This is a genomic window from Pedobacter sp. KBS0701 (assembly GCF_005938645.2).
Classification (GTDB): domain Bacteria; phylum Bacteroidota; class Bacteroidia; order Sphingobacteriales; family Sphingobacteriaceae; genus Pedobacter.
Genome location: NZ_CP042171.1, coordinates 173,014 through 230,684, shown reverse-complemented (window position 1 = coordinate 230,684; position 57,671 = coordinate 173,014). Strand labels below are relative to the sequence as shown.

The following is a 57,671-nucleotide window of genomic DNA, read 5'->3' as shown; positions in this document are numbered from 1 at the left end:
GCCTTGTTAACCGGTGTAAAAGCCAATTTTACAAGTTCCTGAAAAGCTTACAAAAAATAAACGTTATAAATACGCTAAAAATACAGCTACTTTATTTTTTTATTTAATAAGTGTTACTACATTCGTGCAGACGTCTTATGAAATCAGACGCTGGTAAGTTAATTAAACCTAACTTTTAGCGTAACTTCTTTGAGCGATAACTGCCTCAATTTAGCAATTAAGGGGTTTTATTCTAACCAAATTTTTAAACAGATGAAAGATGTTTCAGAGGAAATAGAACTTTTGTTGCGCATAGCTGATGGTGATCGTCTCGCGTTTAATTTGTTGTATAAAAAATATCTCCAAAATTTACGGAAATTTGTCGCTTCGATTTCTGGCAATACCGATCTGGCAGATGAGCTTGTGCAGGACATCTTTGTTAAAATATGGCTTAACAGAAAAAACCTGCCCCTTATCGGATCTTTCAAACCTTACCTTTATCGTTGTGCACGCAACCTTTTAATCGATTATATACGAAAATCGAAAACGCAGATCAGGATAAAAGAGGTTTCAAAAACCCTTGAAGAGAACTGTTCTGCCAGTACTGACGATAATTTAATTTATTCACAGACCCTGAGCCAGCTATACAGTGGTCTTAACCTGCTTCCTGAAAAGAGAAAAAAAATTGTTGAGCTCAAAATAAACGATGACCTTTCTCTTGATGAAATTGCACTACAGTTAAAAATATCCAAATCGGTAGTCAAAAAACAGCTCTATACCGGAATGGCTTTTCTGAGAAATCACCTGAAACATTTTTACAGGATTGCACCTTTTATTTCTTTTCTATATTTTTTTCTTTAACGAGGGGGCCTTTTTCTTTCCACATCCGTCTTAGCAGATATGGAACAAAAGGATGTTGAGCAACTCAAGCAAAAATTGATTCAGGGTGAATTGACTGAGCCTGAACAGCAGGACTTTTTTAATTGGTTAAAGCAATTAGATCAGCCTGAGCTAAACGCATTCATGCAAGAATACAGCGCATCATTCGAACAGCAAACAGACAGCTTAGCAGCAGAACAGAACGGAGATTTAGCGAAAAAAATTGAAATGCGCCTAGATGATTTGGAGGCTGCCGACACACCATCCTGGAAACGTTCAGCTTTCAAATTCATGGCTGCCGCTGCAGTATTGGTTCTGGCCTGCTCATCTATATTTTTCTATTATGCTAGTGTAGATGGGAACAAACACACCGCATTGTCCAAAAACACAAGCATCCCACATGCAAAAGCTATTTATGGAGGAAGTGACAAAGTACTGCTTATTCTCTCAAACGGTAAGCGCATTGAAGTAAATAATTTTACAAATGGACAGCTCGCCGTAGAAAATGGCTATTCTATCGAAAAACAAAGCAACGGCCTTTTAAAATACAGAAAAATCAATACAGCTGCCGCTTTAGCAACAGGTAATTCGAACACCATTGTAACGCCACGCGGCGGACAATACTGCGTTAATCTTCCTGATGGAAGTAAGGTTTGGCTGAATGCAGAGAGCAAAATAACTTACCCGGTAGCTTTTTCGGGCAATACCAGGAAAATTGCCCTGCAAGGCGAAGCTTATTTTGAGGTGGTCCATAATCCGAACAAACCTTTCATAGTTGATTTTGATGGCTCAAATGTAAAAGTGCTGGGCACTCATTTTAATATCTGCGCATACGGAGATGGTGAAATTCCTAGAACAACCTTACTTCAGGGTTCGGTAGAGGTAAGTAAAGGTGATAGAAAAAAAATAATTTTGCCTGGTCAGCAGGCCATTTCAGGTCATAACATCGGTATTGTTAATGTTGATACGAACCACGTGATGGGATGGAAAAACGGAAATTTTTCATTTGAACATGAACGCATCGGCACGGTGATGGGGAAAATATCCCGATGGTATGATGTTGATGTAAAATATCAGCGTGAAATAACGCAGGAAGAATTTGTCGGTTCGATTCCAAAATCCAAAAACTTGGAAGAAGTACTCCACAGGCTGGAGTTGACCGGATTGTTGCATTTTAAAATCAGAGGAAGGAGCGTGACCATTATGCCATAACCTTACAGAAATAGGTTGGCCCATCCATGAAACAAAAGCCAGAGTGCTGTAACACTCTGACCTGATGTTTGGATCGCCACCAAGTATTCCAGACAATAGACAACCAAGTATAAACCCAAACATTCAAATATATGAATTATTATGCATCACGCGTAAATAGGCTTCTGGCCTATCTGCGTAAACCGCTACTGGTTATGAAATTAACATGCTTACTTTTAGTTTCCTTAATGTTACAGCTCTCGTTAGCCAGCAGCGGACAAACGGTAACGCTTTCAAAAAAGAATGCTGCTGTTGAAAAAATTTTCAAGGAAATTGAGCGCCAAACCGGTTATCAGTTTTTGTACACCAGGCAAATGCTTAGCGGAACTCACCCGGTGAGTATCGAAATTAACAAAATGAGTTTGGCAGAGGCATTGGATCTCTCGCTGAGATCACAACCCATCAGCTACAAGCTCGAAGATCATATTATCATTATCCAGCGGAGAGCAATAACTGAACCCACAATAAATAAAGTAGCTGAAATTGGCATTACAGGTAGAGTTACTGATGAGGCAGGTCTTCCGATTCCGTCTGTTAGCATTAAAATTAAAGGCACCAATACAGGTGTTCAAACCGCACCGAACGGAACCTACAGCCTTAAGGTTGCCACTGGTACCGAAACTCTGATTTTTAGCTCGGTAGGCTTCGCTTCCCAGGAAATCGCAGTCAATAACAGAACTGAAATCAATGTTCAGCTAAAGGCCGAACTTAATAATTTAACCGATGTAGTTGTAATCGGATATGGATTGCAACGTAAGGGTGATGTAACAAGTTCTGTAGCGAGTGTTAAAGCCGAGAATTTTGTAAAATCGCCAGTATTAGATGCAGGCCAGTTAATTCAGGGTAAAGTAGCCGGACTAACCGTTAGCACGCCAAGTGGCGACCCTACCTCAGGTAGTAAAATCAGGCTTCGTGGAAACAACACACTCTTTGGTGCCAATGCCGATCCGCTTGTTATTGTAGATGGTGTACCAAGTAGCCTTAAGCTGGTTGCACCAGAAGATATTGAATCAATAGATGTATTAAAAGATGGTTCAGCCGCTGCCATTTACGGTGTACGCGGTACCAATGGTGTAATTATCGTTACCACTAAAAGATCTTCGGGAAAGAATAATAATGTAGTGGAATACAATGGTTCTGTGAGTACCCAAACTATTGCCCGAAAACTCAATATGCTCACTGCCGATGATTACCGCAGGCAGATTGCCGAGGGAACACGTCTTGCCTCATACGATCTTGGTGCGAGCACGGATTGGCTAAAAGAGATTTCTAATAAAACACCTATTACCAACATCCACAATATTACTTTCCGTGGAGGTAACGGACAAACCAATTACCTGGCTACCGTAAACTACCGCTATTTTAACGGGATATTTAAAAAATCTGACAACGCTACGCTTACTGCCAGGGCAGACATTAACCACTCCATGTTTGATAATAAGGTAAAAGTTAACATGGGCGTTTTGGTACAGAACAATAAATATACCCAAACACAGGATGGTGGCAGTTTCAATGGCGTGGTTTACCGTCAGGCCCTGATCCGTAATCCAACCTCTCCCCTTTTCGGTAGTGACGGACATTACTTCGAAGAGCCGAATAATTTTGAATATGATAACCCTGTTGCGCGCCTTTTCGAAAGCACAGGACTTAACCAGAACACCACTCAGCGTTTAAATTCGCAGATTACTTATAACCCCATCGCTGATCTTAAGTTAAGTGCCTTAGGTTCATACACCAAATATGTGTCAAATGGTGGTTATTCAGAATCAAAGTTCCACATTTCCAACATCAGAGATAAACTTAATGGCTATGCCTCCCTGGGTTCTACTCAAAGTATAGACCGATTGCTTGAGCTTACAGCTCAATACTCAAAAAAACTGGGCGACCATAGTTTCACATTATTGGGCGGATACAGTTATCAGGATAATTCGTACCTGAATTTCTATGAGCGAAATTATGATTTCCCTACAGATGCTTTTGGTTATTATAACATTCAGCAGGGTCGTGGTGCAAACCGCGCTTTAGATGCACTATTGGGAAGTGGCTATTCAGAAACCAACCTGATTGGATTTTTTAGCAGGTTAACCTATAGCTACAAAGACAGATACCTGTTGATGGCCTCTTTAAGAAGAGAAGGTGCCAGCCAGCTTTATGGTGCTGCAAAACCTTATGGTAATTTTCCGTCCGTATCTGTTGGATGGAAAATCACCAACGAAGCATTTATGAAAGATCAAACAATTTTTGATGACTTAAAGCTTCGTGCAGGATATGGTGTAACCGGTAACCAGCCTAGCGATGGTTTCCGCGCTGTTGCATTATTAGGCTATGGCGCTAACGTGCTATCTAATGGCAACTGGATCCAGACACTCGTTCCTACGCAGAACCCTAATCCGGCTTTGCGCTGGGAAGAAAAAAGAGAGACTAATATTGGTCTTGATTTCAGCATGTATAAAGGAAGAGTTACGGGTACTGTTGATGTTTACAACAGAAATTACAATGGATTATTATTTGATTATCAGGTGCCCAGCCCACCAAACCTTTATCCAAGTACAAGAGCAAATGTGGGTACCATGCAAAATAAAGGTATTGAGGTTTTATTAAACATTGTACCGATACAGAGCAAAGTTTTTGAATGGACAACAAGCTTCAACTTTTCAACCAACAGAAATAAACTGGTTAGTTTATCTAACGATTTATACCAGGCCACAAACGACTTTTTCACTACAGGGGGAACAGGCCCGCCAGCAACCACCTTTACCAATATTGTGCGTGTTGGTGATAACATTGGAGATTTTTATGGCTTTAAAGTTAAAGGTGTAACGGCTGATGGTCAGTGGATTTATGAAGGTAAAAATGGTGAAGATGTTTCCTACAGCCAGTTTAATCATGCTTTTGAAGATAAAAAAGTGCTTGGAAACGGTATTCCTAAATTTACAGGCGGATGGAACAACAACTTCAGGTATAAAGACCTTGATTTAAGCATTACGATGCGTGGCGCATTTGGTTTTCAGATTCTCAATTTCCAAAGAATGTATTATGAGAACACGGGCATTCAGAACTATAACCGCCTGGTATCAGCTTATGACCCTGTTTTTGGCACAGCTGTTCTTAATAAGAATATGCCGGTAGAATTTAACAGCTATTATGTAGAAAACGGCGATTTCTGGAAAATTGACAACATTGTATTGGGTTATACCTTTAACAAGCTAAAAACCAAATACCTTAAGGGCGCAAGAGTTTATGTTTCTTCGTTAAACACTTTTACCATCACAGGCTATAAAGGATTAGACCCCGAAGTAGACTGGAGCGGTTTGGCACCTGGTAATGATAACAGGGATAAATACCCTACCGCCCGTACTTTTACATTAGGTTTTTCTCTTAATCTTTAATCCTTTACATCATGAAAACAAGATTTATATTGAGCACCGGCATCATGGCACTTGTGGTCCTGGTTATTAGTTTAGCATCCTGCACGAAGTTAAAGGACGAAAACTATGCTGCATTTATTCAAAATAAGTTTACCCCTAATACCTCTGATGTGGCGGCCCTGGTTGGCGCAGGTTACACCTATTGGAGGCCCTTAATGCTCGGACGAAGTAACAACTCGATCTTTCGTACCAATGAGATTTCCAGTGATGAAGCCGTAATACCTGCCCGCCCGAACGGCTGGGTTGACAATGGGATCTATCGCCGGATGCATGAACATAGATGGACATCCGATGAGGACAACAGCTACCAGATCTGGAACAATGCTTATGGAGGTATTACCTCCTGTAACCGCGTACTCTATCAAATTCAATCCAACCTGATTCCAATTCCTACAGGTAAAGATGCTACCATAGCCGAGTTGCGTGCCTTAAGAGCATCTTACTATTATGCACTCTGCGACTTCTTTGGCGGGGTACCTATAGTCGATAAATTTGACGTGCCCTCCGGATTTCTTCCACAACAGAGCACCCGTGCCCAGGTTTATGCTTTTATTGTTAAAGAACTTACCGAAAGCCTTCCAAACCTGAGCAAGGCCAATACCCAGGCTACTTATGGCAAATTTAATTACTGGGCTGCCTCTGCCCTGCTGGCTAAAGTTTACCTGAATGCTAACGTATATACTGGCACTCCAGCCTATGCTCAATGCATTGTAGCATGTAATGAGATCATTGCATCGAACGTATATACGCTTGAAGCCAATCAGAAAACCATTTTTCTTGATGCAAATGAAGGAAGCAGAGAAACCATTTTTGCTATACCCTTTGATGAAAAGTTTACTACAGACGGTGGTGATGCTTTTACCCTGCACATGGAAACACTTCAGCCAGAAAACCAGGCTACTTATAACTTTAAAAACTCGCCATGGGGCGGAATCTGTGCCACACCACAGTTTGTAAGCACTTTCGATCCTGAGGACAACCGCCTAAAGGACAATTATGTACAGGGGCAGCAATATACCGCTGCAGGTGCTGTTTTATTGGGAACCATTGGCGCAAGTAATGGTAAACCGCTGATTTATATCAATGAGCTTCCCGGTGTTGATCAATCGGATGAAGTACATGGTTTCAGGTTAGGAAAATTTGAATTCAAACCAGGTGCCCTGGTTGGGATGAACAACGATTTCCCCTTGCTTAGGTATGCTGATGTTTTAATGATGAAGGCCGAATGCCTGTTAAGAACAGGCGATGCTGCCGGTGCCGCTGCATTGGTAACACAGGTTCGTCAACGGTCATTCTTAAGCAATCCTTCAAAAGCAACCGTAACCGGTAGCCAGCTTCTGTTAGGCAGCGTGTATAACTATGGCCTCCGCAATCACTTAACTTCTACTGTAGAAGGTGGAAGTGACATTCAATATGGAAGGTTTCTTGATGAACTGGGCTGGGAATTCAATACCGAAGGACGACGTAGACAGGATATGATCAGATTTGGTGTTTTCACCAAAAAATCGTGGTTATCACATTCGCCAAATGGAGATTACCGTACATTATTACCCATTCCACGTGCCGAACTTGCTAAAAACCCGAACATAAAACAAAACCAGGGATACTAGTCCTCATTACTGAGGCTGTATTGTAACATAGAGAACTGTCATCCTGAGCCTGTCGAAGGATCTTTAATAGGCCTGTGTAAGGCGTTTCGACAAGCTCAGCATGACAAATTCAGAAAAACTACCTTATGATACAGCCTCAAATTGTATTAAATATGAAAAGAAACTTTATTGCCGTAATTACATTATTTTTAGGCTACCACATTTCCGTACGGGCCCAGTCTTTTCAAAAAACTCCACAGGGTATCCATGCCGTTATCCAATCAATGGATGTAGAGGTAAGTTTTTATTCACCATCTATTGTCCGGGTTTTTAAAAAGCCGGAAGGAAGCCAGCCAAAAAAAGAAAGCCTTTCTGTTATAAAACTTCCTGAACAATTAACGCCTGATATTAAAACCGACGGGCAAAGTGTAACCATCAGCAGTAAACTCATATCTGCAACGGTTAACCTACAAACCGGAAAAGTTTTATTTGAGGCTCCGAACGGCAGGAAGTTATTTACTGAAAAAGATTATGGCACCCAGTTTACCGCGATAAACGATGCCGGAAATTCAACTTATGCAGTCAGACAAGCCTATTTATTAGACAAGGATGAAATTATTTATGGGCTTGGCCAGCAGCAGAATGGAAAATTAAACCAAAGGGGGCAAAAATTACTGCTTAAACAGGAGAACACAAGGGTGTGTATTCCTTTTTTCCAATCGGTAAAAGGTTATGGAATTTTCTGGGACAACTATTCACCAACTACTTTTACAGATAATGTTCAGGAAACTTCATTTGATTCAGAAGTTGGAAACTGCGCTGATTATTATTTTATGTTTGGCGGAGGTGGCGACGGTGTGGTTGCACAAATGCGTGAACTTACCGGACAATCTCCTATGATGCCTTTATGGTCATTTGGTTTCAGTCAATCGCGCGAGCGCTACAAAACCCAGTTTGAACTTGTTGAGGTGGTGAAAAAATACAGAGCTTTAAAAATACCGCTTGATGGTATTGTACAAGACTGGCAATATTGGGGAAAAGACGATAACTGGAATGCCATGAGTTTTGAGCCTAGCACTTTTCCAAAACCACAGGCCATGGTAGATAGTGTGCACCAGCTTAACGCCCATCTTTTTATTGTTTCGTGGCCAGGTTTTGCACCAAAAACTCCACAATACCAGGAATTTAAGTCAAAAAATATGCTTATTAACTTTGATACCTGGCCGCCGGGTGCAAATACCAAACCTTATGATGTTTATAACCCTACTGCCCGCAACATTTACTGGGATTACCTAAACAAAGGCATATTCTCATTGGGTATAGATGCCTGGTGGCTCGATTCGACAGAACCAGACCACATTAACATTAAGGAAAAAGATTTCGATCAGCCTACTTTTTTGGGGAGTTACCGAAGCGTAGAGAATGCTTTCCCGCTTCAACACACCGGCGGTGTTTATGATCACCAGAGAGCAGTAAGTAATACTAAACGCGTACTGCTTTTAACCCGTTCAGCATTTGCAGGTCAGCAAAGATACGGAACAAACACCTGGAGCGGAGATGTTGGGTCGAATTGGTCTACGTTAAAAAAACAGATACCAGCAGCACTAAATTTCTCCTTAACTGGTTTACCTTACTGGAATGGAGATATTGGTGGTTTTTTCGCGGGTGACTTTGTGAAAGGTGGTGGCGCAAAAAATCCCGACTTTCAGGAATTATATAACCGGTGGATGCAGTTTGCAACCTTTACGCCTATGATGCGCTCCCACGGCACCGATATACCCAGAGAAATATACCAGTTCGGTAAAAAAGGAGATCAGGTATTTGATATCCAGGAGAAGTTTATCAACCTGCGCTATCGGTTACTTCCATACACTTATGCAACTGCCTGGGCGGTAACTCATCATGCAGGATCCATCATGCGACCATTATATTCACAATTTCCCAACGATCCTGCCGGTTTTGAAAACAGTTCAGAATATATGTTCGGAAGCTCGTTTCTCGTAGCACCAGTTACCGCTAAAGGTGTTACAGATCAGGAAATATACCTCCCGGCAGCCAGCAAATGGTTCGATTTCTGGACGGGTGAAGTATTTAAAGGCGGCCAAACGGTTAAACGTGAAACGCCGATGGAGATTATACCACTTTACGTAAAAGCAGGCTCAATTGTGCCTTGGGGGCCAAAAGTGCAATATGCAACTGAAAAGAGATGGAATGATCTGGATATCCGCATATATCCTGGCGATAACGGTGATTTCGTTTTATATGAGGATGAAAATGACAGTTATAACTACGAGAAGGGAGAATTTTCAGAAATACACTTCAATTGGAACGATGCCTCAAAAACACTTACCGTTGAGGATAGAAAAGGACAGTTTAAAGGCATGTTAGCCAAACGTAAATTTAACATTGTGATGGTAAGCAAACAGAATGGAATAAGCATTGATAATCAAACCATTAACAAATCAGTTAATTATAATGGCCGTAGACTTTCCGTTAAATTCTAAGCCAGAAATTGATGCAATGAATGTTGTAAAAACACTTGTCCGCTAAATAAAACATGAGCAAGGGAAAAGAAATATACTTTAAGGCAGCGGCATTGTCGCTGCCATTGGTATTTTTATGCTTCATCGAAATCCTTTTGAGATTTTTCAATTATGGTTTTGATCCATCATTGTTTATTAAAGATCCAGATCAGGAGGGGTACATGATGATGAACCCTACCGCCTCTTATAAGTTTTTTTCTACCAGTGCCAATGCAACCCAGGGTAACCGCGAACGATTTGGCATCGTAAAATCCAAAAATACCTTTAGAATATTTGTGATAGGCGAATCGACTACTGCCGGCTACCCATACATGCATAATGGATCATTTCACAGGTGGTTGCAATACCGGCTGATGCACCAATATCCCAGCCTGAACTTTGAAGTGATTAATGTTTCACTTACCGCGGTAAATTCGTACACGGTATTAGATTTTGCAAAACAAATTGTTAGTTATGAACCAGATCTGGTGTTGGTATATACCGGGCATAATGAGTATTACGGCGCTCTGGGTATTGGCTCTACCAGCCAGATCAAGGGCAATAGCACCTGGATAAAACTGGTGATTAAACTGCGTGAACTGAAGTTGGTACAGTTGTCAGACCGCATTATTGAGGCTATTGCAAAACTTTTTGGAAAAAGAATTGATAAGCGGGAAAACCTGATGAAACGTATGGTAACCAACCAGCAGATACCTTATCAATCTGCCGATTTTAACCGTGGTATAGCTCAGTTTAACAGTAATATGAACGAATTGTGCCAGTTATTATCAAAAAAACATATCACAACAGTAATCAGTACGCTGGTAAGTAACGAAAAAGATCTTAAACCATTTATAAGTGCAGGCAAATTTTCAGCTCAAAAGCAATACACGAATGGCAAAAAACTATATGTAAATGGTGATTTTAAAGCCGCAAAAATAAATTTTGTTTTGGCTAAAGAGTATGATCAGCTGCGCTTCAGGGCGCCGGAAGTCTTCAACCAAATCATTAGAAAGCTGTGCAAGCAGTACCCTGGTATTTATCTGGCAGATACCCGTGCCTTGTTTGAGAAAAATGAGGTTGATGGAATAATTGGTAAAGAAACCATTTTAGAGCACGTTCATCCAAATTTATTGGGTTACGCAATCATGAGCGAAGCTTTTTATCAACAGATTAACAACAGAAATTTAATACCGGCAAAAAAACAGGGTGAAATGTCGTTCGCACAATTGTTGGTTAATATGCCCGTTACCAAAGTAGATTCGTTATATGGTGCATATCAGATTATGATGCTCCGTTCGGGTTGGCCCTTTAATGAGCCCATAACAGCTACTTACAACCGTGGAAATTCGATAGATGAACAACTTGCAGGAGCACTGGCTGTAGACAGGATTACCTGGAGAACAGCAATGGACGAACTGTATAAAGCTGCTATGGCCAATGGCGACAAACAAAAAGCCTTAAAGGTTACCGAAGCTGTGCTGCTGGAAAATCCTTACCAAACCAGTTATTACACTTACGCAGGCCGTTTAGGTTTTGAACTGGCAGACCTGGAAACCGCTGAATTTTATTTCAAAAAAGCTTATGACCTTGAACCAACAAGCGGGAATGCAAATAATCTTTTCTTGTTTTATTTTAAATCAGATCTCCCTGAGAAAGCATTGCAATATGATGATATACTAAAGCACTCCGGTCAGCAATCCTACCTGGATGCACAAAAAGCAGAAATAGTGAAAAACATCATCAAACTCAAAAAAGATAAGCCATCTGATAACATCAATGAATTGATTGCAAGCTATTATCATCAACTCAGGGCCGATGAAGCAGCAGCAAAATATAGGAAGAAAAAAAACAGGTAACATGAGCAACAAAAAATTAGAAAACAGGAAATTCGGATTTATTGTAGGCGCCACAGGTATTTTACTTTGCCTTATTTTTTGGAAAGAAACCTACCCACAGTACATCATACTGTTACTATCTGTAGGGTTAATCATAACGGCTATCTTCGCTCCTCGATGCCTTGACCCCATAAGAACAATATGGTTAAAAGTTGGTAATTTTCTGGGAATGGTTAATGGCACAATTTTATTATCCCTGGTATTTATCTTTATCCTAACCCCTATTGCCTTTTTACTACGCCTGTTTAAAAAGCACAGTTTAAAAACAAAAAAGAATAAGCAGTTAGCTTCTTATTGGGAAGAAGTATCAGGCCGGGCAATGGGCTCATTTAATCAACAGTTCTAAATTATAAATACATGAATACACTGCTCGAATTTTTCCATTTCTTAACCCAGCGCAAAAAATACTGGTTATGGCCCTTATTTATCATCCTGATTGCATTGGGTTTAGTTCTGGTAGCAGCGCATGGCTCAGTATTGGCCCCATTTATTTACAGTTTATTCTAATCAGGTAAGCAGCATGGGCTATATTCTTGGTATTTCTGCTTATTATCATGACAGCGCAGCATGCCTCTTGAAGAATGCAGAAATTATTGCTGCGGCGCAGGAGGAACGTTTCTCCAGGATTAAAAATGATGAGTCATTCCCTGCAGAAGCGATAAAATTCTGCCTTAAATTTGCCAACATCTCTCTGGCAGAAGTAGATCATGTTGTATTTTACGAAAAGCCATTTTTGAAATTTGAGCGTTTGCTCGAAACTTATGTCAATTTTGCACCCCGGGGATTAAAATCTTTCCTAAAATCGATGCCAATATGGTTAAAGGATAAACTATTCATCAAAAAAAATATAGCCAGGGCGCTTAATACTATAGATCCCAACTGGGAAAAATCGCGCACCATCCTGTTTGCCGATCACCACCATGCCCATGCGGCCTCCGCCTTTTACCCCAGTCCATTTGAACAGGCCGTGGTATTAACTGTAGATGGTGTTGGCGAATGGGCTACAACAACCGTTTCATTAGGAAGTTCAGCACAACTGACTTTAAAAAAAGAAATAAATTTTCCTAACTCCATCGGACTGTTATATTCTGCCTTCACCTATTATTTAGGTTTCAAAGTCAATTCTGACGAATATAAAGTAATGGGTTTAGCTTCTTACGGTACACCGGTATATAAACAACTGATTTATGATCATTTGATTGATATTAAAGCAGATGGTTCTTTCCGCCTTAACATGGATTATTTTGATTACTGTACGGGACTGAAAATGACCAATAAAAAATTCAACAAACTTTTTGGCCATCCACCCAGAGCGAAAGGCGAAGCACTTTTGGCATTTCATAAAGATATTGCAAGCTCCATACAAAAAGTGACTGAAGAGATCATGATTAAACTGACTCAAAGTCTTTACAGGGAATTTGCAATAGATAATCTTTGTATTGCAGGAGGAGTTGCGCTGAACTGCATCGTAAATTCAGCCATCAGACAACATTCTGGTTTCAAACAGGTTTGGGTACAACCTGCAGCAGGAGATGCTGGTGGCGCGATAGGTGCCGCTTACAGCGTATACTATACGCATTTATCTGGAGTTAGAAATGTTGATCCGCAGGCAGATGGAATGAAACAATCACTTTTAGGTCCAAGCTATACCCTGAACGAAGTGATCAAAGCACTCTCTGCCTATGGCCTGAATTATGAAAAAGTTGAGCATGAACTTTATTATCGTAAAATAGCAGGTTACTTAGCCGAAGGCAAAGTAATCGCCTATTTCAGAGGAAGAACAGAGTTTGGGCCAAGAGCACTGGGTTGCCGCAGCATTCTCGCAGACCCTAGAAACAGTGAGATGAAAGCCATACTTAATGCAAAAATTAAGTTAAGGGAGTCCTTCCGTCCGTTTGCCCCGGCTATTTTGGATGAATTCGCAGATTTATATTTTGGTGAAGGCTCAAAAAACCGCTATATGCTATTTACAGAAAACTATTCAGATAATAGCAATGGCCATCAGGCATCCCATGCAGTTTTAATTCCAGGAGCGGTACATGTTGATGGAACGGCCCGGGTTCAGATTGTCAACCAGGTGCATCATCCTGATTTTCATCAGGTAATCACCGCTTTTTACAACCTTACGGGATGCCCTGCAGTGATTAACACCTCCTTAAATGTAATGAACGAACCCATAGCCTCTAGTCCTGAAGATGCAATATGCTGCTTTTTAAATACAGAAATTGATATTCTGGCAATCGAAGGTTTACTGATCGATAAAAAAAAGATTGGGCTTTAATGAGTTAAGCAATACTTGGCTTTTATTAATAGCTATGCTAAAACTCAGAAAGCATAGAAAACTCAAATATGAAAATAGATTAGCATAAATGATGTGGCCCATTTTCTTTAAGCCATCTTTATTCGATCTTTAGTTCGCTGCATAACCCGTCCACAACACGGTAAACCAAAAAATAAGATGTATGCTTCCTGTTATAGTCCTTTCTGTTTTTAATAGAATCTGTAGGAAAGCCGGGGGGCAATGCGAGTAAATGATGTTTTTCGAAGATTCCGGGGATTTTCTTATTAATCCGGCTTTGCTTAAACATTTTACTTATTCCTTTTGAGGCATTCTGCCGTGCAAATAAACCGTATTTCAAATTTACTGCCCTCAAGTGATCTGACCGGACAAACATAAATAAGTCATCATGCTGATGATATCAGGTTAAATATCAGTTGTTTCCGGATAAAAACCTGGAATTTATAATGTTGGTTTTCTGGTTAATTTGCTGAATACATCAACTAATCCTAAAACAATGAACTACTTATCAAAATTAATGCTGCATTGGCGAATCAGTGCCGTATTTTCTTTACTCTTATTATTAAACTTTACCGCCTGTAAGAAGGCTGAGATAGCACAGGATCCGCTATCAAACGAAACAAGTACGCTAACGGCAACCAACCTGCAGATTTATAAACCACAATCCATGCAGAATATGGATTGGAACGCTACCGAAAGCGAATGGTGTTATGCCCGTTCTAAGCAATCCGATCACTTTATACTGTTCTGGGGAAAAGGATATGGCAGTAACAATCCATCCGCCTCAAATGTAGATTCAAAATACCGCGTAGATATTGATGATCTGCTGGCCAAGGCCGAATCATTTTACAACCTGAATGTGAATACGTTGAAATTTGTCACTGTTGGAAACGGAACTTCAAAATTGGACAAATACAAATTGATCATCTTTTTATATTATGAGGATGGCTGGCGTGCAACTGGTTCAGGATACGACGATACCATTGGTGCATTATGGATAAGTCCGCAAACCTGCCAGCCGGTAGGTGGTACAATAGCGCATGAGATTGGCCACAGTTTTCAATACCAGGTATCCGGTGATTTAGGTACGTCTCATGGCTTCAGGTGGGGTTTTGGAGGCAATGGAGCAGGGGGAAATGCCTTTTGGGAACAAACGGCACAATGGCAAGCTTTTACCTCTTACCCTAATGAAATTTTTGGTGGCTGGTTTGATGCTTACCTGGATAATTACCAAAAACACCTTATCCACGAAGATTACCGGTACTCCAACTATATGATCCATCAATACTGGGCGCAAAAAAGAGGCATTACCGTTATCGGCAAAATATGGCGGGCGGCGCAGAGCTACGAAGACCCTATTCAGGTTTATCAACGTTTATACGGTCTTTCAGTGAGCCAGCTAAACGATGAATTATATGATGCTGCAACTAAATTTGTAACCTGGGATATTGATAACATCCGCACGCTGGGGGCAAGCAAAATTGGTGCGCATCATTATAAAATGAACCTGATGAACGATGGTTCTTTTCAGCCTGACCCAAGCTTTTGCCCGCAAACAACCGGTTACAATGTTGTGCCCCTAGAGGTGCCTGCTGCAGGCACAATTGTTACAGCTGCGTTTCAAGGCTTACCAAATGCTTCGGGCTATAACCAGGTAGATGCCAGCAAAGCCGGATGGAGGTATGGTTTCGTTGCCTTGTCAACAAATGGTACCCGAAGCTACAGCACCATGTTCACAAGTGCCTCTGGAAATGCAACCTTTACTATTCCGGTCAATTGCAGCCGACTTTGGTTTGTAGTTACTGGTGCCCCTACTCAATACAATCCGCATGCCTGGGATGATAACAATACCAATGATGAACAATGGCCATACAAAGTAAAATTTCAGAACACCAGTTTACCAGGGTACAATAATCAGGCACCTAAAGATATTGCCTTTGCTTACGATCTTGAAGTAAACCGGAGTACCACTTCTTACGATTATGCCACAGCCGAAATTGATATTACTAAACTGGTTTCTGCCTTTCAATTACCTAAGCAAGATATTATCAACAAAATAGGCACCGACATTAAATTTTATGCACTTGAACCTAATAACAACCTGAACGCTACCCTAACAGCTAATGGCTACGGCCAGTGGTTTGATGCCAATGGTTATGTAGTTGGCTACAGTTCAGCTAATTCACGTGTGTTTTGCGAATTTGATGCACAAAATTTTAAGCTGAGCGCTGGTCAGTATCCCAACCGTGTCAATATAAGCGATAAGTATATCATGAAACAGGCATTGGTATACACGTTAGCTTCCGGCAGTAAAGTGACCGCTACCTTCACTGTTAATTTGACCATAAAATAGTGGTTTCGACCTAACAAAAAAGTGCCTGGATCGTCTTCATAATCCAGGCATTTCTTATATCGTTTTGATATTTATTTCGAAGTACCTTAGTCTGACCCGCACCATCACTTCTTCCCAGGAGTTGGTGTAACACAGACCACTAATAAATTACTCTTTTCCTAGTGATGTCACACTGGCTACAAGTGCCATTAAAGTGATATTCTGCGTTAATTTTTAAACTATCTCTCCCCTACTCCCTCACTCGTCATCATTATTCTTTTAAGCGTTCCATCTTTATTGTAAAAAATTTCATCTACACAAACCGATCTGTTATTGCTTCCACCCCCCGGCTGTATGGCCCCATTGTGATAAAAGAAATACCATTTGTTTTTAAACTCAACGATAGCTTGATGATTGGTATCGCTATTTCCGGCAATTTCATTCAAAATACCCTGATATTTCCATGGACCTTCAAGAGACTTACTCGTTGCATAGGCTATTTTTTCAGGGAAACCAGTAGCATAAGACAGATAATAAAGTCCCTTTTCCTCATGTATCCATGGCGCTTCGGTAAAATTAAAACCTTCAAAATTGATCCTTTTTACAGCACCATCAATTTCGATCATATTTTCCTTTAATTTTGCATAGTAACACTCACTATTTCCCCAAAATATCCAGCCCTGCCCTTTCTTATCCACAAAAACTGTTGGATCAATACACGCCCAATAGTTTTTGGAGTCATAACAATCCTTATTGGTTAGCAAAGGCTTTCCAAGCGCATCTATATACGGACCTTCAGCTTGATCTGAAACCGCAACACCTATGCCTAGCGCATTGGTGCTGATATACCAATAGTATTTGCCATTGCGCTTAATCACCTGTCCCGCATAAGCATCTCCGCCCTTTGCCCACGTAAAGTCGGAGAGCTTAAGCGGAACAGCGTATTGTGTCCAGTTTTTCAGATCAGTTGTTGAAAAAACCGACCAATCTTCCATTTTAAAAGTTTTTTGTTTTCCACCTGCATCATGCCCGGTAAATAGCCATAATTTTCCTTCATCTACAATCGCTGCCGGATCTGCTGTATATTGGTGCGTGATAATCGGGTTTCCATCAGCAACGAATTGAAACCGATCGCCAGGAAGTTTAGGAATAAGCAATTCACCAGGAATACCTTTCCAAATACTATTCAACTGGCAGGCTTCCTGGGCGGTTAACCCAATCACACTTCCATGTCTAGGAAAAAAATTCTTGGTAAATGACAATGGAGCATCGCTAAAATTAAACAGATCGGTACTCTTCTGGTATTCATATCTGCCTTTTGTATACAGGTCATACATCAGTACATAATCCGGAGAATCATTTAGTTTAAAAATACTTGATCCTTCTACTGGAGTACTTGTTCCGGCATAAACATCCAGGTATTTAAAATCTTCTAACCATGGCCCTTTTAATGATCGGGAAGTGGCCTGCTGGATTCCATTTTTCACTTCCTTTCCGCCTACCTTAGTATTTCCTTTATAAAAAAAGTGGTATATCCCATCTTTAAAAATAATGTCACCATCAATGCCACCAAATTTTGGGCTAAACATTAAAGTTGGCTTGTTTTCAAAACCTGTAAAGTCTTTGTTAGCATAAGCGCAATAAAAATCAAGCTTTTCATCATCCTCAAACCTGATGGTAAAATACACCAGGTATTTTTTTGCTATCGGATCATAAATCGTTTGAGGAGCCCACACCCATTTCACTTTCGCAAAAGTTGCAGGATATTCCTTTGCCAGGTCAACAGCACTATGGGTCCAGCGACCTAAATCTGAAGATTTCAACATAACTATTCCTGTATTCCTGGCCCAGCCATTTTTATGGGTGTTCATATCCGTTGCCGTGATATAAAATCCACTTGCATCTTCTTTTCTCACGATGTGCGGATCGCGGATGCCACCAGAATGAGAAATGGTATCAGATTTTATTACCGGATCATTTTGGTTCAGTGCAGACCAGTTTAAGCCATCGGCACTGGCTGCAAACCGAAGTTGCTCCTGCCCATTGCCTGGCCCCGATCCTTCAAAATAGGCAAAAAGATACCCTTCAAATTTATTTGGATTTTTTACCTTTTGTGAAAAAGCTTTAAAAAAAACAAATATCAAAGCGATAATTAATACAATAGATCTCATATAATAATTCATAATTAAATTGGAGTGTGATCAATAAGGCTTTTACAAAATTACCCTATGATTTATATTCTGATTTTTTAATAGACTAATAATAATTGGCTAGAAAAATATTAATATATCTAATTGAATATTAATAATTTATATCAAAAACAAATAAACGTACAAATAACATTTATCTTCAAATTTAAATAAACACACTCAAATATTTTAATATATCGCTGAAGATTTATAATATGTTGGTTAATTAAACTCCCGTTATGTATCAAATAGCTAATGATACAAAAGCTGATTTCTTAATAATAAATAAATATTATGAATTCGGAGCTGGCCAATGCCGATGTGAATATAATCACTTTGCATACTTTGTTATTTAAAATAACATAAAATGATTGATTTACCCCCCAAAATCGATTGATTTACAACCCCACCCGTGGCTGATTGTATATTATTTTTGAACTACAGACGTAATTACTAATACTTCCCTGTAATCACCTAACCAAATATGATATGAATCGAAAATGTCTACCAAGATCAGCAGTAAAACCGAAAAAGTCCAGTATGAGTAGCAAAGGGTATTCCGACTAAAAATTTCCTGTTGTTAAAACTAACCTAATCAATCTCAACAAAAATTAAAATTTCATTGCTAACGCCCGGAGATTTTTATAATTCAAAAATTTTACGCCTTTGGGAAATATAAAACCTTGGTTGTTGCGTAAACTGCCATTCAAAAACCTTAACTTAAATATGAAAAACAAAATGCTTTTTTTAAAGTACGCGGGTGCGATTTTAATAGCTGCCGTTTGCACTATCAGCTGTAAGAAAGCTGCCGAGGTAACTCCTAATGATCCAGAAACATTTAATTCGGCAATAACCAAAAAGAAAATCCAGGCTATACAGGCTATTGAAATCCCACAGGCACTTGCAAATGGAACCTTTTATATCATGAGTAAAACCAGCAGCAAGGTTATAGATGTGCCCGGAGGCCAAACTGGGAATAATACAAGTGTATGGCAGTGGGGCGGAACAGGTGGTACTAACCAACAGTGGAAACTGACAGCCCTATCGGGTGGATACTATAGCATAATTGGAGTAGAAAGCAATAGGGCGTTAACTGCTGCCGATAATACAAACGGTGGCAATATCCAGATAAATGACTATACCGGTGCCAATAACCAGCAATGGCAGTTTGTAGCATTAGGAAGCAACTACTACCGTATTGTAAACAGGGCAAGCGGAAAGGTATTGGATTTATGGGGTTCTTCACTGGATGATGGCGGCGATATAAACCAGTACGATTCACACGGTGGCGAGAACCAGCAATGGGTTTTGGTGAAAATAAAATATAACGGACAGGTTGGCTGGACATGGACCTCAACTAATGGCGTTCCTGCTGATGTGATTACCAGAATAACAAATGCCATGAATGACGCCTGTGCACGCTATAATGCCGGTGCCGATTGGGCTGCAAGAACCCTTAGTGTTTCGTACAATACTGGTGTGCCAACCGCTGAAGCAAATGTAAATGGCAGTATCAGTTTCGGTGCAAATACAAGTTATCAGAATGTACGTACGGCTATGCATGAAATGGGGCATTGCTATGGTGTAGGGCAAACCGGGGGTTGGTATGACCTAACCAACGGAGGAACATACTCTGGTACGAATGGTATTGCTACTATCAGGGCGTTAGAAACCCCTACCAGTAATATCAGTGGCGGAGGTGGCCACTTTTGGCCTTACGGTCTGAATTATGATTCAGAATGGTCCGAAACAAATGCATTCAGACACGTAAAAGTTGTACGTGCCATGGATTTAGACGGCGTTTATTAGTTAGTTAGATAGTTAGTTAGCTTACGGGAGTGTTAATTGATTGACTTCTGTTGTCGATTGATGCTCCCAGGCTATTTTCATTAAGAATTCTATCTTTATAAAATCTTCATCCTATAGCCATCGAATCTAGGAAGGCTTTTTTAAGCCGTTGGCGTGCCCCAAACTTTTTCTGGCACAATTTTCATATTAAGGATTGGTAGAAACAAGATTGCTTTCCAGAAACTTCGGGATTCCTCGTCGTAATGACGATTTTACGTTGATATGTGTCAATAGTAGCCTGCCGGAGGAATACTATCACATAATAGGTCCTCATTTTCCTTTTGCCCCATCATTTAATATAACCTAATACCAAATCGTCAGCTCACTTTTCCGATATGCATCCAACAAAATTACCGGCATAAGCAATTTTCTATCCTCCCATCAGGTTTACAACACTGGAAAATATAATTGATTGCCCGTTTTAGCTTCTAGATTGTTTTAAGCCCCTTGCACTCCCCTGAGCTCCTGCTTAGTTAAATTGGAAGGGAAATATTCAATTAAACACTGTGCGTTAAAAAAAAATTTTAATACATTTCCTGAAAAAGATAACCCGTAATCAAAGCATATGAGCTTTTCAAAACTAATCATTAAAAAATTAAACGTTATCGTAACATTTAATTTAAAATAACTAACTTAGGAGTAAACAATGTGCGGCTAAAGTTAATCATTGTTGCTAACCAAATTTAAAACTAATAAAGAATCATGGAATTCTTCATTGATGCTAAAGTTTAATAACTGCATTTATGTTTAATATGCATGAAATCTTACTGAATACTAAAAGTCAGATCCGCTTTCAAAAAAACTGACAAATTATGCCAAAATACCTGTCGTTATTATGCTCTTTATTATTTATCACTGCGGGTATTAAAGCCGATCAATATGATGAGCGCCTGTTTAGCATAAATGAAGGACTATCCAATAATTCGGTAAGGTACATGTTTCAGGATCATTATGGTTACATGTGGTTTGGTACTTACGATGGACTGAACCGCTATGACGGGAGTGTTGTTAAGGTGTTTCGTAATCGCCTTAAAGATGATTATTCACTTCCTCATAATTATATTTATTGTATTGCCGAAGATGCAGAAAATAACATCTGGGTTGGCACGGGGCAAGGTGTGGCCATATATAATGCGTTGAGTGGAAAATTTTCGCCGGCATATTACTCATCTCAGCGAGGAGACAAACCTTTCAAATTAACGGTTGCAGTGAATACCATAGTGCGCGACTCAAAGGATAATTTATTTATTGGGACAAATGGGGCCGGTATGTTTTACAAAGGCAAACAAGACAAATATCCTTACCAGATATACAATAGTGATAAAAACCAGCCACTTACCAATGCGAATATCACCAGTATAGCAGAAGGGAATCAAACCCACATCTGGATTACCGTAGGCGGGATGGGACTATATTATTTTGATCTTCAGCGAAAAAAACTGGTTTTGGTAAATGCCGAGCCGAAACTTACCAATTGTATGCTGGCGAAGGAAAATTATTTATGGGCTGGAACCAGAGATGGCCTATACCAATTTTCGGTTATGTACGGCAACAAAAGGCCAAAGGTCTCGTCAGGGAAAAAGCTTTCCAATGGAAACATATTGTCACTCCTATCAGATCCGGGATATAAGCTCTGGATAGGAACTGAAGGCCGTGGTTTGTCCATTTTGGATTTAAAGACATTACGCATCAGCCAAACTAAACTTACACCACATAGCGCTACCTATACCGGCGGAGAAACCATACCGTATATGTATAGTGATAAAGATAACCGTAAATGGATAGCCAGATTAAATGGAGGTGTTGTTATTATTGATAGTACAAAAAAGTATTTTCAAACATTCAGTAACAACCCACTTATCCAAAACAGCCTGATCCACGATTATGTATCCTGCCTGGATGAGAAAGTTAGCGGCGACATTTGGGTTGGAACTGATGGAGGCGGCATGAGCTTGTACTCCACAAAAACAAATAGCTTTACCCATTTCAGTCATGATCCAGCCAAATCAAATTCGTTAAGCAGCAACCTGGTTACAAGCATATTAACAGACAGAAAAGGAAATACCTGGATAAGTACTTTTGGTGGCGGCATTAACAGGTACAATGAAAAGACCCGATCCTTTAAGAGATATCATTGTATGAACAACGAAGGCCCGGAGAGTAATTATATCTGGCTTATTTACCAGGATCATAAAGGTATGATTTGGGCAACTGCAGTTGTTGATGGCGGAATATACAGATTAAATGCTCAAAATGATCAGTTCGAACTCTTTGATGCCAGCCTTTCTGACCTTAATGCAATTAAAGAGGATTCTTTCCATCAGCTCTGGGCGGGCACTTCATACTATTTGATAAAGATCGATACCCGGGCAAAAAAACATATTTATTATCCCGTGGGCAAACCGGTTAGGGCAATATTCGAAGATAGGGACAAAAACCTCTGGCTCGGCACTGAAGGCGGTGGCTTGATACTTTTTGACAAGGTAAATGGAAAAATAAAGGCACAGTTTTCTGATGCAGAAGGTCTGTGTAATAATTCGGTACTTAACATTCTTCAGGATGACAAGGGGTATCTTTGGCTCAGTACTTACAATGGTTTATCCCGGTTCGATCCGGTGCGTAAAACCTTTAACAATTATTATAATGAGAATGGTTTGTCTAGCAATCAATTTTCTTACAATGCCGCTTTGCGACTAAAATCCGGAGAAATGGCATTCGGTAGCGTTAAAGGTTTTACGCTTTTTAATCCAAAAAACTTTCAGGCAAATACGACAAAACTCCCCGCCCCCTATCTGTCATCTGTGTATGTGAACAATCGAATGATTAGCGCAACTGATGAATTTGTAAACCATACCAGTCAAGAAAGGATTTCCGAAATAACCGTACCCTATAATGATGCAGTATTCTCATTTGCTTTTTCTGCTATAGATTTTGCAGACAGAGGAACAATAAAATTTGCATACCACCTGGAAGGAGGCAATAATGGATGGATGGAAACTAAGGCGGCTAACCCGGTCACCTTTCTTCGGTTAACAGATGGTAAATATATCCTACACGTTAAACGCAATAATTATATTGGTGAATGGGGAACAGATAACCGCTTGCTTATTATAAATGTACTTCCACCCTGGTACCGCAGCTGGCTGGCTTACCTTAGCTACGTTATTGTAGGTTCTGCTTTGATATATGCCTACAATGGTTACAGAGTACGTCAGGCCAATCTAAATTACGAAATCAAAACGGCCCACCTAAATGCACAGAAAGAAAAAGAGCTAAACGAGAAAAAATTTGCTTTCTTCACCAATGTTTCACACGAGTTTCGCACACCATTAACCCTGATCATTAATCCGTTAAAAGATTATATGCGTCATCATCCCGGTTCTGGCAGTAAAGGAGGCCTTGATCTTGTTTACCAAAATGCAAAACGATTGTTAAAGCTGGTCGATCAACTACTCCTCTTTCGAAAGGTTGGAGGTGAGAGCGAAGATTTAAGAATTTCGAAACTCCCTTTTTCTGAAATCTGCAAAGAGGTTCACAATAGTTTTGCGGGACAGGCAGCTTTAAAAAACTTAGACTATCAATTTATTTGCCCAGATACTACCGTTGAGTTATATGGCGACAGGGAAAAGATCCAGGCAATCCTTTACAACTTAATTTCTAATGCAATAAAATTTACTAAACCTGATGGCCAAATTATAATGCAGCTATGGGAAAAGGAACATATAGTAGAATTAAGCTTAAAAGACAATGGAATTGGCATTGATGGCGATGTTAAAGAAAAATTGTTCGATCGGTTTTATCAGGTCCGGGAAAACAGCGCTGCTTCGGGATTCGGGATTGGCCTATACCTGGTAAAGCAATTTATGGATCAGCATTGCGGACAGATTTTTTATGAAAGCCTGACTGGAAATGGAACTACATTTTTTCTATCTTTCAAAAAAGGGAAAAGCCATTTTGGAAACTTCCCTATTTCCGAAGATCTGCCATCAGAGATCTACCAAGCCGAAAATCCAGACAAACTGATCCCACCAACATTAAAAACGGATCCAAATCTCCTCCTGAATGCACAGGACCTCATCTTAATTGTAGAGGATAACCAAAGTATCCGGGAATATATCCAGCACATATTTAAGGATGATCACCTGGTTATTACCGCTTCAAGTGGAAAAGAGGGGCTAGAGCAGGCCATGCAACATTTGCCCGATATCATCATCAGCGATGTTCTTATGGAAGATGGAACTGGGTTAGAATTATGTACAGCCATCAAAAATAACCCCTCACTTGGACACATTCCTGTAATTTTATTAACGGCATTATCCGATGCCGAAAACAGGTTAAAAGGTACCCAATGTGGTGCAGATGATTATATTACCAAACCTTTTGAAAAGGAACTGTTAATGGCAAGGGTTAAAGCACTGATTGAAAACCGAACCAAACTCCAGCAATATTTCTACAATGAAATCACATTCAAAAAACAAAACTTCAAAATCTCCCCAGAGTACCGTGAGTTTTTATCAAACTGCATCAATATTATAGAGCGAAATATTGCAGATGAATCTTTTAATATTAAGAAGTTTTCGCAGGAGATTGGCATGAGCCATTCAGGCCTGTACCGAAAGGTAAAATCTATTTCCGGTCAATCAATTGCCGGCTTCATTCGCTTTATCCGACTTAGAAAATCTGCTGAACTCATGGTTGAAACCAACTATAGTATTAAAGAAATCGCCTGGGAAGTTGGTATCAATGACATCAAATATTTCCGTAAACAATTCAGTACATTATTCGGCATGAACCCATCTGACTATATAAAAAACTATAGAAATACACCTAACAAATAAATTTATCTCCCCGTAAAACTGCTTCTTTCCCTCGTCATGATAACTACACCAGTGGATTCCGTTAATGGCAGTGGAGTCTGAAGGCATTTATTTGCATTTTATCAATTTCAAGAAATCTAAGACTAGGCTCAGACTGACGACCGTGACACTTCACCTGGGTGACTACCATATCTATTCCTTCCCCCTTATCTATCCCACATCTTAACTGATCTCAATCATTGCAGATATGCGAAAGCATTTAGGACTTCCCCCCTCATACATGAATAAGTGATGCTGCAAATCAGCTTGATTTTAATTTCACTCATGCGCCATAAGCGTTTCATTTTAACAACCAATTTTAAAAACTTACAAGATTAAAGTACATTTTTTCATGATGTATTTACACTCACAATTATCATTATTTCAGGGACTCAAAAAACCATAAATAATTAAAATCTGCACCAAAAATGTAGTTTATTATAAAAGTGATGATTAAAACCACTTTAAATAGGCGCAGGCGCGAAAATTGGCGATTTATCCCCTCTTATTTGACCGATTTATTCCCCCGGCTAACATCATCTCGCGCTAGATTAGGGCTCATAAAATGATCATCAACCAAACTTAACTGAATCCTTTATGAGCAGATACAACAACAGGAAATATAGTAATGCCTTACCTATTGTTGTATCAAAAGGCGGTACTCTGTACATAAAATCTTTATACAAGCTAGCCCTTATCAGATATAAAATGTAACAACACTAACCAAACAAACCGGGTATTAAGAGAAACCGGTTTTGAATTCTATAAACCGATTATGAACCCTTTAAAGCTTATGTATGAAAAGATAATATATCCTTAGTCTTAAATGATCTCCAATCATAATTATTAAAACTCCAAACAACACAATATATGACTAACCAAATTTTACAAAAAAAAATTATTCCTAAAATCCTTTTACTATTTCTACTAATTGCTCCAGGCATCAGCCTCGCGCAAAACAACGAAATTATGGTTAAAGGCAAGGTCAGTTCTGATACCACAACAATTGTAGGCGTTACGGTACAATTAAAAAACTCAAAAACAACAGTTTCTACAGATGCCGAAGGAAAATACGCCATAAAAGTACCCTCTGATGGTATTCTGGTATTTAGTTATACCGGATTTGAAAAGCAGGAAGTTGCCATCAACGGCCGTCCTGTTGTTAACGTCATGCTAAAATCGAGTGAAAATACATTAAACCAGGTCGTAATTACAGGTTTTGGTGGTTCACAAAAAAAGGCAAGTGCCATTAGTTCGATCACAACAGTGAATGTGAAAGATCTAAAAGGTCCGACCGGAAACCTAACGAATACCCTTGCTGGCAGAATACCAGGAATGATTTCCTTTCAACGCAGTGGCGAGCCCGGCTTGGGAACAGACAACTCTTCATTTTTTATCCGTGGCCTTTCTACATTTGGTTCAGGTAAACAGGATCCATTGATTTTGATTGATGGAGTTGAATCATCAACTACCGACCTTGCCCGTCTGCAACCTGATGATATTTCAGACTTTTCGGTATTAAAAGACGCAGCTGCGGCAGCAGTATACGGGGCACGGGGCGCAAACGGAGTTGTACTCGTAAATACAAAAATGGGAAAAGAAGGTGCGACACAATTTTTTTTCCGTGCTGAAAACCGCATGTCCAGCAATACAGAAAACTTCAAGCTGGCAGATAATATTAATTATATGCGTTTGGCTAACGAGGCATTGCTTACCCGGTCGCCACTGGCTAAACCTACGTATAGTGAAAGCAAAATCAACCATACCATTGCGGGAGATGATCCTAACCTCTACCCTAATAACAATTGGATGGATCAAATGATTAAAAAGCGAACGCTAAATCAAAGCTATAATCTTAATATCAGTGGCGGTAATGCACGTACAAAATATTATATCTCGGGTACTTATAATCAGGACAATGGAGTTTTAAAGGTAGACCCTATAAATAACTTCAACAGTAATATTAAACTGGCCAACTACTCCATTCGTTCCAACATCAGCCTCAACCTTACCAGCACCACACAGTTTAATATCCGGATGTATGGACAATTTGACGACTATAACGGGCCAATAGGCGGTGGCGGATTATCATTTAATAATGTTCTTTGGGCTAATCCGGTGATGTTCCCTGCTGTTTATCCCAAATCAAAGTTACCCTATTCCGATCACCCCTTATTTGGATCCGGCCGTATTGTAGATGCGGGAGGAATGACTACATCACTTTATGTAAATCCATACGCAGAAATGGTGAAGGGTTATAGCGTATACAAAACATCTAATATACAACCACAGCTTGAACTTCAGCAAAATTTAAACGCCATCACTCCGGGGTTAAATTTCCGAACAATGGCTTATTTAAGAAGATATTCATTCTATTCGGCAGACCGGAGTTATAATCCTTTTTACTATGAAGCAATTGTTGACCCGACAACGCTTGATTACAGTTTAAATGTACTGAACAGCGGAACTGGCGTAACTGCAGGAACACCGGGTACAGAGTATCTTGGCTTTCAGCAGACGGGGAAAAAGCTCGATTCGCGTTTTTGGCTTGAAGGTGCACTAACTTACAATCGAACCTTTAAAAAACATGCGGTAAGTGGTTCTTTAATATCTTTTATGTCCAACTATGAAGCAGCTGACGCCAATGACCTAACGGCATCTTTACCGCAACGTAATCAAGGTATTTCTGGCCGCTTCTCTTACGGCTTTGATGACCGGTATCTGGCTGAATTTAACTTTGGCTATAATGGCTCAGAACGTTTTGCAAAAAATAACCGGTTTGGCTTTTTCCCTTCTGCGGGCATAGGTTACCGCATTTCTAATGAAAAGTTTTTTAAGCCATTAAAAAGTGTGATCGATCAGCTTAAGTTCAGGGCAACCTACGGATTAGTAGGAAATGATCAGATCGGTAATATTGGTGACCGTTTTTTCTACCTCTCTAATGTTAACCTAAATGATGGCGGCTATGGCGCATCATTTGGAACAGGAGATGGAATTCCGTTTTATAATCGTCCGGGTATTTCGATTTCCAGATATGCCAATAACAACATTACCTGGGAGGTAAGCAGATCTTTAAATATTGGTATGGATTTAACCGCATTTAAAGATCTCAACCTTACCGTAGAAGTGTACAAACAGTTTCGCTCACAAATATTGCAACCAAAATCCAGTGTAGAATCTGCCGCTGGCTTTGAAGCTTTACCTTTTGCCAATTTTGGGAAGGCCGAAACCCAGGGTGTAGACTTCACATTGGCCTATCAGCGCTCTTTTAGCGGTGGTGCCTGGTTAAATGTACGTGGAAACTTTACTTACGCAACCAGTAAATTAAAAGTAAGTGATGAAATCCAGTATTCTCCAGACATTGCTTACTTATCAAGAGTTAACCACTCGCTTTCTCAAAGCTGGGGTTTAATTGCGGAAAGATTGTTTGCAGACGAGAAAGAGGTATCCAATTCTCCGGTACAATATGGTGATAATACACTACGTGGAGGAGATATCAAATATAAGGATGTGAATAAAGATGGTATCATAAACGATGATGACATGGTACCTATCGGTTACCCGCAACAGCCAGAAATCATTTATGGATTTGGAATATCCAGCGGATTCAAACGGTTTGATCTGAGTTTCTTTTTCCAGGGGTCGGCCAGGTCTTCATTTTTTATCAGTCCGGATAGTACACAGCCATTTTTTATGAATGGTGGTTTTCAAAACAATTTGTTACAAGCTATAGCAGATAACCATTGGTCGGAAGATAAACAAAATATGTATGCTTTTTGGCCAAGACTAAGTACCAATCGAATTTATTCCAATAACAGGCCCTCAACATGGTGGATGCGTAACGGTAATTTTCTGCGTCTGAAAAGTGTTGACATTGGATATAATATCCCCGAAATAAAGGCACTAAGGTTAAGGAGTACGAGATTGTACTTTTCTGCAACCAACCTGTTCGTGTTCAGCAACTTTAAAATGTGGGACGTGGAAATGGGTGGCAATGGACTTGGCTATCCTGTTCAGTCTGTCTATAGCATCGGCGCACAATTCAACTTTTAAGTAATAACAAGACACTTTCATATGTATAAAATGAAGAAACCGTTAAACCAAAACAGGTATATCAGCAAAATCTGCTGGGCTACATTGCTCATGAGCATTACCATTGGCATTACATCATGCAAAAAGTATCTGGATGTAGTACCTGATAATGTTTCTACTATCGATAATGCTTTTAAACTAAGATTAGAGGCAGAGAAATATTTATTTACACTTTATTCCTATCTGCCTAAAAGTGGAGACGGCTGGTACAATCCTGGCATGACGGCTGCGGATGAGATCTGGTATCCTCAGGATGACCAGGCACAATGGCATGCTGCTTTTAGAATTGCGGAAGGGCAGCAAAACAAAGCAGAACCTTATTTTAACGATTGGACTGGCGCTAATAAAGGTCAGAATATAACAACCAAGCCAATTTGGGGTGGAATAAGAAACTGCAACGTTTTTCTGGAGAACCTTTCAGATCAAAGTAAAGTGCCAGACATTACTGCAGCCGAGCGTTCACGCTGGATTGGAGAAGCATTGTTCCTCAAAGCTTTTTATCATTATTACATGTTACGCATGTATGGCCCTATACCGCTAATAAACACGAATGTACCTGTAGATGCCGACCTTGCCGGGGCTTATGTAAAGCGCAAACCTATTGATGAATGTGTAAGCACCATATCTAACTGGTTTGATGAGGCTGCAAAGCTGTTGCCAGAACGTATACAGGATGAAAATACACAAATGGGAAGGGTTACCAAACCTATAGCATTGGCGATGAAAGCAAAGTTATTAATGATGGCTGCGAGTCCGCTGTTTAACGGAAACAGTGACTTTGCAAACTTCAGAGATAAAGAGGGCACTAGTTTATTTAATCCAAGTTATAATCCCCAGAAATGGATAATAGCACGCGATGCGGTAAAAGCCGCTATTGATGCTGCAACCAATAACGGCTTTGGACTTTATAACTATACCAATGATGGGTTGGGACTAAGCGATACCACGAGAACACAACTTAGCATCCGCAATGCCATTACCAAAAAATATGGTGTAGAGTGTATCTGGGGAAATGCACAATCGTATTTTGTGAATGAAAATTTATGTATGCCACCTACTGAAGATAATGGTGTAAACGGCCGGGGACCGGGAGCGGGTGTATGGGCGCCACCAATCAAGGTGGTAAAACTATTCTACACTTCAAACGGCATACCCATAGAAGAAGACAAAACATTAGATTTCAGTAGATATAATCAATTAAGAACGGCCACAGACAAGGAACGTTTCTACATTAAAAATGGTTTTACAACCGCCAGGCTCAATTTCGACAGAGAACCACGTTTCTATGCTGATCTGGGATTTGACGGATCCATCTGGTACATGAAAGACGGTAATAACAGAGGAAGTGACGAAGATAACTTTTATGTAAAAGCAAAAAATGGAGACAAAGCAGGTTTTGGTAACGATTTCAGGAATTGGAGTGAAACCGGATATTTTATCAAAAAACTGGTTAACTGGGAATCTACCACCAATAACAATTCAGTTGTTTGGCGCCAATTCCCCTGGCCTGAAGTAAGAACAGCTGATCTCTACTTACTCTACGCAGAAGCGGAAAATGAAGTTAATGGCGGTTCAACCCTGGCCATTCAATATCTCGACAAAATAAGATCGCGTGCGGGACTTAAAGGCATTGTAGAATCCTGGAGCGCATACTCCAATAATCCGACAAAGTATACAACAAAAGAAGGCCTGCGCGCCATCATCCACCGGGAACGTGCTATAGAGATGATGTTTGAAGGACAACGTTTCTGGGATCTGCGCCGTTGGAAAGAAGCATCAGAGGAACTTCAAAAAGACATCACCGGCTGGAACATTATTGGTAAAACCGATGCTACATATTATCAGGAACGCTTCATCTTCAGCCAGCGTTTTATCGCTCCCAGAGACTATTTCTGGCCAATTGGTAATTATGATACCCGACGCAACACCAATCTGGTAGAGAACCCGGGATGGTAGAATAAAAAATAAATATGTAAATATATTTTTATGAAAAGTAAACTAAAAATACTGGCGATAATAGCTTATTCCATCATTCTTTTGGCTTCATGCAAAAAAGGTGAAGAAATAAGCACCAATGAACCTGTCGACAATGATCCAAGCGCTCCCGCTCAGGTGAGTAATATAAGTGTGGTTAATCAAAATGGAAAAGCGACAATTACCTATACAGTACCTAAAGATCCGCGGTTACTGATTGTAAAAGCAGTATATAATTTGTCATCGGGCAAACAATATGAAGCGCAGACGTCCTACTACAACAACTCGCTGGAAGTTATTGGCTTTGCCGATACGGAGGAACATGAAGTAAAAGTCTACTCTGTCAGCCGTTCTGGAGTGTTATCAGAACCAATAATAGTAAAGGTAAAGCCGCTTATTGCCCCTATCTGGCAAACATTTAAAAGTTTAAAATTACAAAATGCTTTTGGCGGCTATAACCTGAGCGCACTTAATCCCTCAAAAGGTAATGTAAATATTATTGTAATCGGCAAAAATGTATATAACGAATATGTTGCAGATTATGATAAAAGTGTTTTTACCAATATAGACAGTATCTTCTCTAAAGTTAGGGGGTTAGATACTAACACGCATCGGTTTGGTTTCTTTGTGCAAGACAGGTGGGGCAATAAGACCGATACAATCTATCAGGATATCAAGCCAATCTTCGAAGTGCAACTGCAAAAATCCAGATTTCAGGAATATAAACTCCCTGGTGACCCCCCTATGTGGGGAGCGGTTAGTAAAGCCTGGGATGGCAGATATGGCTGGGAAGCCTGTTTTACACAACAGATAGCAGGCGGTAACGGGCCTCATACGGTAACCTTTAGTTTGGGTACGTCGGCAAAACTAAGCCGGATTTGGATGCGTCCTTATCCCGAGTCCAATCCACTAAGGTATTTCTACCTTCAGGCTATGCGCCGCTTTGAAATTTATGGTTCAGATAATCCTAACCCCAATGGCGCACTAGACAAGAGTTGGATTCTTTTAGGCTCTTATACCATTACCAAGCCATCAGGCTTACCTTATGGAGTAGAAAATGAACTGGATAAACAAACCGCTGAGGCCGGTTATGATTTACCATGTGATCTTTCGGCACCAAAAGTAAGGTATCTACGGGTGCGTTGCCTCGAGAATTGGGTAGGTGGAACAGGTTTGAATATTGATGAGCTAACCGTATATGGTGATACCCGATAAAAATAAGCAACAAATCTCACTCATGCCGAACCATGTGCTGAATGTAAAAAGGGAATAAAAATATTATAAAATGGAACACAGAAAATTAATAATGATTACAACCATGGCAACGTTAATGCTTGCTATGGTTTCCTGCTCCAAATGGGACGATTTTAAAAAATATACCGCTGATGGAGAAACGATTTATAGTGGCAAGGTTGATTCTTTAAAAATAATGCCAGGAAGACTTCGCGTGCAATTAAAAGGCCTGCTCTCAGCAGATGCCAAAATTGAAAAGATCAAGATCACCTGGAATGATAAAAAAGACTCTTTAATTTTCGGTATATCGAAAACAGGAAGACCTGAAACTATCAACAAAATTTTCAGCGTAGATGAAGGTGTGAAGAATTTTAATGTGCAGACGTTTGATGCGAGTGGTAATGCTTCACTAATCGTAACTGCTACGGGCATGGTGTATGGGCCAAAATATGAAAGCAACCTTTTCAATCGCCCAATTCTCAATGCCGAAATATTAGATAATGGCAGTGCGAAAATTGATTGGGATACTTTTGATACATCAACAGGCGCAAAGGGAACATGGATTACGTATACCACAACTACTGAAAAGCGTACGACTGTATTTTCGGCAATTGGCGAAAGCGCTGCAATGCTTTCAAATTACAAGCCAAACACTACCTTTAGCTACAAGACAATTTATTTGCCGGTACCTACCGTTATTGACACCTTATATTCAGCCCAGGAGAGCAGGCTAATCCAGTAAGAATTGAAGCTATAGCGTAGAGAATTTCATTCTGAGCCTCTCGGAGTATGCAACGTAATAACATGTAAGTCTTTAGATACTTCGACAGACTCGGTACAGGCTCCATTAAACTTTAAAACTATAGACTCAAATTTGCATGGTAGATAGCATTTATATGACAGCGGCCTATCCTTTGTTAATGCGCTCATAAAATCTAGATAGGCAACCAACGCACTGATAAAATTGCTTTTGAATATACAAGCCTGGCGATCTGGCCAGGCTTGTATAATATCCCTTCTCCACCACTACCTCAACAGCAATTAATTGTGTCTAAGCCCTAATGAAAGAAATTTTCGACGACCATCCTTAGCCAGGAGATTCTGATGGTTTCAACTACATTTCCTGTATGACCTTATTATTTACATTGTCTTAGCATACAATTAACCTGGTCATCTCCGCTCTTTACCTACTTACCTGAAAAATACCACTATTAAAAATAGTAACAGGCTACTGTAAAACATCTTTTGAAGCTAAAAAGCAATTTCAAAACCTGTATTTGATATTTTAATCAAGATTTGTAAAACCTTACCCTACCTTTCACGTATAATATTAGTAGATTATATCGTTTCGAAACAAAAAGCTTTGATATTTATCAAAAACACTTCAGCCAACGTAAATAACCCGTTACTTTCGCAGAAATTAGATTCAGTCTCTATAAGTAAGTGCTCGTATACAACATCGACAAATTTTGTCGGAATTTCTTACAGATAAGAAACAAAAATAATTTACAAAATATGGTAACAATTCCTATAAAACCAACGGGGAAAAATGGTACTTGTTTATGTTGATTTTTTTATTTTTTATAACGCATCATTTTTTCAGCGACACAATGTTATAGGTTTTTGGAGATATGCGTATCAAGAAAAGACATAGATTTTTTTGTAAAAAAAATGTTGTTAGCTGACGATAATAAGAACTACAGATAATTCTGTCGAATAAACAATAGTCAATGTCCATCATACAACCTCAGTCAGATCTCACTCCCCTCTTTAATTACTTCCAACAATACTATCCAATATCACAAGAATATATGGATGCTTACATCGGATCAGCGCATGAGTTAACCATCAAAAAAACTAAGTTTGTACTGTCACCTCTTCATGCCAATGAATGTATGTATTTTATCGTTAAAGGCTTATTAAGGAGCTTTATCAGGCACAGAGGAAAGGATATCACCACGCGGATCAGTCTTGAGGATGAGTTTGTTTGTGCAATAAGCAATCCGGCTAAACAGGAAAAATATTCGGTAGAATATATTCAGGCTATGGAAAACTGTATCCTGATTGCCATTCCCTATGTGTTGCTAGACAGCCTTTACGATAGATTCCCTGAAAGCAACATCATTGGGCGGAAATTAATGGCAATAGAATCCTTTAAAGCATCAGAAAGGGCAAATCTGGCCAGAATCCCAAAAGCTTCAGACCGTTACGAAATACTCATGAAAAATTATCCAAAGATTTTTAACCGGATGCCTCTTCACTATCTCGCCAGCTACTTAGGAATGCGTAATGAAACATTGAGCAGAGTTAGGGGCAGTTTATACACTTTATAAAACGATTTCCTAATTATTGTTTTAAAATCACGTTTCAATGGTTTACAGGGTAAATCACGTGATCACTTTTCAGTATATTTTCACAAATCGCTGGCGCTACAGGAAGTGTATGAAGGATAATCATACCTACTTGATGATTTCACTAGAATACCACCCTGAAAATTTTGTAAAATCCTTTTTTTTCTTCATTTTCAATAAAAAAAAATATGGCAAAAAACTTTTTGGCTGTAATGCTACTAGTTATCACATTGGGCTGTAAAAAAAATGGTGATGATGATATTACCACTTACCGTTGGAAGAGAGATCTTTACAGAGCGAGGGTTCAAAGCGAAGGTCCTGCAGTCTTCTATTCAAAAGATCCAAATGTTTCAATGAATAAAGATGCCATCTTTTTAAGTTCAAGCTACGTTAATTTAACTGAACACCGCAAAAATATACAACAAGATAGTATCTATAATGCCAGTGGAAGAACACAAATTTATAAGTACGAGAAAGTTAAGGATTAATTTTTCTTTAGTAATTATGGATGTAGCATAAAAGTCCCGGCAAGCAATGTCATTAAGTTAAGTACCACAGTCGTCAGTATGAACGTAATCGAAGACTTCTTGAGATTGACAAATCGCAAATAAATGCCCTTTGACTACGCTATCAATGACGGACTCCATAGAATGATCGTCATCTCGACATTAGCGCAGCGAAATGGAGGGATCTTCGATACTTCGAGATCATTCACCTTCTTTGCATATCTGTCATTCACATTGATTTTTATAAAATAAAGCATTCCTAATAATACCTTCCGATCTTATTGTTATTGGGTCTGAATTGGCAGTATAGCGGTTTTTAAACCTTTAGAAGAAACACTCAGATTTAAGTTACCTGCCCGTTCTGTTGATTGCACAGTAATAACCAGTTTGCCATTAAAGGCCTTCATCTTTGGCAGGTGAAACAATTCAAGACTGGTCGCATCACCATTGGCCACTACTTTATAGGTTCCATTTCCGGTAACTTTAAAAGATAAGCTATTCTCTGCATCAGGACATAAGGTACCGTTAGCATCTACCACGCTCGCAGTAACGTAGGCAAGATCTTTCCCGTCGGCCATTAATGTTTTACGATCTGATTCTAACAGGATATGGTGAGGTTTGCCTGCCGTTTTAACCGTTTGTTCGGCAACAGGCTTACCGTTCTCATCATAGGCAACTACCTTTATTTCTCCGGGTTCGTATTTTACATCGTTCCACATCAGCCGGTACCTGCTTGTATTAGCAGTTATATTTTTGCTTTGTCTGCCCTGGCTTTTGTTATTGATAAACAACTCAGCCGATGCGTAATTGGTGTACACAAATACTGGCGTAACCTGTCCCTCACGACCAGGAAAAGTCCAGTGGGGAACAATATGCAGGGTGGGTTTTTCGGAATTCCATTTGCTTCGGTAGAGGTAAAAACGATCTTTAGGGATGCCTGCAAGATCAATAATCCCAAAATAAGAGCTATGTGACGGCCATTTTTCATCGTAAGGTGTAGGTTCGCCCAGATAATCAAAACCTGTCCAAACAAATTCCCCGATCACATATTTCAGTGAATCCTGCATTACAAATTCATCATCCGGAATTTGCGACCAGTTACAATATTCAAGATCGTATGATGAACTTTGATTGTCATCGTACATTTTCATCTTCTGAGGCACAACAGGGAACTTATACACACCTCTTGAGCTAACGGTAGAAGCCGTTTCCGAGCCCAGGATCATACCTTGAGGTAGGCGGCTATATGCATTTCCGTACCAAAATGGTTTATAATTAAACCCGGGGATATCCAATACCGAAGCAAAGTTATTGTCCAGGGCATCTTTGATCCTGTCCATACCAGCAGTTACCGGCCTGGTTGGATCTTCCCGGTGGCATATATCCTGCAAAAACTTTACGATCTTACCACCTTCTTTAGTAGATTGATCGGGCACTTCGTTTCCAATACTCCACATTACCACAGAAGGATTGTTCCTGTTGGCACGGATCATATTTACAATATCTTTTTCTGCCCACTCATCAAAAAGGTGGCTATAGCCGTTTGAAACTTTAGGTGCCTTCCATTCATCAAAAGATTCGACCATGAGCATAAATCCCATTTCATCGCATAGCTTTACCAGCTCGGGTGCAGGCATATTGTGCGAGGTTCTGATGGCATCACAACCCATATCTTTCAATAATGTTAGTTGCCTGCGCAGGGCGGCAACATTTATGGCGGCTCCAAGCGGTCCCAGATCATGGTGGTTGCAAACCCCTTTAAACTTGCGGTAAACCCCGTTTAGTGAAAAACCCTTTTGGGCCTCATATTTAATGGAACGGATTCCAAAAGTAGTGGTATATTCATCTTTTAAGGTGTTCCCTGCATATAACTTTGTTACGGCTGAATACAAATTTGGTGTTTCAGGAGACCACAGCTCAGGACTTCTGACCAATAAATCCTGCTCAAACTCGTTCAAATCACCCTCATTCAAAGTCTTGGTTGCTGAAGCTACCGTTTCACCTTTTGCATTTACAATGGTCGTCTGCAGGCTCAAAGAAGTATAATTTCCACTCAGTGAGTTTACCTGAGTTCTTATCTTTACCCGTGCAAAATCTTTGTTGATTACAGGAGTGGTAATATAAGTGCCCCAAACCGGAATACTTACCTCATCCGTAATAATAATATGCACGTTCCTGTACAAACCAGCTCCAGGATACCAGCGTGAGGCTTCAGGTAAATTTTCCAGGCCGATGGCGAGTGTATTTTTGCCTACGTTCATTTTGTCGGTTACGTCAATAGAGAAAGCATTGTAGCCGTAGGCCCATTGGCCAACAGCCTCTCCATTTAGGAACACTTTGGGATAGCTCATGGCGCCATCAATTAATATGACGGCTTTTTTTCCTTTTGTAAAGGCAGGCGCTACAAAAGTATTCCGGTACCAAGCTTTGCCAACAAAAGGCAAGCCGCCTGTTCTTCCTGTTTTTAATGATGCTGTTTTCTCACCATTCTGTACAATCTGTACATTTTGGCTATCGTTATTCCCGTCAAAAGGTCCTTTTATTGCCCAATCATGAGGTATACTTACCGTTTCCCATTTTGTATCATCAAAAGCAGGGTTTTTAGATTCAGGAAAATCACCTTTGCTAAACTTCCAGTTTTTTTCTAACAGATATTCTGTCCTGCCCTGACCATGTACTGCTCCACAAAATAGCACAGCTAACAATAAAATGGATAAACCACGATATAATGATGTTTTAATTGCACTCATCCTCAAATCTAAATGTTAAAACAGTGCTTACCAACATCAGGAAAGAACAAGGTTAAAATAAGCAAATAAATGGTTTAATTTTAGTTGGTTCGATTATAAAAACAAAAATTAAACGAGCGAATTGTGTTACTATACTCTAATAAATTACATAGCCACACATCCCCGTAAAACCAAAAACCACCTACAACTTTCGCTACAGATGGCTGGTTTTAACTTGGACAACAATTATTTGGTTAGTGTTATTATCTTTTCTTGCTCAACTTCTATCAAATGATGGTAAAACCTCCTATCAATATTGGGGCTTCTCATTGTTGCCAATGATATCGTTTTAGTCTTATCATTCTGATTTGCAGCATACATCTTTTTAAAGTCTTTTAAAGTTGCTTTCATTGCGCGTAGAATTACAAAAAATCTACGATCATAGAAAACGATGTTATTCTTATTTCTTTTGTTAGACCTATATTCATCATTGGATGCCTCGCTATAGGCTTTCTGAAGTTTATCGAGAACTTTTAGCCTGTCACTGATATTTTTCAATGACTCTGCCGACAGATCCATGTCTTTAATACCAGTAATGACTTTTTGATCAGTCAGTACCGTAACTCCGTCAACGTTTATTTCGTGTTTACCATCTCTGGAGAACAAATAAACAGAAGCAGGTAGATTATCAATATCAACCGAATCCAATTTCAATAATTTTTTGTTAAAATCTGCACGGGCAGCTGATAACACATCGGCGGACAATGGCTTAACAGATTGAGCTTTAGCGCTAATCATTAACAATGATAACACCATGGTTTTTAGAGCGTTGTTCATGGGGACCGAAGGTATGATTAATTATTTCTTAACGTTTACTTAATGATAAATGAGACTTTGATAATTATCAACAAAGTGCTCTGAAATGGCTGGTTGGCATTTTTAGAATTGTAACAAAAATACAGATATTCATTATATCCGTATTATTTATACGACGTTTTAGGGTTTTTCGGGTTTATTTATACCTTCCATATCCAAAGTTTAGATTCGATGGCGCTAATAAAATCAATTTTCCACTATGAGCACAAATCTTTTATTTTTTTTTGTTAAATCAAAAAAGTGATGCGAATTTAAAACGGATAACAATGAAGATCAAAATCGCACTTGTGGTTTTTGTAGTTTTATGCATCTGCATCATGAATCACACCTATTCAAGATACAAGATATTTGAGGATACTAAGGTGATTATTTATTCAGCAAAATATGGTCTTATTCCACTTTTTGTTATCATTACGCCTATTTGTTATATTTTTTACCGTGCTATAGTACTACCTGATTTAGATTATATTGAACCTGGATTAAAAAAACAATGAAAGTCATTCGTCGTACTTTGATGTATAGTTTATCCAGCTGTATTTTTCTGACTTTCTTTCTTAATTCACTGATACTGATTAGTAATGAATACCTCGGCTCAAAAACTGTTTTTCTGAACGCAAGGGTCACCTGGTCTTATAGAAGTGTTTATCACGGACACATGGGTCCTTTTACGTAGTTCTGGAAGATAAACGAGGTAAAAAAACCGATTTGAAGGTCGAAAAATTATACAAGGCTGGAACTTTCTTTAACGGATCTTTCAAGCGCGGATACTGGGGAATTCTATATCGAACAGATTAGCTAATCGCCAAAAGTATTATTCTAACCTGACTTTTTCCAAAATTTCCTTCCAGGCGAGTAGATATGCAGTTCTTCCATCTTCTTGATGTAAGATTTCTCGAACATGGCCAGGCTAATTTCAGTCACGTTTATAGACCGTGTTTTTTTATTCCCCTCTGCATCATAGGATAATATCTCCTCCTCTTTATGTTCATTCGCTGACAGATAATAATAGAAAAATTTACCTTCCCAATAAGAAGCCTGCCCATCGTCGTCTTCCACAGTAAGCTTCTTGCAATTCTTAGTGATGTAATCTTTAATCTTATTCAAATCGCTCTCATTTTTTGAAGTTTTATCTACCTTAAGATACATCAGGTTTCCGTTGAGATCTTCAACCATATCCATTTTTGGGAAAGGCACTCTATTAAGAATGGCGAGGGTATCTTTGTCGGAATTGTAGGCTACCGTTTTATAGCCATAGCCAAAAATATCTGTCGGCTTTTTGGCCCTTACCATCCAGTCACTAGTTGACTCTAAGGATAATTCGGTTGGAAACCTTCCATCCGTCTTGTAATAGCCCAGCGTATCTTTTACGAAAAACGGATTATCTAACAACTTCAAGGCAGATTTTTTATCCATACTTTTAGGATCTTTGGAGATGATTTCCTTCGTTTTTTCTATCCGGCTACGATAAAACTCTGACACATCAAAGTCTTTTGAGATTTGACCTAAATCTACAAGCTTATCGCTTTGAGAGCGACAAGAAGAGAAAATAAACAGTGCAAAAAGTATACAAAGAGTTATGCTTTTTTTCATATTGTTCAAATTGTGATTTATCCAGACTTATAATAAGACCTCAAACGATGTGCCGAATGAGGAATAAATATTTGTTACTTATTGCATTATACTAAAAACACTGTCACTTATCCTACAAAACGGTTACCTAAATGCCTTTTATTCGGCCTACTATCCTATTGTGGATAGCCTTGATTTAAAATTCCAGGTATGGTTTTTCTTATGATGATCGAAAATTAGTCTCTAACAGTTGCTATTGAAAAAACATTTGTAAAACAAGATTGTGAGTTTATACAATAAAGCTCGTTTTTTAGAAACAAAAAAGCCGATCTAAGTTAATAAATCGGCTTTTAATGGTGGAGAATATCGGATTCGAACCGATCACCTCTTCACTGCCAGCGAAGCGCTCTAGCCAAATGAGCTAATCCCCCAAAATTTGAATATTCAATAACCAAAATGAGAATGACCAAATCAATTATTGAAAACAAGCTTCCGGCTTGAGCAGCAAAAATAGCAAATACTTTCCCGAATGCAAATGATAATTCATCTTTTTAATTAATCTTTAATTTTAACTGCAAACAATGACATTAAACAGATTACCGTAAAAGCCGATTGCATAGGATAATTGATGAATAGAAAGAGTACAAATGTGGCAATTAGTAACATTACAAAAAACATAACGGCCTTAAAAGCAGTATCCATATAACAGATGGCTACGATAGCCAAAAGATAAAACGGAACAGTAACGGCAATTATAAACATTACCGAAAATAAATTTCTAATATTAACCGAATATTATATCGCTCTTAGATTTTATTTCTTCAAGGTCTAGATTAGCTATATGCATTGACTTCTTTCCTGTTTAATAGCGCCTGATAGCGGTCTACAAACTGCGCAACATTAAATCCATCCATCAAAGCATGGTTTACATGTATAGAAACCGACATTATTTTTTTGCCGTTTTCATCCCTAAGCTTGCCAAAAGATATTTTAGGACAGCTATCTTGATAAGCATAATTTCGGGCATGTGATAAAGAAGTGAAATTTAACCAGGGCAGTGCCGAATAATGAATTACATTTTCGCCTGATAAGGAAGGGATTAAACCTGTGCTGGCCTGTACTTTTTCAATCTCTTGGTTGGCTGATGTTCTAAAATCTTCAAAATCCTCATAGAAATCCATATAACCAAACCCAAAAGTGCCGTTTGGCCGGTTAATGGTAGCCGCAGCATTTACGGTATCGTATTTCCAAACTTCGCCATCTATAATGCGGTAGCTAAAAGGCTCTATCTGATTGGCGGCTACCAGCGATTTGTGCAGGTAAAGCAGGAAAAAAGAAACATGATTTTCTTTTGCTTCTTCGTAGGTAGCAGTACAATCTACCTCTACGGTTACGCCGAAAAAAGGTTCTTCAAAGGCGCTAAAAAATTTAAAATGATCTTTTCTGATCCAGGTATTGATATCTATTTTTTCTTTCATTCAATTAATTTTGGTAAAACTTCAGATAGACTTTCCATCTGGTAAAAATTCACATGCTCAATGGTATGGTCAATGTGCTCATGCACCCATGTAGTGTGAAAAGGGATGTGAACAGCATGTCCGCCAATATTCAGGACAGGTAAAACATCCGATTTTAAGGAATTACCCAGCATTAAAAACGCTTCAGGTTTACAATCCAGGTGTTTGAGCAGTTTTTGATAATCGCTTTCCTGTTTATCACTCATAATTTCGATATGGTGAAAATAATGATCCAGTCCTGATTTGGTCAATTTTCGTTGCTGATCAAGCAAATCGCCTTTGGTAGCCACTACCAGTTTATATTTTCCATGTAAGGCTTTCAGTACTTCTTCTACCCCATCAAGCAGTTCTACCGGTTTATTGAGCATTTCCTGCCCGAGTGCTATTGCTCTGCTAATCACAACAGGATCTATTTTACCTGCTGTTATCCTTAAAACAGTTTCGATCATACTCAATACAAAACCTTTAATTCCATAACCATAAAGTGGCAAATTGGCCATTTCTGTTTTGTAAAGCTCTGCCAGGATGCTGTGCCGCGGCATAAAGTCTTCTAAAAGGCCTGCAAACTGCTCTTCGGTTTCGCGGAAATAGGGTTCATTTACCCAAAGGGTGTCGTCGGCATCAAAAGCAATTACAGTAATTTGATTTTTCATGGTTATGCTTACTTTAGCACCACAAAAGTAAAGCAACCATTACCTTTAAAAAAGGACATTTGTCTCGACTAAATAAATATGCTACGTACCAACCTTACTTTCTTGTCATTTATTGAACGTTTTTGTGCCGAAAATAAAGAAGAGGCCATTACGCTTAAAAACTTTAAAGCAGGGTATAGATTTATTGAGCAGGGCGAAAAAATCAGCAACATTTACATCATTAAAGATGGGATTAGCAAATGTTTTATTTCTGAAGAAAACGGTAAAGATTTTATTATAGAATTTTTAGGTAAGGGCGAAGTCGTTGGCGAATTAGAAGCTATAAAAAAGATCAATTGTTTGTGTAATGTAGCCGCAATAAGTGAGGTTACCGCCTATGTTATACCTGATCATCTTTTCCTTTCGTTGATTAATAAAAGTACTGAGTTCACTACCATCTTACTCCAGGAATTGTCTACCAGAATTATCCAAACCAGCACGCGGGCATCATTTCAACAGCTATACACTTTAGAATATGCACTTTTAAAATTGCTTAAATTGCAGGCTGATGAACATATTTCCATCTCTAAAGAAGACATGGCGGCCTATCTGGGTATCTCTGTAAGAAGCTTTAACAGAAGCCTGAAGCAGGTAATCGCTAAAGGTGGTTTTGATACCCCTGAATTTAAAAACATCCTGCAGCTAACAAGTATGAAAAAACTGCTGGAAAGATTAAGATAATCTATTATTATGGCTCAAAAGTTATTTTAAAATCAACCGTGTGTTTTCATGATCCGTTTAAGTCATTGAAATTTTCCAACTTTTTGCCTATCGTGTACACACATCTTCTGGTTTGGGCTTTTTATTCCTTTTGCTAAGCAACTTTAATACAACACAGGTTTTACCGAAGAACGCCGTCAATCCCAAGGGCCGGAGAAATCAAAAAAACGGTTGCAGGAAAGAACAAATAGCATTGCCAAACCTAAAACGTAGTGGTTTTGTGTTCATAACGATGATTTAATTTTAAAAAATATTGAACACAAAACGAAGTGCCACCGTTTTTTTGATGCGTATAGGGTTGTGTAAAAGGCCCATTGCTGGATTGACAAAGAGCTTTGGGTACTTTGGCGCTCCAAAGTACCATGCCACCGCGGCATAGAGCGGAAAATTTCAATATTTGCGTTAGAGTTAGCCAGGAAATATGCTAAAATAAATTCAGCAGGACGATCGCCTTAGAGAGGGGCTAAACACAATAGGCCTGTTTGCCGGAAATAATTCTTGCCTGCAATATAAAACCTGAAATTAATTCAATTCCAGCTTTCCTATCGCTACAGGTCAGCGTGATGGCGCTAACATTAAACCTCAACCACACCACTCAATAATTCCTACATTGAATTTCCTTCCTCAATGGCTCACAAATCAGCAAACATTTCAGGATAAAATTTGTTAAAACAGTCTATAAAAGAAAATCTGCATGGCACATATTTATTTCAATCTGAATAAACAATTACAGACGAAGAATGCTGCCGGAATCAGAAAATCTTTGTTAATTTTATATCCGCATAAACAACAGCTTAATATAATTTATATATCAAAAAAAGGCTATTTAAAGCACAAATATGAATGTAGAAGACGTTTTTAAGAACAACGAAAAATGGATCGCCGATAAATTGGCTATCAATCCTGATTACTTTACTGAACTATCAAAAGGACAGAGTCCGGAGTTTTTATATATCGGATGTTCAGATAGCCGTGTTACGGCAGAAGATTTAATGGGCATACAACCAGGTCAGGCTTTTGTACACCGGAATGTGGCCAACCTGGTAAACAACGTGGATTTAAACGTGATGACGGTGCTAAACTATGCCGTGCGTCATTTGAAAGTGAACCATATTGTGGTTTGCGGCCACTACAACTGCGGGGGTGTTAAAGCAGCAATGCAACCTGCAGATATGGGCATACTCAATCCATGGTTAAGAAATATCCGTGACGTTTACCGCATCCATAGAGATGAGTTAAATGCCATTGAGGATGAAGGCGCACGTTACAACAGACTGGTGGAACTGAATGTTCAGGAACAATGCGTTAACTTATTAAAAACCGCAGCAGTGCAGGAAGCAATTACCAACCGGGGAATAACGGTACATGGCTGGGTTTTCGATATCCATACAGGTAAATTAATCGACCTTAAAATTGATTTCGAAGCCATTTTGAAGGATATTAAGGAGATTTATAATCTTTATTAGTTTGCGTTTGGGCGTTGAGCGTTTGGCGTTCGAAACGCATAGAAACCATCCAGGCTTTCGAAATAAGAAAAGAAGTCAAGTTTTAAAAAACTTGACTTCTTTAAATATAAATCCCGAACTGTCGACTCAAGACTAAGGACTCAAGACTCTTGACTGACTAACGTCCCATCCAACCGCCATCAACGGTCAAAATTGTGCCGTGAACATAATCGCTGGCCGGTGAGGCCAGGAATAATGTAGGTCCTTTAAAATCTTCTGGTGTTCCCCATCTTCCGGCAGGTATACGGGATAATATAGAAGTGCTTCTATCCTGATCTTCTCGTAAAGCAGAAGTATTATCGGTTGCAATATATCCTGGTGCAATCGCATTTACATTTACACCCTTTGAGGCCCACTCATTTGCAAAAGCCTTGGTTAAAGAGGCAATTGCACCTTTACTGGCGGCATAACCAGGAACGGTAATACCGCCCTGGAATGACAGCAATGATGCCGTGAAAATTACTTTTCCGCTACCTCTGGCAATCATTTCTCTGCCAATTTCGCGTGTTAAAATAAACGGTGCCGTTTGGTTTACGGCAATTACTTCATCCCAGTATTCATCTGAATGCTCAGCAATTGGTTGCCGTAAAATCGTTCCGGCGTTATTTACCAAAATATCAATAACAGGATGGTCTGCTTTTACCTGGGCCGCAAAAGCCAGGGTATTTTCGCGTTTACCAAAATCGCATTGGTAAGCATAAAATTTTCTACCCAGCGCTAAAATTTCTTTCTCAACGGTACTGCCCTGAAGTTCGAGACTTGCAGAAACACCGATAATATCAGCACCTGCTTCGGCCAAAGCTAAAGCCATAGCTTTCCCTATTCCTCGTTTACAACCCGTAACTAATGCAGTTTTACCTGCTAAATTAAATATGTCAGACATGTTTTTTCTAAAGTTCTATTTAAAGATTGCTCCATTTCGCTAAGCTTCATCCGATAGCTATCGGATCGAGATGACGGTAAGAAATTATTATTTCAGTTCGTTAATGGCACAGTGATCCATATCGCCATAATCTAAGTTTTCGCCGGCCATCCCCCAAATAAAAGTATAGTTGCTTGTACCCGCTCCGGAATGGATAGACCAGTTTGGCGAAATTACCGCCTGATCGCTCTGCATCCAGATATGACGGGTTTCTTGTGGCTGGCCCATAAAGTGACAAACACTCTGCCCTTCCGGAACTTCGAAATAGAAATAGGCTTCCATCCTTCTATCATGTGTATGCGCAGGCATGGTATTCCAGACACTACCCGATTTTAACTCAGTCATACCCATTTGTAACTGGCAGGTTGGCAAAACACTGTTCACCAACAACTTATTGATTATTCTATGATTGGCTGTTTCAGGTGTACCCAACTCTACAATCTCCGCTTCGGCTTTGCTTACCTTTTTAGTAGGATAAGTATGGTGCGCAGGGGCAGAATTGATGTATAATTTAGCCGCCTCACCTGGTGTGGCAGATTCAAAAAAAACTTCTTTTGTACCCTTTCCAATGTATAAAGCTTCTTTATAATCCAGTTCGTATTTTTCGCCATCAGCAGTAACAATGGCTTTTCCGCCAACATTGATAATCCCCAGTTCCCTGCGTTCTAAAAAGTAGGTCGCTTTTAAATCATCAGGGTTTGGAAGTGCTATTTTCTGATCAACAGGCATTGCACCACCAACAATATACCTGTCAAAATGAGATAAGGTCAGGTTTACCTGGTCGGCCTCAAATACATTTTCAATTAAGAAATTTTCCCGCAAAGCTGCGGTATCCATTTGTTTAACTTCTTTAGGGCTTTGAGCGTAACGGCTTTCAAATTTATTCATTGGTTAAAAATTGAGTTTTGAGATCAGGACCTGAACTAAGATCAGATCCTATCGCAAATATATTTATACGATATTTATTATTGGTATGAATACTCAACTTTATAATCCTTTTTTATGGTTTGTCCGCTCCAGGCTTTTAAACTGGTTCAGGGTGCGGGTGCATCTGTTCAGAATTTATGATCGGCAGGCAGTCCTAGGGTTAAAAAGCGAAATGAACTGCGAACAGATCATGAAGGCAGAAAAAAAGTTTATATTTTATTTTCTTTAATATGCACGTTTAATAGCTAATAATAGCTAAGGCGAGTTTTTTTCCAATTATTTAGAGCGCAAATTCTGTACAATTATTCAGGTTTCGTCCCGCTTTCCGTTTTACTTCACCCGATGAAATATCGGGCTCGTGCTCACTCCAATCGGGTCTAGATGGCCAGTGAACTGCTTCTATTTTCCCCAATTGGGCGAGCTATATTTTTGCACAAACCCCTGTTCATAAACCCGGTAGTAGCGTGCATCCCGATTTTTTCTATCGGGATAAAGCGAATAACGGGGCTGCTGTTGCCGATGAAATAATAAACTTTCATTTTCAAATAAAACAATGGATTTATCTTTATTGTAAATCGTAAATATTTTAGTTTAGAATTAAAAAACATTTCGGAAAAACACCTGGTGAGTTTATGGTTAGTGATTAAAAAGTCTTCATTCCAATTCCATTAATCATTTACTGTTTGTCGTTCAAAATAACCCCATCATTAACAGGTGGCCTGTAAGGCACAAACTTCACTTTATTTGTGCGATACTTATTGCCAGGCAATATCTCCGTAATATATAGATCATATTTGTTATCAAAATTATTGTACCATTCGCCCGACATATCCACCAACTCCTTAAAGCTGATATAATTATAATCAGGCTTAGTAGAAACAATCTCGGCTTTCTTATCTCCCTTTTTGTTTATATACGAAAAAGTAACATAGCTTTTATATGGAGGTGCGCACTTACAAAAGAAAATAAAATATTGTTCAAAAACATCAACCCATTTTATTTGCAAAAACTTACTTCCTTTGGAGGTAGATACCGTATCTGCAAGGAAATATTTTTTTTTATTAAAATCTTGAGAGTAGACATTATTAATTAAAGGAAAAACAAGCTGAATAAAACAATCTTCTTCATAGCTATTTAATTAGGGACAATTTGCTGGTAATTTCCTTAACGCTTACTAAAATACTTTAGTTAAATCAGAAATCATTGGCTCTAGCATAATTCTTCTAATGAACGTACTTTTATGCCGTGTATTATATTCAGGCGGATATCTCGGGTAATCGGTTGTACCCTCTTTCAAATTGTTATACGGTAAGTCTGTATAAAGATGAAACGCTGTATTTGCAGCCGATCTTAAACTAATCAGTGGATTTCTGTCTGCATCTCTATATTTTATTTCTTTTTCGGTGTGCCCATAGATCAAAATCGGCATAATTATGCTGATCTGCTTTTCTCCAAGTAAAAACAGCTCTTTATAGTCAAGTGTTTTTAATTCTAAATATTGCGGGAATAAAACGTAACCTAAACTATCATTTGCAGTAATTTTTGTGACCGACGTTTTATTCTTTTTATCTTTTACAACATCAATTGTAAAATTTATGGCATACATTGAAACACTATCTTTTAAAATTTTGCTTGGACGACTTTTTAAAAAAATCTTGATAAAAGCCTTTTCCAATGGCGTCATTTTTGGGGGAACAGTATTTTCAGGGGTCGTTTTTAACTGTTGAGCATAAATTGGCATGGCAAAGGTCATAAACCATATGCATAAGAAAATGATTATTTTGTATTTGCTTTTCATATCTTTCATTTTAAGGGCATTTTGTACCTGTAAATCCCGGTTTTGTCGTATCTCTCTCTTGGTCATTGAGCGTTTTTTCAGCAGGTAATAGCTGAATTATACCGCACCTAGCGAGTGCCCAAGCACGGTCTTCATTGAAACTTGTATTGAATTTCATGATTACATCTTTCAGGCCCTTCACAAAATTTTGATAGCCCATAGGTATGTGACTGTCATTGGGAACCCCTAACAATCGTCCGCCGTTGACGTTAACTCCCTCATATCTTCTTTGAAATTCAGTAGCTCCCAATAACTGGCGCTGCCTATCAAAAAATGCGTGAAGTGCTTCGTAATACATTGTAACCAAGATATATTCCTGAGTTCCATTATTTAAAACATCAGGATTTAGTCCAACAGTGAATTCAGATGAATTACCAAAGTAATTTCTCCCATGAAAAAGCAGACGAGGCTCTGGATGCGGTATTAGAATTTTAAAAACAAACAAACCCTAGCCATGTCTAGGGCTTGTTTGTTTGCGGCGCCTCTAAAGCTTATAGAACCGGTAATCAATTAGAAATCGTAGTTAAATTGAAAACATATGGTTCGAGCATAATTCTTCTAATAAATGTGCTTTTATGCCTCTCATTATATTCAGGTGGGTATCGGGGATAAGTAGTTGGTCCATCTTTTAAATTATTATAGGGTAAATCTGTATAAAGATGGAACGCTGTATTTACAGCCGATCTTAAACTAATCAGTGGGTTTCCATCTGCATCTTTATATTTTATTTCTTTTTCAGTATGTCCATAAATCAGTATCGGCATAATTATACTGATTTTTTTTTCTCCCAATAAAAACAGCTCTCTGTAATCAAGCTTTTTCAATTCTGAATAATGAGGGCATAAAATATAGCCAAGACTATCGTTTGCAGTAATTTTTGATACCAGTGTTTTATTGTTTTTATCTTTTACAACATCAATTGTGAAATTTATGGCGTACATTGAAACACTGTCTTTTAGAATTCTGCTTGGATCACTCTTAGAAAAAATTTTGATAAAAGACTTTTCTAAAGCCGTCATTTTGGGTGTTTCTGTATTGGTAGCAATCGTTTTAGAACTTTGAGCATGGATAGCACCAGTATTAATTATATACCAGGTACATAAAAGAATGATTATTTTAAAGCTATTCTTCATATTTTTGTTATTAAGGACATTTAGTTCCTGTGAATCCTGATTTAGTTGTATCTCTCTCCTGATCATTGATTGCCTTCTCTTCTGATAAGGACAGAATTATACCAGCCTTAGCAAGCGCCCAAACACGGTCTTCACTGAAACTCGTATTGAATTTCATGATCACATCCTTAAGACCTTTCACGTAGTTATGATATGACATAGGCAGATGGCTATCATTGACTACTCCCAATAATCGACCGCCATTGACTTGAACACCTTCATATTTTCTTTGAAATTCAGTTGGTCCCAATATTGAAGCTGTCTATCGAAAAATGCATGAAGTGCTTCGTGATACATTGTAACTAAGATATACTCCTGCGTTGAATTATTTAATACATCAGGATTTAAACCAATAGTGATGTCAGCAGTATATATTGAAAACCCACCACCTTTTTCTTTACCATCTACCGTTGTTCCTTTCAAACTATTGTCCGCCTTAAATTTTATATTAACTAGGTCGTTTTTGGCAAAAGTATTTTTGATCAATGTGGCTATATCAGTACATATATTTGTTTTCATTTCCTTTATCAAAGCTTGGGCACATGGATATCCCTGTAAGCTATCTATTATCTCTTTATTGGATATGGGGTTTCCTCCGTTACTCCCACTGCCTGAATAACCCCCATGCGTACCGGCATATCCTTCATTATCGCCGTAATCACCATCGCAACTTCCTGGCAAATGAGCAAAACCAGATATATAAGGAGAACAAACCTCATATCCTTCTACACCCACACAAGATTGGCCCCAAATTGGTATGTCAATCCCATCAGCACAGGGCGATTTTACAGCAATTATTTTATCTTTTATGCTTAGGCTTAATGTTTTTATATCCGAGTACTGCAGTTTTATATTTCTTAAGGATTCATTTAACAAATTTAAATTAGCTGTACGCCTGGCAATTTGACCGTTGGCATAAAGTGAACCATTACTAAAACTACCATCAGTATTAAAATAGTAAAGTTTGCCCGTTAAATCACCAACGTTTTTATAATGAATTTCTGATTTTTTTAATTGTATATTGTTTACCACCGCCATGTAACAACCAGAAACAATTGTATTGTTATCTGCGTTTTTGAATAAGACCAATCTAATGTTACATTTGGACAAACCTAAATTTGGTTCAGTAGCATCATTTGGACTATCCCCCACAAAAATTTTATCGGGATTATTTAATCCTACCTCGATAATGGTTTGGTTATCTACAATACTGGTATAAAGATTATCCTAATTAGGGCTCATCGCTTTAAATGGATTATTTTCTGTTGTTTTGAGATTCGATCTAACCCAGTTTTTAGCCTCCTGCAGATCGAATGTAGTTATTTTTGGTTGACTGTGGTTATCTTTTTTACAGGAATGGAGAATAATGGACAGGGTAATTAAAAGTGTTAAAGCCAATGCACACTGCTTCAACAAAACAAAGTCTTTTTTCATGCGTTAATTTAGATTAATAATTATGTGAGAGATGATTCAAGACAAATATAGAAATACAAATAAATAATACAAATAAATAGTTATAATAAGCAAAAAAAGACAATACTATCGCCCAGAGGACGTATCAGCAACACTTAACCCATACTTATTTTGCTCTCCTGCCGATCGAAATGCTTATTCATAATGCCCTGATAAACCTGTTCTGCGAGTACATACAATAAATCTGCCTTCTCAAACAGGCGTAACACATCTGGCTCACCGATAGTGTAGCAGTTTTCGTACCTCACAGCCAGGTAAGCCTCATCAAGCAAATGCAACAGACTAACCTCTTCCTCGTTATCATTAAACAGCTCTGAAAGTGGCTTTACATAAGGTTTAATATACAATTGATGAACTTTAATGCGGTGTGTTTTTTTATCCTTTCCCATTACCAAAACTTCAATGGCCCGGTACATCAGATCAAAAACCTGGTGCAGCATAAAGGCACTGTATTCGAGATTTTGTTGTTTAAAATAGAAGGTTGCCCCTACCAAAAATTTATTAGCCTTATCTATTCCCTGACGATACATAGTGCTAACCTGATCGGCCACAAGCTTCGGTGCGCCCCCGTTTAGAAAATTTCCGGATATACTGAATAAACAATTTTGAGCGGTGGTGGCATAGTAAAAAAACAAACTCCCCTGCAGTAATGCCTGCTCCACCTCGTGTACATGGAAAACGCGGTAACTCCATTCCATTTGCCCGTTAAATATAATATTTAATACTGGCGTTAATTCATTTAAAATATGTACATGTTTAAACGAAACCATAATTAACATTTCCTGCGCAGTCTTATCGGCCAAAAAGCTGTGATGGAGATAAATATACTGGACTGGTACCGCAGCTATAATATCTTTTAACAAATGCAAGGTTTTTTCATCCTTTAACGCAGCATGTTCTGGGTTCAAAAACTTACTCCACATCATAATCCCTTTCATCAATTTCATCTAACACAGGGTTGGTAATCATTACAAAAAAAGCTTCCATAATCATCATCATGCTTTCATACTGTTCAAACAAAAATTCCTTATCCATTAGTTTAATGCTGCTCCTGGTACTGAAAGCCGCATACAACCACTCTAAAAGACCTAGACGCAGCTGTTTAATTTTTTCGGGAATAAAAAAGGACTCCACAAACAGGTAAGGATTTTCTATGTGTACCGCAGTCAGCGTATTTACCTCGCACAGTTCTTTGCGATAGGTATCGCTGTTTACAAATTGATCTTTAACGGCGGGCAAACCCCCGGAAGGGGCGCCTTGATAAGTTAGTTTTTTAGCTGTGATTAAATAACCCGCGTTAAGCAGCTTTGTAAATTGGTTATAGAAGAAAAAATAATCGGCCACATCACTCACACATTGCTCTTCAGCTAAAGCAGCTTTATACCAGCTCTTTAAATAAGCTTTATGCCCGGTAAGGTTATCCAGACTAAAGAAAAATTCAATTACACTAAATGGATTATCAAATAATTCCTGTTCAAAAGCCAAAGGCGATGTGCTTTCGAATATAGCCGTATGATAGTAGCGATCGGTATTTTTAAAGCTATTTCTGGTAATAATCCTTTCGTGGATGAGCCAGCAAGCCTCCAGCATTTTTTTGGTATTCTCGTAAAACGCGGCAACATACTGATCCCAATCCAGATCAAGGTTATTTTCTAGTGCGGCCAACAACCATTCTTTGTAAATCAGCTTATAGGTATCTGATTGAAAAAACAGGAAAATATCAAGAAAGGTAAGTTTTGGATTTTTCATTTCACCGCTGCTTAACAGTTTCGGACAGTAATCAAGCAGTACCGTTTCGCGTTCCACACCACATTCATCAGCCCCAATCGCTTTCACAAATGCGGTATCGGTTTCAATGTGGTTAAAAATTAAATCCGAATAATCGAAAAGCGGCACTAATTTTTCGTAAAAAACCAACAGCTGTGCCGGGTGCTTTTGTGGCGAAAAATCGAATTCGTTCCGTGGAGGGATTAACCAGTTTTTTAAAAAATTTAAATGGTAGCTTACGCCATTTGATGAAAAAAAGCTTTCAATCGCATCAATAAATGCCACAGTTTCTTTTTTAAAATTTAAGTTCCCTTCCATGGTGTATATTTTTAAATGATTATATTAGCTAACGAATTTAGCAAAATAAAATAAGTTTAACTACATTTTATACATATAACTTATTAACATATTACCTATGAACGAGAATCAGCGCTTAAAGTCATTAATGGATTTATTGTATTTTAAAACTCAAAAAGATTTTGCTACTGCATTGAATATTAAACAGGGCTCTTTATCCGACATTTTAAGAGAAAGGATTAATGTTTCTAACGCCATTAAAGATAAGTTAGAGATGAAATTCGATGTAAATTTAACCTGGCTGGAGGATGGAACTGGCGAACCGTTTTTCAAAAAGAAACCAGCCGTTGGCGTAAGCAAAGAGGGCGTTCCTTACTTTGATATGAGCCTGTCTGACGCGAAAGAGCTCATCGTAGAAGAACAACGCGCAGAATACCTGGTAAATTACCTGCCTTTTAACGATTGCACAGCCTACTTACCTGTTTATGGCGATAGCATGTATCCTAAATATGCCGCAGGCGAAATTATAGCGATAAAAGAAATTACCAATTACGAAATTCTACAGTGGGGAGAAGCTTATGTGGTAATGACAGATGAAGATAGTAACAGTCTGCGTACTATAAAACTAATCTTTCAGCACACTGATGATAATAAACTAATCCTCCGTTCTTCAAATCCAAATTTTAAAGGCGATACCGTAATTAGTAAAAAAAACATCCAGGCCCTTTACCTTGTAAAAGGCAAAATTACCAGGAATATTATTTAGGTAAAGCAATTTTCAGTTCACGGTTTTCATTTCAAGTTTGTATTAAAAAATGTCAATCCTGATGGTTAATTAATTGTTTAAAATCAATATGAGTGACAGATTTTTTAGGGAATATAAGCTGCGAGGAATCGTCATTCCCAACTTGATTTGGAACCACGGAGTGCTCATGAATGCCGTTGAATAAAGTAAAAGTAATGCCTTAGCAGTTTTTTGTATGCTGCATTAAGATTCCCGCCTGCGCGAGAATGACTACCGTACTGGTAGATTCTGTCTATGGTAGCTTGTCGAAGGACCTGATTTAAATATCATAAGGCGTTTCGACGGGCTGTGACAAATTCGGACGGAATTACAAATACGAGCGAGATTCGCAAACCGGATCTGCGTTTATCATCTTTAATCAGCGGGAATAAATAAGAGAGCTCCTGCAGATCAGCAGATTTTCGCGAATCTTAGAAAGCCATGCAGGAGTCTGTATGATAAAAATGTCAATCCTAAGCTTGTCGAAGGACCTGGTTTAAATATCTTACAAGGCGTTTCGATACTTCGCTAAGCTGAGTACAGGCTAAGCTCAAAGTGACAAATTCGGACGGAATTACAAATACGAGCGAGATTCGCAAACTGGATCTGCGTTTATCATCTTTAATCGGCGGGAACGAATAAGAGAGCTCCCGCAGATCAGCAGATTTTCGCGGATCTTAGAAAGCCATGAGTCTGTTATAAATTGTCATTCTGAGGGATAATTTATTGCAATGAAAACTTTCTTTAGAATCTGTCAATGAAAACTAAAAAAGCGGCCCAATCATTGATCAGAACCGCTTTTCTTATACATTACAACTCTTTTAGTAACCCGGATTCTGATACATTTTAACCGGATCTAATTTCACCTCATCAAAAGGAATAGGATAATACCTGTCTTTTGTGGTTACGTTAGCCAGCTTAGCAATTCCATACGCCGACTGTGGTTTCGCTTTTAGGTAAGTAACCAACTCTGCAGCAGTAAAATTCCTGATTAAATCAAACCATCTTTGGTGTTCGAAAGCAAACTCTACCCTACGCTCGTGTAAAATAGCCAGTTTTAAAGTCGGGAATTTAGCGGCATAAGTGGCATCCGTTTTAGTTACTGCATAAAGTGGCATACCCGCTCTTGCCCTAACCATATCTAAATACTGAATAGCCACAGCATCATTGCCCTGCAACATATTAACTTCCGCAAGCATTAAAATTACATCAGCATAACGCATTAAAATCCAGTCGTTGCCTCCATAACCGTTTTTCGTAGCCAATTCACTCGCATCACGGAATTTGGTAATAAACCAATCTTTTACCGTAGCATCATTTGCAAACTTTACAGAAAAATCTTTCCTTAAATCACTTGATTCATATTCGTTAATAAGGTCTAGCTTCACATTACCACCGATACCGGTAGAAACCTTTAACGAATTAATGGTTTCGCCTTTCGCCTGGTTGTTGGCGGCGATGCTTGAGCTATAATTAATATCACCCTGTTTGTAAGAAATCTGGAAAATCAATTCTTTACAGGTCGTTTTTTTCGTTACGTCGAAAACATCAGTATAGGGAATTTCAGAAAGGTTACCAAAAGCTTTCATATTGTAGGCTGCCAACAGGTAAGTGTTTGCATTGCTTAGGTTTTCGGCCTTATTGTTTGGCAGAGTGGCTGCCATGGTTAAATAAACCTTACCCAGATAGGCATTAATGGCGGCTTTAGATGTTCTTCCGATATTCGCTGTTGCCGGAAAGTTGGGTAACGTACTGTTTAACCCATCTTTTAAATCGGCTACAATTTGATTGTAAACATCCGCTTCAGGTGCGCGGAAAACAAAGGGTGTCACCTCTTCATTAGTTGATAATTGTTTTGTTACCAACGGTACCGCGCCCCACTTCCGTACCAGTTCGAAATACATAATGGCCCTTATGAATTTAGCTTCTGCAGCGTAATTTGCCTTATTAGCCTGAGTGGTAAAATTCGCTTTATCAATGTTGGATAAAATAAAATTAGTTCTGGTTATCGCATTGTAAAGGGCTAACCAATGGGCTTTCAGATAGGAGTTACTTGGCAGCAGGGAAAAATCGTTAAACTGAAAAGGTTCACCCGCATTACTCTGGTTATCATTTCTTCCGGCATCGTCAGAGCGTTCATCGGTAAATAAACCACTGTTCTCACCCATAGTGTTACTGCTTCTCAACGATTGATAAGCACCATTTACGGCCAGTAAAACATCATTTTCTGTTTTAAAATAATTTTCAGGCGCTACAGCATTTGGATTCTTTTGATCCAGAAAATCCTTTTTACAAGCACCAAGGCCAACCACAACAGCCAGGGCTAAAACGATATAAATATTTTTTCTCATGTTCTGAATTTTAAAAAGTTAATTTAATGCCAAGATTATAGGTTCTGGCTAGCGGATAGTTACCATAATCCACACCAGGCGTTAAATTGGCACCTCCGCTATAATCCACTTCAGGGTTATAACCTTTGTATTTAGTAATGGTAAATGCATTATCTACACTAGCATAAACGCGGATATTATTCACTTTAAGCGTACTGGCAAGCGATTTTGGGAAAGTGTAACCCATGGTGATGTTGGTACACCTGAAATAAGAACCATCCTGAATGTAAAAAGATGATAAACGTGTGCTATTGCTCTGCGTACCCGCCCTCGATGCGCGGTAATTTAAGCCGCTACCGGGATTTGACTCGTTTCTATAACGATCGGCAACCTCTACATATTGGTTTCCAGAACCTTCAAAGTTATATAGGTAATAATCCTGGCCATCCAACACCTGGTTTCCATACGACCCATTGAAAGATGCCCTTAAATCGAAAGTTTTATAAGAAGTATTTAAGGCAAATCCGTAGGTAAATTTCGGGTATGGTGTGCCGATTACCGTTTTATCTGCATCGTTTACGATTCCATCACCATTGGTATCCTGGAAATATAAATCTCCGATTTTTGCAGGATTGGTTGCTGAAGCAGAAGACGAAACCTTCCCAACATTATCTGCAGTCAAACGACCTAAAACCTTAAATCCGTAAAACATGCCTACCGGATACCCTTCCTGGGTAGTGTGTGTAATGTATGAACGCTCCGCACCATTGGTAAAGATGCTACTTGCGCCACCCATATTTAAAACCTTATTACGGTTAACCGCAATATTACCGCTAAAACCAAGATTGAAGTCCTCTTGCTGAATAATCCTGCCATCTACCTGAATGTCAAAACCCTTATTTCGGATTTTGCTATCAGTCAGATTGGTTAGGATAGATGAGGTACCTGAAATTCCGGAAACCGGCTGATTGAACAACAGGTTGTAAGAATAACTCAGGTAATAATTGGCGATAATGGATACACGGTTGCGGAACAAACTGATATCAGTACCAAAATTATATTGCGAAGTAGATTCCCACCCCAATTTTGGATCCTGGATGGAATTTGGCCAGATGGCGGTAGAAATCGCGTTTCCAAAAACCACCCCACCCGTTGCACTCATTTCCTGCTCGGTTCTGTAATTCGGAATATTGTTATTCCCGCTTAATCCCCAGCTCGCCCTTAACTTAACAGTAGATTGTTCACCAAGAAAACTGTTGTAGAAATCTTCTTCCGATAGGTTCCATCCTGCAGCTACCGAAGGGAAATTACCGTATTTATTAAACGGA

40 protein-coding genes and 1 tRNA gene (1 of these 41 running past the window's edge) are annotated in these 57,671 nt (G+C 38.9%); 21 read left to right on the top strand and 20 right to left on the bottom strand.

From position 1 onward, the window contains the following. Nucleotides 1-252 precede the first annotated feature (252 nt). The 10 genes from FFJ24_RS00875 to FFJ24_RS00835 all read left to right on the top strand — a co-directional run bounded on the left by FFJ24_RS00875 (nt 253) and on the right by FFJ24_RS00835 (nt 16,198). Nucleotides 253-840: an RNA polymerase sigma factor gene (locus FFJ24_RS00875; protein ID WP_138820362.1), complete on the top strand. Its 588-nt coding sequence runs from the start codon at nt 253-255 to the stop codon at nt 838-840. Nucleotides 841-879: 39 nt separating this feature from the next. Then, a complete protein-coding gene (locus FFJ24_RS00870; RefSeq protein ID WP_138820360.1) occupies nt 880-2,070 on the top strand; it encodes a FecR family protein in 1,191 nt (396 codons plus the stop codon). Between the two features lie 194 nt (nt 2,071-2,264). Next, on the top strand, nt 2,265-5,498 hold the full coding sequence (locus FFJ24_RS00865; RefSeq protein WP_210419438.1) for a SusC/RagA family TonB-linked outer membrane protein: 3,234 nt from the start codon (nt 2,265-2,267) through the stop codon (nt 5,496-5,498). Between the two features lie 11 nt (nt 5,499-5,509). Beyond that, nucleotides 5,510-7,147, top strand: a complete 1,638-nt coding sequence (locus FFJ24_RS00860) for a RagB/SusD family nutrient uptake outer membrane protein (RefSeq protein WP_138820358.1) — start codon at nt 5,510-5,512, stop codon at nt 7,145-7,147. A gap of 152 nt (nt 7,148-7,299) precedes the next feature. After that, on the top strand, nt 7,300-9,630 hold the full coding sequence (locus FFJ24_RS00855) for a TIM-barrel domain-containing protein (RefSeq protein WP_138820356.1): 2,331 nt from the start codon (nt 7,300-7,302) through the stop codon (nt 9,628-9,630). Between the two features lie 53 nt (nt 9,631-9,683). Next, complete coding sequence (locus tag FFJ24_RS00850; RefSeq protein ID WP_138820354.1) at nt 9,684-11,507, top strand: GDSL-type esterase/lipase family protein; 1,824 nt, start codon at nt 9,684-9,686, stop codon at nt 11,505-11,507. A 1-nt stretch (nt 11,508) separates the two neighbouring features. Next, nucleotides 11,509-11,892, top strand: a complete 384-nt coding sequence (locus FFJ24_RS00845) for an SxtJ family membrane protein (protein WP_138820352.1) — start codon at nt 11,509-11,511, stop codon at nt 11,890-11,892. Between the two features lie 11 nt (nt 11,893-11,903). Beyond that, the gene (locus FFJ24_RS25905; protein WP_168202349.1) at nt 11,904-12,053 is read left to right on the top strand and encodes a DUF5989 family protein; all 150 of its coding nucleotides are present in this window, start codon (nt 11,904-11,906) and stop codon (nt 12,051-12,053) included. Nucleotides 12,054-12,066: 13 nt separating this feature from the next. Next, complete coding sequence (locus tag FFJ24_RS00840; protein ID WP_138820350.1) at nt 12,067-13,827, top strand: carbamoyltransferase N-terminal domain-containing protein; 1,761 nt, start codon at nt 12,067-12,069, stop codon at nt 13,825-13,827. Nucleotides 13,828-14,341: 514 nt separating this feature from the next. Continuing rightward, entirely contained in the window at nt 14,342-16,198 is a 1,857-nt protein-coding gene (locus FFJ24_RS00835; RefSeq protein WP_138820348.1) for a DUF4859 domain-containing protein, read from the top strand. Between the two features lie 218 nt (nt 16,199-16,416). Here FFJ24_RS00835 and FFJ24_RS00830 read toward each other — a convergent pair whose 3' ends face one another. Continuing rightward, on the bottom strand, nt 16,417-18,348 hold the full coding sequence (locus FFJ24_RS00830; protein WP_138820346.1) for a family 43 glycosylhydrolase: 1,932 nt from the start codon (nt 18,346-18,348) through the stop codon (nt 16,417-16,419). A 744-nt stretch (nt 18,349-19,092) separates the two neighbouring features. Between FFJ24_RS00830 and FFJ24_RS00825 the strand changes: the two genes are divergently transcribed. The 8 genes from FFJ24_RS00825 (at nt 19,093) to FFJ24_RS00790 (ending at nt 35,208) form a co-directional block, all read left to right on the top strand. Further along, nucleotides 19,093-20,175 carry an RICIN domain-containing protein gene (locus FFJ24_RS00825; protein ID WP_138820344.1) on the top strand — a complete coding sequence of 361 codons (1,083 nt, stop codon included), beginning with the start codon at nt 19,093-19,095 and terminating at the stop codon, nt 20,173-20,175. Between the two features lie 851 nt (nt 20,176-21,026). After that, a complete protein-coding gene (locus FFJ24_RS00820) occupies nt 21,027-25,052 on the top strand; it encodes a two-component regulator propeller domain-containing protein (RefSeq protein ID WP_138820342.1) in 4,026 nt (1,341 codons plus the stop codon). A gap of 888 nt (nt 25,053-25,940) precedes the next feature. Next, entirely contained in the window at nt 25,941-29,123 is a 3,183-nt protein-coding gene (locus FFJ24_RS00815; protein ID WP_210419437.1) for a TonB-dependent receptor, read from the top strand. A gap of 30 nt (nt 29,124-29,153) precedes the next feature. Continuing rightward, entirely contained in the window at nt 29,154-31,118 is a 1,965-nt protein-coding gene (locus FFJ24_RS00810; protein WP_138820340.1) for a RagB/SusD family nutrient uptake outer membrane protein, read from the top strand. A gap of 30 nt (nt 31,119-31,148) precedes the next feature. Continuing rightward, nucleotides 31,149-32,351, top strand: coding sequence for a DUF4959 domain-containing protein (locus FFJ24_RS00805; protein WP_138820338.1), 1,203 nt, complete (start codon nt 31,149-31,151; stop codon nt 32,349-32,351). 70 nt (nt 32,352-32,421) lie between these two features. After that, nucleotides 32,422-33,111 (top strand): DUF4998 domain-containing protein, encoded by a 690-nt coding sequence (locus FFJ24_RS00800; protein WP_138820336.1) that lies wholly within the window; start codon nt 32,422-32,424, stop codon nt 33,109-33,111. A 1,069-nt stretch (nt 33,112-34,180) separates the two neighbouring features. Then, nucleotides 34,181-34,702 carry a Crp/Fnr family transcriptional regulator gene (locus FFJ24_RS00795; RefSeq protein WP_145315320.1) on the top strand — a complete coding sequence of 174 codons (522 nt, stop codon included), beginning with the start codon at nt 34,181-34,183 and terminating at the stop codon, nt 34,700-34,702. A 230-nt stretch (nt 34,703-34,932) separates the two neighbouring features. Further along, nucleotides 34,933-35,208, top strand: coding sequence for a hypothetical protein (locus FFJ24_RS00790; RefSeq protein ID WP_138820332.1), 276 nt, complete (start codon nt 34,933-34,935; stop codon nt 35,206-35,208). A 302-nt stretch (nt 35,209-35,510) separates the two neighbouring features. Here FFJ24_RS00790 and galB read toward each other — a convergent pair whose 3' ends face one another. From galB to FFJ24_RS00755, 7 genes are all read right to left on the bottom strand, one after another. After that, complete coding sequence (gene galB / locus FFJ24_RS00785) at nt 35,511-37,976, bottom strand: beta-galactosidase GalB (RefSeq protein WP_138820331.1); 2,466 nt, start codon at nt 37,974-37,976, stop codon at nt 35,511-35,513. Between the two features lie 225 nt (nt 37,977-38,201). After that, the gene (locus tag FFJ24_RS00780) at nt 38,202-38,792 is read right to left on the bottom strand and encodes a hypothetical protein (protein ID WP_138820329.1); all 591 of its coding nucleotides are present in this window, start codon (nt 38,790-38,792) and stop codon (nt 38,202-38,204) included. 855 nt (nt 38,793-39,647) lie between these two features. Then, nucleotides 39,648-40,421: a hypothetical protein gene (locus tag FFJ24_RS00775; RefSeq protein ID WP_138820327.1), complete on the bottom strand. Its 774-nt coding sequence runs from the start codon at nt 40,419-40,421 to the stop codon at nt 39,648-39,650. A gap of 333 nt (nt 40,422-40,754) precedes the next feature. Further along, a tRNA-Ala gene (locus tag FFJ24_RS00770) sits at nt 40,755-40,831 on the bottom strand. Nucleotides 40,832-40,955: 124 nt separating this feature from the next. Then, nucleotides 40,956-41,162: a hypothetical protein gene (locus FFJ24_RS00765; protein ID WP_138820325.1), complete on the bottom strand. Its 207-nt coding sequence runs from the start codon at nt 41,160-41,162 to the stop codon at nt 40,956-40,958. A 71-nt stretch (nt 41,163-41,233) separates the two neighbouring features. Continuing rightward, a complete protein-coding gene (locus FFJ24_RS00760; protein WP_138820323.1) occupies nt 41,234-41,878 on the bottom strand; it encodes a chloramphenicol acetyltransferase in 645 nt (214 codons plus the stop codon). Continuing rightward, nucleotides 41,875-42,570: an HAD family hydrolase gene (locus FFJ24_RS00755; protein WP_138820321.1), complete on the bottom strand. Its 696-nt coding sequence runs from the start codon at nt 42,568-42,570 to the stop codon at nt 41,875-41,877. The genes FFJ24_RS00760 and FFJ24_RS00755 overlap by 4 nt, the downstream gene beginning before the upstream one ends. Nucleotides 42,571-42,648: 78 nt before the next feature. On the opposite strand from FFJ24_RS00755, the gene FFJ24_RS00750 reads away from it, so the two are divergent. Both FFJ24_RS00750 and FFJ24_RS00745 read left to right on the top strand, forming a co-directional pair. Further along, nucleotides 42,649-43,290: a Crp/Fnr family transcriptional regulator gene (locus tag FFJ24_RS00750; protein ID WP_138820320.1), complete on the top strand. Its 642-nt coding sequence runs from the start codon at nt 42,649-42,651 to the stop codon at nt 43,288-43,290. Nucleotides 43,291-44,168: 878 nt separating this feature from the next. Continuing rightward, nucleotides 44,169-44,795: a carbonic anhydrase gene (locus FFJ24_RS00745; protein WP_138820318.1), complete on the top strand. Its 627-nt coding sequence runs from the start codon at nt 44,169-44,171 to the stop codon at nt 44,793-44,795. A gap of 157 nt (nt 44,796-44,952) precedes the next feature. Here the strand turns inward: FFJ24_RS00745 and FFJ24_RS00740 are convergent, their stop codons facing one another. From FFJ24_RS00740 to FFJ24_RS00695, 10 genes are all read right to left on the bottom strand, one after another. Further along, nucleotides 44,953-45,717, bottom strand: a complete 765-nt coding sequence (locus FFJ24_RS00740) for an SDR family NAD(P)-dependent oxidoreductase (RefSeq protein ID WP_138820316.1) — start codon at nt 45,715-45,717, stop codon at nt 44,953-44,955. A gap of 87 nt (nt 45,718-45,804) precedes the next feature. Continuing rightward, nucleotides 45,805-46,644, bottom strand: a complete 840-nt coding sequence (gene kduI, locus FFJ24_RS00735; protein WP_138820314.1) for a 5-dehydro-4-deoxy-D-glucuronate isomerase — start codon at nt 46,642-46,644, stop codon at nt 45,805-45,807. A 715-nt stretch (nt 46,645-47,359) separates the two neighbouring features. Then, entirely contained in the window at nt 47,360-47,689 is a 330-nt protein-coding gene (locus FFJ24_RS00730; RefSeq protein WP_138820312.1) for a hypothetical protein, read from the bottom strand. Nucleotides 47,690-47,857: 168 nt separating this feature from the next. Then, nucleotides 47,858-48,481, bottom strand: a complete 624-nt coding sequence (locus FFJ24_RS00725; protein WP_138820310.1) for a hypothetical protein — start codon at nt 48,479-48,481, stop codon at nt 47,858-47,860. A gap of 10 nt (nt 48,482-48,491) precedes the next feature. After that, entirely contained in the window at nt 48,492-48,965 is a 474-nt protein-coding gene (locus tag FFJ24_RS00720; RefSeq protein WP_138820308.1) for a hypothetical protein, read from the bottom strand. A 61-nt stretch (nt 48,966-49,026) separates the two neighbouring features. Then, nucleotides 49,027-49,653 (bottom strand): hypothetical protein, encoded by a 627-nt coding sequence (locus FFJ24_RS00715; RefSeq protein WP_138820306.1) that lies wholly within the window; start codon nt 49,651-49,653, stop codon nt 49,027-49,029. Between the two features lie 219 nt (nt 49,654-49,872). Further along, nucleotides 49,873-50,844: a hypothetical protein gene (locus tag FFJ24_RS00710; RefSeq protein ID WP_138820304.1), complete on the bottom strand. Its 972-nt coding sequence runs from the start codon at nt 50,842-50,844 to the stop codon at nt 49,873-49,875. Between the two features lie 75 nt (nt 50,845-50,919). Next, nucleotides 50,920-51,126 (bottom strand): hypothetical protein, encoded by a 207-nt coding sequence (locus tag FFJ24_RS00705; RefSeq protein ID WP_138820302.1) that lies wholly within the window; start codon nt 51,124-51,126, stop codon nt 50,920-50,922. 134 nt (nt 51,127-51,260) lie between these two features. After that, entirely contained in the window at nt 51,261-52,112 is an 852-nt protein-coding gene (locus FFJ24_RS00700; RefSeq protein ID WP_138820300.1) for a HEPN domain-containing protein, read from the bottom strand. Beyond that, entirely contained in the window at nt 52,078-53,250 is a 1,173-nt protein-coding gene (locus FFJ24_RS00695) for a hypothetical protein (protein ID WP_138820298.1), read from the bottom strand. Before FFJ24_RS00695 ends, FFJ24_RS00700 begins: the two co-directional genes overlap by 35 nt. Before the next feature lie 97 nt (nt 53,251-53,347). Between FFJ24_RS00695 and FFJ24_RS00690 the strand changes: the two genes are divergently transcribed. Next, nucleotides 53,348-53,995: an XRE family transcriptional regulator gene (locus tag FFJ24_RS00690; protein ID WP_138820296.1), complete on the top strand. Its 648-nt coding sequence runs from the start codon at nt 53,348-53,350 to the stop codon at nt 53,993-53,995. Between the two features lie 839 nt (nt 53,996-54,834). Here the strand turns inward: FFJ24_RS00690 and FFJ24_RS00685 are convergent. After that, the gene (locus FFJ24_RS00685; RefSeq protein ID WP_138820294.1) at nt 54,835-56,364 is read right to left on the bottom strand and encodes a RagB/SusD family nutrient uptake outer membrane protein; all 1,530 of its coding nucleotides are present in this window, start codon (nt 56,362-56,364) and stop codon (nt 54,835-54,837) included. 10 nt (nt 56,365-56,374) lie between these two features. Further along, on the bottom strand, nt 56,375-57,671 hold the 3' end of the coding sequence (locus tag FFJ24_RS00680; RefSeq protein ID WP_138820292.1) for a TonB-dependent receptor. The gene runs 1,985 nt beyond the window's last position; only the last 1,297 of its 3,282 coding nucleotides appear in the window; its start codon lies off the right edge, out of view; the stop codon is at nt 56,375-56,377.

Coding starts and splice junctions, on each gene's coding strand:
- FFJ24_RS00875 (WP_138820362.1), top strand. CDS start 253: ATGAAAGATGTTTCAGAGGAAATAGAACTTTTGTTGCGCATAGCTGAT.
- FFJ24_RS00870 (WP_138820360.1), top strand. CDS start 880: ATGGAACAAAAGGATGTTGAGCAACTCAAGCAAAAATTGATTCAGGGT.
- FFJ24_RS00865 (WP_210419438.1), top strand. CDS start 2,265: ATGAAATTAACATGCTTACTTTTAGTTTCCTTAATGTTACAGCTCTCG.
- FFJ24_RS00860 (WP_138820358.1), top strand. CDS start 5,510: ATGAAAACAAGATTTATATTGAGCACCGGCATCATGGCACTTGTGGTC.
- FFJ24_RS00855 (WP_138820356.1), top strand. CDS start 7,300: ATGAAAAGAAACTTTATTGCCGTAATTACATTATTTTTAGGCTACCAC.
- FFJ24_RS00850 (WP_138820354.1), top strand. CDS start 9,684: ATGAGCAAGGGAAAAGAAATATACTTTAAGGCAGCGGCATTGTCGCTG.
- FFJ24_RS00845 (WP_138820352.1), top strand. CDS start 11,509: ATGAGCAACAAAAAATTAGAAAACAGGAAATTCGGATTTATTGTAGGC.
- FFJ24_RS25905 (WP_168202349.1), top strand. CDS start 11,904: ATGAATACACTGCTCGAATTTTTCCATTTCTTAACCCAGCGCAAAAAA.
- FFJ24_RS00840 (WP_138820350.1), top strand. CDS start 12,067: ATGGGCTATATTCTTGGTATTTCTGCTTATTATCATGACAGCGCAGCA.
- FFJ24_RS00835 (WP_138820348.1), top strand. CDS start 14,342: ATGAACTACTTATCAAAATTAATGCTGCATTGGCGAATCAGTGCCGTA.
- FFJ24_RS00830 (WP_138820346.1), bottom strand. CDS start 18,348: ATGAGATCTATTGTATTAATTATCGCTTTGATATTTGTTTTTTTTAAA.
- FFJ24_RS00825 (WP_138820344.1), top strand. CDS start 19,093: ATGAAAAACAAAATGCTTTTTTTAAAGTACGCGGGTGCGATTTTAATA.
- FFJ24_RS00820 (WP_138820342.1), top strand. CDS start 21,027: ATGCCAAAATACCTGTCGTTATTATGCTCTTTATTATTTATCACTGCG.
- FFJ24_RS00815 (WP_210419437.1), top strand. CDS start 25,941: ATGACTAACCAAATTTTACAAAAAAAAATTATTCCTAAAATCCTTTTA.
- FFJ24_RS00810 (WP_138820340.1), top strand. CDS start 29,154: ATGAAGAAACCGTTAAACCAAAACAGGTATATCAGCAAAATCTGCTGG.
- FFJ24_RS00805 (WP_138820338.1), top strand. CDS start 31,149: ATGAAAAGTAAACTAAAAATACTGGCGATAATAGCTTATTCCATCATT.
- FFJ24_RS00800 (WP_138820336.1), top strand. CDS start 32,422: ATGGAACACAGAAAATTAATAATGATTACAACCATGGCAACGTTAATG.
- FFJ24_RS00795 (WP_145315320.1), top strand. CDS start 34,181: ATGGATGCTTACATCGGATCAGCGCATGAGTTAACCATCAAAAAAACT.
- FFJ24_RS00790 (WP_138820332.1), top strand. CDS start 34,933: ATGCTACTAGTTATCACATTGGGCTGTAAAAAAAATGGTGATGATGAT.
- galB (WP_138820331.1), bottom strand. CDS start 37,976: ATGAGTGCAATTAAAACATCATTATATCGTGGTTTATCCATTTTATTG.
- FFJ24_RS00780 (WP_138820329.1), bottom strand. CDS start 38,792: ATGAACAACGCTCTAAAAACCATGGTGTTATCATTGTTAATGATTAGC.
- FFJ24_RS00775 (WP_138820327.1), bottom strand. CDS start 40,421: ATGAAAAAAAGCATAACTCTTTGTATACTTTTTGCACTGTTTATTTTC.
- FFJ24_RS00765 (WP_138820325.1), bottom strand. CDS start 41,162: ATGTTTATAATTGCCGTTACTGTTCCGTTTTATCTTTTGGCTATCGTA.
- FFJ24_RS00760 (WP_138820323.1), bottom strand. CDS start 41,878: ATGAAAGAAAAAATAGATATCAATACCTGGATCAGAAAAGATCATTTT.
- FFJ24_RS00755 (WP_138820321.1), bottom strand. CDS start 42,570: ATGAAAAATCAAATTACTGTAATTGCTTTTGATGCCGACGACACCCTT.
- FFJ24_RS00750 (WP_138820320.1), top strand. CDS start 42,649: ATGCTACGTACCAACCTTACTTTCTTGTCATTTATTGAACGTTTTTGT.
- FFJ24_RS00745 (WP_138820318.1), top strand. CDS start 44,169: ATGAATGTAGAAGACGTTTTTAAGAACAACGAAAAATGGATCGCCGAT.
- FFJ24_RS00740 (WP_138820316.1), bottom strand. CDS start 45,717: ATGTCTGACATATTTAATTTAGCAGGTAAAACTGCATTAGTTACGGGT.
- kduI (WP_138820314.1), bottom strand. CDS start 46,644: ATGAATAAATTTGAAAGCCGTTACGCTCAAAGCCCTAAAGAAGTTAAA.
- FFJ24_RS00725 (WP_138820310.1), bottom strand. CDS start 48,481: ATGAAAAGCAAATACAAAATAATCATTTTCTTATGCATATGGTTTATG.
- FFJ24_RS00715 (WP_138820306.1), bottom strand. CDS start 49,653: ATGAAGAATAGCTTTAAAATAATCATTCTTTTATGTACCTGGTATATA.
- FFJ24_RS00705 (WP_138820302.1), bottom strand. CDS start 51,126: ATGAAAAAAGACTTTGTTTTGTTGAAGCAGTGTGCATTGGCTTTAACA.
- FFJ24_RS00700 (WP_138820300.1), bottom strand. CDS start 52,112: ATGAAATTGATGAAAGGGATTATGATGTGGAGTAAGTTTTTGAACCCA.
- FFJ24_RS00695 (WP_138820298.1), bottom strand. CDS start 53,250: ATGGAAGGGAACTTAAATTTTAAAAAAGAAACTGTGGCATTTATTGAT.
- FFJ24_RS00690 (WP_138820296.1), top strand. CDS start 53,348: ATGAACGAGAATCAGCGCTTAAAGTCATTAATGGATTTATTGTATTTT.
- FFJ24_RS00685 (WP_138820294.1), bottom strand. CDS start 56,364: ATGAGAAAAAATATTTATATCGTTTTAGCCCTGGCTGTTGTGGTTGGC.